The organism is Halomonas ramblicola (assembly GCF_030409215.1).
GTDB lineage: Bacteria > Pseudomonadota > Gammaproteobacteria > Pseudomonadales > Halomonadaceae > Halomonas > Halomonas ramblicola.
This window is the reverse complement of sequence record NZ_JAUFPL010000032.1, coordinates 370,758-425,874: the sequence shown is the minus strand read 5'-3', so window position 1 is coordinate 425,874 and position 55,117 is coordinate 370,758. Positions and strand designations below refer to the sequence as shown.

At 67.6% G+C, this 55,117-nt stretch carries 53 protein-coding genes and 3 pseudogenes (1 of these 56 running past the window's edge); 27 read left to right on the top strand and 29 right to left on the bottom strand.

Annotated elements, in window-relative coordinates:
• Positions 1 to 314 precede the first annotated feature (314 nt).
• From QWY80_RS16055 to QWY80_RS16040, 4 genes are all read left to right on the top strand, one after another.
• The gene (locus QWY80_RS16055; RefSeq protein ID WP_290233652.1) at positions 315 to 893 is read left to right on the top strand and encodes a TetR/AcrR family transcriptional regulator; all 579 of its coding nucleotides are present in this window, start codon (positions 315 to 317) and stop codon (positions 891 to 893) included.
• 80 nt (positions 894 to 973) lie between these two features.
• A complete protein-coding gene (locus QWY80_RS16050) occupies positions 974 to 1,747 on the top strand; it encodes an MBL fold metallo-hydrolase (RefSeq protein WP_290233649.1) in 774 nt (257 codons plus the stop codon).
• A 45-nt stretch (positions 1,748 to 1,792) separates the two neighbouring features.
• Positions 1,793 to 2,206, top strand: coding sequence for an ester cyclase (locus tag QWY80_RS16045; RefSeq protein WP_290233645.1), 414 nt, complete (start codon positions 1,793 to 1,795; stop codon positions 2,204 to 2,206).
• A gap of 38 nt (positions 2,207 to 2,244) precedes the next feature.
• Positions 2,245 to 2,793: a cysteine hydrolase family protein gene (locus tag QWY80_RS16040; protein ID WP_290233642.1), complete on the top strand. Its 549-nt coding sequence runs from the start codon at positions 2,245 to 2,247 to the stop codon at positions 2,791 to 2,793.
• A gap of 29 nt (positions 2,794 to 2,822) precedes the next feature.
• Here the strand turns inward: QWY80_RS16040 and QWY80_RS16035 are convergent, their stop codons facing one another.
• The 4 genes from QWY80_RS16035 to QWY80_RS16020 form a co-directional block, all read right to left on the bottom strand.
• Positions 2,823 to 4,721 (bottom strand): sigma-54-dependent Fis family transcriptional regulator, encoded by a 1,899-nt coding sequence (locus tag QWY80_RS16035; RefSeq protein WP_290233639.1) that lies wholly within the window; start codon positions 4,719 to 4,721, stop codon positions 2,823 to 2,825.
• Positions 4,722 to 4,935: 214 nt separating this feature from the next.
• Positions 4,936 to 5,412, bottom strand: coding sequence for an enolase-like domain-containing protein (locus QWY80_RS16030; protein ID WP_290233636.1), 477 nt, complete (start codon positions 5,410 to 5,412; stop codon positions 4,936 to 4,938).
• Positions 5,409 to 5,885, bottom strand: coding sequence for a zinc-binding dehydrogenase (locus tag QWY80_RS16025; protein ID WP_290233632.1), 477 nt, complete (start codon positions 5,883 to 5,885; stop codon positions 5,409 to 5,411). The genes QWY80_RS16030 and QWY80_RS16025 overlap by 4 nt, the downstream gene beginning before the upstream one ends.
• Positions 5,886 to 6,044: 159 nt before the next feature.
• A complete protein-coding gene (locus tag QWY80_RS16020; RefSeq protein ID WP_290233629.1) occupies positions 6,045 to 6,437 on the bottom strand; it encodes an alcohol dehydrogenase catalytic domain-containing protein in 393 nt (130 codons plus the stop codon).
• Between the two features lie 80 nt (positions 6,438 to 6,517).
• On the opposite strand from QWY80_RS16020, the pseudogene QWY80_RS16015 reads away from it, so the two are divergent.
• Positions 6,518 to 6,871: pseudogene (locus tag QWY80_RS16015) on the top strand (glycine betaine ABC transporter substrate-binding protein); the annotation flags it as partial.
• Between the two features lie 33 nt (positions 6,872 to 6,904).
• Here QWY80_RS16015 and QWY80_RS16010 read toward each other — a convergent pair.
• From QWY80_RS16010 to QWY80_RS15975, 8 genes are read right to left on the bottom strand one after another with little or no spacing between them, the layout of a single operon-like run.
• On the bottom strand, positions 6,905 to 7,087 hold the full coding sequence (locus tag QWY80_RS16010) for a helix-turn-helix domain-containing protein (protein ID WP_353960459.1): 183 nt from the start codon (positions 7,085 to 7,087) through the stop codon (positions 6,905 to 6,907).
• Between the two features lie 34 nt (positions 7,088 to 7,121).
• On the bottom strand, positions 7,122 to 7,859 hold the full coding sequence (locus tag QWY80_RS16005; protein WP_290233626.1) for a Crp/Fnr family transcriptional regulator: 738 nt from the start codon (positions 7,857 to 7,859) through the stop codon (positions 7,122 to 7,124).
• The gene (locus QWY80_RS16000; protein WP_290233624.1) at positions 7,825 to 8,109 is read right to left on the bottom strand and encodes a hypothetical protein; all 285 of its coding nucleotides are present in this window, start codon (positions 8,107 to 8,109) and stop codon (positions 7,825 to 7,827) included. The genes QWY80_RS16005 and QWY80_RS16000 overlap by 35 nt, the downstream gene beginning before the upstream one ends.
• A gap of 11 nt (positions 8,110 to 8,120) precedes the next feature.
• Entirely contained in the window at positions 8,121 to 8,936 is an 816-nt protein-coding gene (locus QWY80_RS15995; RefSeq protein ID WP_290233621.1) for a peptidylprolyl isomerase, read from the bottom strand.
• 4 nt (positions 8,937 to 8,940) lie between these two features.
• Positions 8,941 to 9,624: a respiratory nitrate reductase subunit gamma gene (narI, locus tag QWY80_RS15990; RefSeq protein ID WP_290233619.1), complete on the bottom strand. Its 684-nt coding sequence runs from the start codon at positions 9,622 to 9,624 to the stop codon at positions 8,941 to 8,943.
• Positions 9,625 to 9,635: 11 nt separating this feature from the next.
• On the bottom strand, positions 9,636 to 10,427 hold the full coding sequence (gene narJ / locus QWY80_RS15985; RefSeq protein ID WP_290233616.1) for a nitrate reductase molybdenum cofactor assembly chaperone: 792 nt from the start codon (positions 10,425 to 10,427) through the stop codon (positions 9,636 to 9,638).
• Positions 10,420 to 11,976, bottom strand: coding sequence for a nitrate reductase subunit beta (gene narH / locus QWY80_RS15980; protein WP_290233612.1), 1,557 nt, complete (start codon positions 11,974 to 11,976; stop codon positions 10,420 to 10,422). Before narH ends, narJ begins: the two co-directional genes overlap by 8 nt.
• On the bottom strand, positions 11,973 to 15,740 hold the full coding sequence (locus QWY80_RS15975) for a nitrate reductase subunit alpha (RefSeq protein WP_290233609.1): 3,768 nt from the start codon (positions 15,738 to 15,740) through the stop codon (positions 11,973 to 11,975). The genes narH and QWY80_RS15975 overlap by 4 nt, the downstream gene beginning before the upstream one ends.
• Positions 15,741 to 16,130: 390 nt before the next feature.
• On the opposite strand from QWY80_RS15975, the gene QWY80_RS15970 reads away from it, so the two are divergent.
• The 7 genes from QWY80_RS15970 to iadA all read left to right on the top strand — a co-directional run bounded on the left by QWY80_RS15970 (position 16,131) and on the right by iadA (position 27,010).
• A complete protein-coding gene (locus tag QWY80_RS15970; RefSeq protein WP_290233605.1) occupies positions 16,131 to 18,071 on the top strand; it encodes a histidine kinase in 1,941 nt (646 codons plus the stop codon).
• Positions 18,068 to 18,733: a two-component system response regulator NarL gene (gene narL, locus QWY80_RS15965; protein ID WP_290233604.1), complete on the top strand. Its 666-nt coding sequence runs from the start codon at positions 18,068 to 18,070 to the stop codon at positions 18,731 to 18,733. The genes QWY80_RS15970 and narL overlap by 4 nt, the downstream gene beginning before the upstream one ends.
• 439 nt (positions 18,734 to 19,172) lie before the next feature.
• The gene (locus QWY80_RS15960; protein WP_290233600.1) at positions 19,173 to 20,804 is read left to right on the top strand and encodes an MFS transporter; all 1,632 of its coding nucleotides are present in this window, start codon (positions 19,173 to 19,175) and stop codon (positions 20,802 to 20,804) included.
• Between the two features lie 66 nt (positions 20,805 to 20,870).
• Positions 20,871 to 22,139 (top strand): MFS transporter, encoded by a 1,269-nt coding sequence (locus QWY80_RS15955; RefSeq protein WP_290233597.1) that lies wholly within the window; start codon positions 20,871 to 20,873, stop codon positions 22,137 to 22,139.
• Between the two features lie 223 nt (positions 22,140 to 22,362).
• On the top strand, positions 22,363 to 23,211 hold the full coding sequence (locus QWY80_RS15950) for a cyanophycinase (protein WP_290233594.1): 849 nt from the start codon (positions 22,363 to 22,365) through the stop codon (positions 23,209 to 23,211).
• Complete coding sequence (gene cphA, locus QWY80_RS15945; protein ID WP_290233592.1) at positions 23,208 to 25,838, top strand: cyanophycin synthetase; 2,631 nt, start codon at positions 23,208 to 23,210, stop codon at positions 25,836 to 25,838. Before QWY80_RS15950 ends, cphA begins: the two co-directional genes overlap by 4 nt.
• A complete protein-coding gene (gene iadA, locus QWY80_RS15940; protein WP_290233589.1) occupies positions 25,835 to 27,010 on the top strand; it encodes a beta-aspartyl-peptidase in 1,176 nt (391 codons plus the stop codon). Before cphA ends, iadA begins: the two co-directional genes overlap by 4 nt.
• Before the next feature lie 90 nt (positions 27,011 to 27,100).
• Here iadA and QWY80_RS15935 read toward each other — a convergent pair whose 3' ends face one another.
• Genes QWY80_RS15935 through QWY80_RS15925 form a run of 3 tightly spaced genes read right to left on the bottom strand, consistent with a single transcriptional unit; the run spans position 27,101 to position 29,100 of the window.
• The gene (locus QWY80_RS15935; RefSeq protein ID WP_290233586.1) at positions 27,101 to 27,421 is read right to left on the bottom strand and encodes a carboxymuconolactone decarboxylase family protein; all 321 of its coding nucleotides are present in this window, start codon (positions 27,419 to 27,421) and stop codon (positions 27,101 to 27,103) included.
• Positions 27,422 to 27,475: 54 nt separating this feature from the next.
• Positions 27,476 to 27,871 carry a SirB2 family protein gene (locus QWY80_RS15930; protein ID WP_435389375.1) on the bottom strand — a complete coding sequence of 132 codons (396 nt, stop codon included), beginning with the start codon at positions 27,869 to 27,871 and terminating at the stop codon, positions 27,476 to 27,478.
• 20 nt (positions 27,872 to 27,891) lie between these two features.
• Positions 27,892 to 29,100, bottom strand: a complete 1,209-nt coding sequence (locus tag QWY80_RS15925; protein ID WP_290233583.1) for an NnrS family protein — start codon at positions 29,098 to 29,100, stop codon at positions 27,892 to 27,894.
• A 621-nt stretch (positions 29,101 to 29,721) separates the two neighbouring features.
• On the opposite strand from QWY80_RS15925, the gene QWY80_RS15920 reads away from it, so the two are divergent.
• Together QWY80_RS15920 and hmpA are read left to right on the top strand one after the other, a co-directional pair.
• Positions 29,722 to 30,288: a YIP1 family protein gene (locus tag QWY80_RS15920; RefSeq protein ID WP_290233580.1), complete on the top strand. Its 567-nt coding sequence runs from the start codon at positions 29,722 to 29,724 to the stop codon at positions 30,286 to 30,288.
• Positions 30,289 to 30,380: 92 nt separating this feature from the next.
• Positions 30,381 to 31,550 (top strand): NO-inducible flavohemoprotein, encoded by a 1,170-nt coding sequence (gene hmpA, locus QWY80_RS15915; protein WP_290233577.1) that lies wholly within the window; start codon positions 30,381 to 30,383, stop codon positions 31,548 to 31,550.
• Between the two features lie 76 nt (positions 31,551 to 31,626).
• Here the strand turns inward: hmpA and QWY80_RS15910 are convergent, their stop codons facing one another.
• From QWY80_RS15910 to norR, 4 genes are all read right to left on the bottom strand, one after another.
• Positions 31,627 to 32,331 carry a succinate dehydrogenase iron-sulfur subunit gene (locus tag QWY80_RS15910; RefSeq protein ID WP_290234185.1) on the bottom strand — a complete coding sequence of 235 codons (705 nt, stop codon included), beginning with the start codon at positions 32,329 to 32,331 and terminating at the stop codon, positions 31,627 to 31,629.
• Positions 32,332 to 32,431: 100 nt separating this feature from the next.
• Entirely contained in the window at positions 32,432 to 32,665 is a 234-nt protein-coding gene (locus QWY80_RS15905) for a transmembrane sensor/regulator PpyR (RefSeq protein WP_290233573.1), read from the bottom strand.
• A gap of 45 nt (positions 32,666 to 32,710) precedes the next feature.
• On the bottom strand, positions 32,711 to 33,043 hold the full coding sequence (locus QWY80_RS15900) for a hexameric tyrosine-coordinated heme protein (RefSeq protein WP_290233569.1): 333 nt from the start codon (positions 33,041 to 33,043) through the stop codon (positions 32,711 to 32,713).
• A 164-nt stretch (positions 33,044 to 33,207) separates the two neighbouring features.
• Positions 33,208 to 34,734 carry a nitric oxide reductase transcriptional regulator NorR gene (norR, locus tag QWY80_RS15895; protein ID WP_290233566.1) on the bottom strand — a complete coding sequence of 509 codons (1,527 nt, stop codon included), beginning with the start codon at positions 34,732 to 34,734 and terminating at the stop codon, positions 33,208 to 33,210.
• A 156-nt stretch (positions 34,735 to 34,890) separates the two neighbouring features.
• On the opposite strand from norR, the gene ytfE reads away from it, so the two are divergent.
• Together ytfE and QWY80_RS15885 are read left to right on the top strand one after the other, a co-directional pair.
• Entirely contained in the window at positions 34,891 to 35,547 is a 657-nt protein-coding gene (gene ytfE / locus QWY80_RS15890; RefSeq protein ID WP_290233563.1) for an iron-sulfur cluster repair protein YtfE, read from the top strand.
• A gap of 59 nt (positions 35,548 to 35,606) precedes the next feature.
• A complete protein-coding gene (locus QWY80_RS15885; protein ID WP_290233559.1) occupies positions 35,607 to 36,221 on the top strand; it encodes a hemerythrin domain-containing protein in 615 nt (204 codons plus the stop codon).
• Positions 36,222 to 36,289: 68 nt separating this feature from the next.
• On the opposite strand, the gene QWY80_RS15880 is transcribed toward QWY80_RS15885, so the two are convergent.
• Positions 36,290 to 36,718 (bottom strand): globin, encoded by a 429-nt coding sequence (locus tag QWY80_RS15880; protein ID WP_290233557.1) that lies wholly within the window; start codon positions 36,716 to 36,718, stop codon positions 36,290 to 36,292.
• 202 nt (positions 36,719 to 36,920) lie between these two features.
• Between QWY80_RS15880 and QWY80_RS15875 the strand changes: the two are divergent.
• The 3 genes and pseudogenes from QWY80_RS15875 to QWY80_RS15865 form a co-directional block, all read left to right on the top strand.
• Positions 36,921 to 37,097, top strand: a pseudogene (locus tag QWY80_RS15875) (U32 family peptidase); the annotation flags it as partial.
• Between the two features lie 55 nt (positions 37,098 to 37,152).
• Positions 37,153 to 37,458: a nucleotidyltransferase domain-containing protein gene (locus tag QWY80_RS15870; protein ID WP_290233554.1), complete on the top strand. Its 306-nt coding sequence runs from the start codon at positions 37,153 to 37,155 to the stop codon at positions 37,456 to 37,458.
• Positions 37,455 to 37,934, top strand: a complete 480-nt coding sequence (locus QWY80_RS15865; protein WP_290233550.1) for a hypothetical protein — start codon at positions 37,455 to 37,457, stop codon at positions 37,932 to 37,934. The genes QWY80_RS15870 and QWY80_RS15865 overlap by 4 nt, the downstream gene beginning before the upstream one ends.
• Positions 37,935 to 38,021: 87 nt before the next feature.
• On the opposite strand, the gene QWY80_RS15860 is transcribed toward QWY80_RS15865, so the two are convergent.
• The 3 genes from QWY80_RS15860 to trmB all read right to left on the bottom strand — a co-directional run bounded on the left by QWY80_RS15860 (position 38,022) and on the right by trmB (position 43,082).
• Positions 38,022 to 38,762, bottom strand: coding sequence for a ribonucleoside-diphosphate reductase (locus QWY80_RS15860; protein ID WP_290233548.1), 741 nt, complete (start codon positions 38,760 to 38,762; stop codon positions 38,022 to 38,024).
• A 51-nt stretch (positions 38,763 to 38,813) separates the two neighbouring features.
• Positions 38,814 to 42,056 carry a ribonucleotide reductase barrel domain-containing protein gene (locus tag QWY80_RS15855; protein ID WP_290233546.1) on the bottom strand — a complete coding sequence of 1,081 codons (3,243 nt, stop codon included), beginning with the start codon at positions 42,054 to 42,056 and terminating at the stop codon, positions 38,814 to 38,816.
• 285 nt (positions 42,057 to 42,341) lie between these two features.
• On the bottom strand, positions 42,342 to 43,082 hold the full coding sequence (gene trmB, locus QWY80_RS15850) for a tRNA (guanosine(46)-N7)-methyltransferase TrmB (RefSeq protein ID WP_290233543.1): 741 nt from the start codon (positions 43,080 to 43,082) through the stop codon (positions 42,342 to 42,344).
• Between the two features lie 366 nt (positions 43,083 to 43,448).
• Here trmB and QWY80_RS15845 point away from each other — a divergent pair, with 366 nt between their 5' ends.
• Positions 43,449 to 43,823: a DUF423 domain-containing protein gene (locus tag QWY80_RS15845; RefSeq protein ID WP_290233540.1), complete on the top strand. Its 375-nt coding sequence runs from the start codon at positions 43,449 to 43,451 to the stop codon at positions 43,821 to 43,823.
• A gap of 10 nt (positions 43,824 to 43,833) precedes the next feature.
• Here QWY80_RS15845 and QWY80_RS15840 read toward each other — a convergent pair whose 3' ends face one another.
• Positions 43,834 to 44,247, bottom strand: a complete 414-nt coding sequence (locus tag QWY80_RS15840; protein ID WP_290233537.1) for a PaaI family thioesterase — start codon at positions 44,245 to 44,247, stop codon at positions 43,834 to 43,836.
• Positions 44,248 to 44,458: 211 nt separating this feature from the next.
• On the bottom strand, positions 44,459 to 46,633 hold the full coding sequence (locus QWY80_RS15835) for a malate synthase G (RefSeq protein ID WP_290233534.1): 2,175 nt from the start codon (positions 46,631 to 46,633) through the stop codon (positions 44,459 to 44,461).
• Between the two features lie 234 nt (positions 46,634 to 46,867).
• On the opposite strand from QWY80_RS15835, the gene QWY80_RS15830 reads away from it, so the two are divergent.
• Together QWY80_RS15830 and QWY80_RS15825 are read left to right on the top strand one after the other, a co-directional pair.
• Positions 46,868 to 47,851 (top strand): alpha/beta hydrolase, encoded by a 984-nt coding sequence (locus QWY80_RS15830; protein ID WP_290233531.1) that lies wholly within the window; start codon positions 46,868 to 46,870, stop codon positions 47,849 to 47,851.
• Positions 47,848 to 48,339 carry a hypothetical protein gene (locus QWY80_RS15825; RefSeq protein ID WP_290233528.1) on the top strand — a complete coding sequence of 164 codons (492 nt, stop codon included), beginning with the start codon at positions 47,848 to 47,850 and terminating at the stop codon, positions 48,337 to 48,339. The genes QWY80_RS15830 and QWY80_RS15825 overlap by 4 nt, the downstream gene beginning before the upstream one ends.
• Position 48,340: 1 nt before the next feature.
• On the opposite strand, the gene QWY80_RS15820 is transcribed toward QWY80_RS15825, so the two are convergent.
• Complete coding sequence (locus tag QWY80_RS15820; RefSeq protein WP_290233525.1) at positions 48,341 to 49,843, bottom strand: YifB family Mg chelatase-like AAA ATPase; 1,503 nt, start codon at positions 49,841 to 49,843, stop codon at positions 48,341 to 48,343.
• A gap of 71 nt (positions 49,844 to 49,914) precedes the next feature.
• Complete coding sequence (locus QWY80_RS15815) at positions 49,915 to 50,265, bottom strand: accessory factor UbiK family protein (RefSeq protein ID WP_290233522.1); 351 nt, start codon at positions 50,263 to 50,265, stop codon at positions 49,915 to 49,917.
• A gap of 284 nt (positions 50,266 to 50,549) precedes the next feature.
• On the opposite strand from QWY80_RS15815, the gene QWY80_RS15810 reads away from it, so the two are divergent.
• From QWY80_RS15810 to QWY80_RS15795, 4 genes and pseudogenes are all read left to right on the top strand, one after another.
• Positions 50,550 to 50,888 carry a P-II family nitrogen regulator gene (locus QWY80_RS15810; RefSeq protein ID WP_290233519.1) on the top strand — a complete coding sequence of 113 codons (339 nt, stop codon included), beginning with the start codon at positions 50,550 to 50,552 and terminating at the stop codon, positions 50,886 to 50,888.
• Positions 50,889 to 50,919: 31 nt separating this feature from the next.
• A complete protein-coding gene (locus QWY80_RS15805) occupies positions 50,920 to 52,239 on the top strand; it encodes an ammonium transporter (protein WP_290233516.1) in 1,320 nt (439 codons plus the stop codon).
• Positions 52,240 to 52,379: 140 nt separating this feature from the next.
• Positions 52,380 to 52,718 (top strand): P-II family nitrogen regulator, encoded by a 339-nt coding sequence (gene glnK, locus QWY80_RS15800; protein WP_290233513.1) that lies wholly within the window; start codon positions 52,380 to 52,382, stop codon positions 52,716 to 52,718.
• Between the two features lie 34 nt (positions 52,719 to 52,752).
• A pseudogene (locus tag QWY80_RS15795) lies at positions 52,753 to 52,854 on the top strand (P-II family nitrogen regulator); the annotation flags it as partial.
• A 91-nt stretch (positions 52,855 to 52,945) separates the two neighbouring features.
• Here the strand turns inward: QWY80_RS15795 and QWY80_RS15790 are convergent.
• Positions 52,946 to 53,722 carry a ferredoxin--NADP reductase gene (locus QWY80_RS15790; RefSeq protein WP_290233509.1) on the bottom strand — a complete coding sequence of 259 codons (777 nt, stop codon included), beginning with the start codon at positions 53,720 to 53,722 and terminating at the stop codon, positions 52,946 to 52,948.
• A gap of 144 nt (positions 53,723 to 53,866) precedes the next feature.
• On the opposite strand from QWY80_RS15790, the gene QWY80_RS15785 reads away from it, so the two are divergent.
• The gene (locus QWY80_RS15785) at positions 53,867 to 54,793 is read left to right on the top strand and encodes a LysR family transcriptional regulator (protein WP_290233506.1); all 927 of its coding nucleotides are present in this window, start codon (positions 53,867 to 53,869) and stop codon (positions 54,791 to 54,793) included.
• A gap of 64 nt (positions 54,794 to 54,857) precedes the next feature.
• Here the strand turns inward: QWY80_RS15785 and QWY80_RS15780 are convergent, their stop codons facing one another.
• Positions 54,858 to 55,117, bottom strand: the 3' portion of a protein-coding gene (locus tag QWY80_RS15780; RefSeq protein ID WP_290233504.1) for a host attachment protein. The gene runs 169 nt beyond the window's last position; 260 of the gene's 429 nt are visible here — the last part of the coding sequence; its start codon lies off the right edge, out of view; it ends in the stop codon at positions 54,858 to 54,860.

Genomic DNA, 55,117 nt, shown 5'->3' with positions numbered 1-55,117 from the left:
GCGACCCGACCAACCTCGCATACTTATAGGCAAATCTCGTGCCATTGAAGGGTTTTTTGTTTTTATTTCTAATATCAATGATTTATTTAAAGAGCGCTCGGTGGGCTTTCGGCTTTATTCTCAAGATGAGATAGATTTGTCTCGGCGTGAAAACGTCTCCCTTCCCTTTCTCTCCTGCCGGGGGGGGCGCTAGGCAATTGAGAGAACGTTGGCATTCCGGGATCAGAAGGAGGGGATTGACGTTAAGTACCTTTCGGTCCAGAATGGCGCCGTGGGGTTCGCTCCACGGCTCTCCGGTAGATAAAGGCAAGGCAATGGCACGACCACAGGAATTCAATGTCAGCGAGGCCCTCCACCAGGCCATGGAAGTGTTCTGGCAGAACGGCTTCGAGGGGACATCGCTGACTGACCTGCTCAAGGCCATGGGGCTGAGCAAGAGCAGCCTGTATGCCGCCTTCGGCGGCAAGCACGAACTCTTCCTGGCGGCGTTCGATGCCTACCGTGAGGAACGTGCACGGGAGATGAGCCGGATCCTCGGGCATGCGCCGGCTCGTGAGGCCATCGAGCGCTTTTTCCGCAAGATCGTTGCGGATGTCGAGCATAGCGGTGCCGCGCGGGGGTGCATGAGTATCAACCAGGCCGTCGAGATGGCGCCTCGCGATCCCGAGATCCGCCGGCGCGTCTTTCAGGACCTTGCCTTGATCGAGGAGGCGCTGACACGCACGATCGCGCGTGGCCAGGCCGAGGGGTCCATCAAGAACCCCGATGAGGCTAGCAAGCTGGCGCGTCTGCTGGTTCTGGGGTTTCCCGGCTTGCAGGTCATGGCCCGTGCCGGTGGTGGCAGGGAGCGGCTCAATGATGCCTTGAACTTGCTGCTGTCCACTCTCGATTGAGGCCTCGAAGCATCCATTTTTTTGACCATTATGGACCTATCGGTCCCTAACCGTCGATAAATATGAGAGAGAGACTGTCCATGAAACTTCAGCAGATTCGCAACGCTACCGTCATCATCGATTATGCGGGGAAACGCTTTCTGATCGACCCGATGCTCTCACCCAAGGGCGCCTTCCCGGCTTTTCCGGGAACGGTGAACGATCACCTGTCCAATCCTTTGGTGGAATTGCCCATTCCCATGGAGGATATCCTTGCTGTCGATGCCGTCATCGTGACCCATACTCATGAGGATCATTGGGACGAGGCGGCCAAGCGGCTTGTCCCGAAGAACAAGCCGATCTTCGTGCAGAACGAGCAGGATGCGGGAGAGATTCGTGCCGAGGGATTCGCCGACGTACGTATGCTTGGCGACGACAGCGAATTCGAGGGAATCACGCTTATCATGACCGCGGGCCAGCACGGTAGCGATGGGATCATGGCCTCCCCCGCTGGCGAGCTACTGGGTGAGGTCTGCGGTGTGGTGTTCAGGCATCCTGACGAGAAAACCGTGTATCTCACCGGCGATACCATCTGGAACGCCTATGTGCAGGACAGCCTGGCGCAGCACCAGCCGGATGTCGTTATCCTCAATGCCGGTGATGCCCAGATCCCGGCACTTGGCTCCATCATCATGGGCAAGCAGGATGTCCATGAGGTCTACCGGGCCGCGCCGGGGGCCGCCCTGATCGCGACCCATATGGAGTCGGTCAACCACGCGACCCTCACCCGTGATGAGCTGCGTGCCTTCGCCGCCGAGAAGGGCATGGCGGATCACCTGCTCGTGCCGGAGGACGGCGAGACCTGCACGCTCTAATTCTCTTGAACTTATAGCGAACAGCATCACAACGGATAAAACGACATGTCTACCGAAGCGAACAAGCAAGTGGTCCGTGAATTTTATGCTGCCCTCCAGCACGAGGACCACGCTGCCGCGGCACGGCTGTGCCATCCGGACTTCGTGTTCTACCTGCAGATGGACACGCCCATTCACGGCGCTGAGGGTTTCATCGCGTCGGAGAAGAAGAACTTCGATGCATTTCCCGGCTTCAGCTTCCAGGTCGAGCGCCTGATCGCCGAGGATGACCAGGTGGCCGCCTACCTGGTCTTCGACGGCAAGCACACGGCCGGCCCCGTCGAGGGCATCGCGCCGACGGGCAAGCGCTTGCGCTTTTCGCTACTGATGCTGCTGACGCTTTCCGACGGGAAGATCATCGAGAAGCGTGCGCACTTCGACCGGCTGGATATACACCGTCAGCTGGCGTCTGAAGCCTGAGAGTCCAGAAACCGTAACCATCCGAAGAGGGAAATATAATGAGTCAACGTGCCATCATCGTCGTCGATATCCAGAACGAATACTTCCCGTCAGGAAAGCTACCGCTGGTCGGTATCGAAGAGGCCGTGGGCAATGCGGCCAAGGTGATCCAGGACGCCCGCGCCAAGGGAGATAGCGTGATCCATATTCGTCATGAATTCCCCGATCCGCAGGCGCCGATCTTTACGCCGGGCTCGCCGGGGGTGCAGATCCACCCCAGTGTCCAGCCCGAGGCAGGGGAGCCGGTGATCCTCAAGCATTATCCCAATGCATTCCGCGAGACGGACCTGAAGCAGAGGCTGGAGGCGGAAGGGGTCGAGGAGGTCGTGATCGCCGGCGCCATGAGCCATGTCTGCATCGATGCGACCAGTCGAGCGGCTGCCGACTTCGGCTACAAGGCCACGATCGTTCATGATGCCTGTGCGACACAGGACCTCGAGTTCGATGGTCACGCCGTGCCGGCGGCGCACGTTCACGGTACCATCATGGCCGCGCTGGCCTTTGCCTATGGTTCGGTCGTCACCACCCGCGACTATCTCGCGACCTGACGTCGTTGGCTCCGACGCGGCTCGCCGCGTCACTTCCTGTGCTGCTTGAGCCGGCGATATAGCGTGGCGCGACCGATGCCGAGGCGTTTGGCGGCGGCGTTGACATTGCCGTCCTCCAGCGCCATCGCGTGTTCGATGGCCTCCCATTCCAGTGATCGCAGCGTCCCTGCCGGGCCTTTCGGCGCCTGCGGCAAGCGGGTGCCGGCGGCGTGCTGGATATCATCCGGCAGGTGGTGGGACTCGATCATGTCACTGCCATCGTCGGCCAGGACGTCGGCATAGGTCAGGGCGTGGCGCAATTCGCGCACGTTGCCCGGCCAGTCATGGGCGAGCAGCACCTCGAGGGTGGCCTCCGCCAGCCGGCGACGGCCCTCGGTGACCTGGGCGCACTGGTCGATCAGGAAAGCGCGCAGCTCGGCGCGCTCCCGCAGGGGAGGCATCCTCAGGGGCATGCCCTTGATGCGGTAGAGCAGGTCATCACGGAACTCGCCCCGGACGACGGCCTCGCTCAGGTCGCGGTGGGTGGCGCAGATCAACTGGAAGTCGACCCGCTTACTGGTCTGGCCCCCGAGGCGGGTGACCTCACGGGTCTCCAGCACCCGCAGCAGCCTGGACTGCAGGGCGAGGGGCATATCGCCGATCTCGTCGAGGAAGAGGGTGCCGCCGTCGGCTTGTTCGAGCTTGCCCGGGGCGCCGCCACGACGGGCCCCAGTATAGGCGCCTTCGGTGTGGCCGAAGAGCTCGCCCTCGATCAGGGTTTCGGGGATGGCGGCGCAGTTGATGGCCACGAACTCGCCGCTCCCCTTGCCGCTGTTGTCATGGAGGGCGCGGGCCATCACCTCCTTGCCGGTGCCGGTCTCGCCCTGGATCAGCACCGGCAGCCCCTTGGCCATCGCCTTGAGGGCCAGATTGACGCGGTCGTTGAGAGAGCGATCGCCGAAGTCGGGGAGCCGGGGAGTCGAAGGTAGAGAGCCCTCGGCGTGACGGCGCCGAGGCGATCCCTGGAGGAGGCGTGCTGCCCGATGGCTGACGGGGTGCAGGGAAAAGGCCAACCCGGAAGCCACCCGCCCCAGGAGAGGCGAGCGCTGATCGCGAGCCGCATCCACCAGTGCCTCGAAGCGCAGATCGAACAGCTCCTCGAAGCCTTGCGGGCCATCCCCGGCCGCGAGACCGATCACTTCGCGCACCCTCGGCGTCATGCCGAGGATCTCGCCTTCCGGGCCGAGGGCGATCAGCAGCTCGTCGGAAGCGCTCTCCCCCAGCTGCCAGCCCAGTTGGAGGATCAGGAAGGGCTCCAGCATGGCGATCAACCGGCGCTCGACGGTCTTGGCGCACTGACCGACCAGCGAGAGAGCACTGCCCCGTTCCAGGGGATGCTCTCGGGTAATATCGATCGAGCCGATGACGTGACCTTGCGGGTCGATGATCGGCGCGGCGGCGCAATGGAGTACCTGGTTCGAACTGAAGTAGTGCTCCGGGCCCGAGACGGCAACCTGCCGCCCTTCGGTGAGCGCACAGGACATCGCCGAGGTCCCGATACGCTGTTCCGAGAGATTGACCCCCCTGCGGAAGGCTTGCCGGATGAGTCGGTTGGCATGGGAGCTGCCGCGATAAGCGCTCAGGGCATGACCTTGATGATCGGTGAGCAGCATGGCATAGCCAGCACCGCTGACTGTACGGTTCAGTTGTTCCAGCGGCCCATTGGCGGCCTCGAGCAGCCTACGGCTCGCTTCCAGCAGTTCGGCGAGGCTGGCACGGGGCAGCGGCTCGTACTCGACCCGCTCGGTGACGCTCCTGCGTTGGGCCAGGCAACGCTGCCAGGAGTTGAGGATGGCATCATCGATCAGGCCGGTGGGGAGCTGGCCGCGCTGGAAGAAGGCCTCGCGAGCCTCCCTGGAGCGCTGGACGGCAGAACTGGGCATGCTCATGTATGGTCTCCACTCGTCGCCGGGTCTCTTGTTCTCATGTTGTATTGAATGGATTCAAAGAGGCAGTACAGCGCATTCGGCAACACGATAAACGCAGGAGAGCCTGCACCGGCCCTGTTGCTACTCTACACACCAAATTGAAGCAGAGCATGGGGTTCCGGAGATCCCAGGAGGCATCACCATTTCCTCAAGGTCTGAAGCATCCGGGAATCCCTTACGGTTCAGTATATTGAAGCCTTGGGCCGTCGTCGGATGAACTGGGCTTACCGATAGACGGCCACCGGCTCGCCGAGAACCTCCCGAGGGATCTCGATCCCCAGCCCGGATCGATCCGGCACCAGGATGCCGCCGTCGACCAGCGTCGCATCGAAGTCGACGGTGGCTTTGGTGGCCATGTCGCGCACGTCGAGAATGCAGCGCAGGGCATGGGGCGGTACCGTCTGTCCCAGATGATCGAGGCGTCGTCGGTGGCCAGCTCGTCGAAGAGGATCGGCACCGAGGTACGACGCCGCAGGGACAGGGTCTCGCGCCAGGTGGCGCAGGGGGCCTCCAGCACGAAGTCCAGCCCGGCGGGCAGCAGGTTCAGCATGCGCAGGACGTGCTCGACGCTCAGGCCGCCATTGCCGTCGACGATGAAGTACTCCCCCGGCCGGGCATCGGCCAGGGAGGCCTCGATCTCACGAATCTTCATCGGTGGCCTCCTCCGGAGGCACCAGCACCAGCTTGCCGGCGTAGCGCTTGTCGATGAAGTCCTGCTGGGCCATCACGATCTCCGACAACGGATAGCTCCGGCTGACGAAGGGGCGTGCGGCCCTCCTCGATATAGCGCACCACATTCTCGAAGACGGCGTCCTCCTGCCAGGTGCAGCCGAAGAACGACAGGTCCTTCAGGTAGAGGGTGCGCAGGTCCAGCTCCACCAGCGGGCCGGCGATGGCACCCGCACTGGCATAGCGTCCTCCGGTGCGCAGCAGGCGCATCAGCGCCGGCCACGGCTCGCCGCCGACCAGGTCGACCACCACCGTGACGCTGTTCTCGCCGAGGGCCTTGATCGGATCGGCGTCCCGGCTCACCACGCGGTCGGCCCCGAGGGCGTGGACCTGATCGGCCTTGCTGGCGCTGGCGACGGCGATGACCTCGGCGCCTCGGCACCTGGCCAGCTGCACGGCCGCGGAGCCGGCGCCGCCGCTGGCGATGGAGTAGGCGCAGGGGATCGAGGCCAGCTCGACATCGCTCCAGTCGCTGTTTACCGCCCAGGTATCGGCGGCGGGGGCGGTGGCGTACTGGGCGAAGCCCCCATCGCACTCACTGCCATAGGTCCAGCACTAGAAGGAACGGAAATCGACCGGGCTGCGCAGCATGTTGCGCACCAGCACTCGCTCGCCGATCCGCGAGGCCACCACGCCATCGCCGGCGGCGACGATCCGGCCACAGCAGTCGGCTCCCTGGATGCGCGGGAAGCGCAGCGGCACGCCGGACCAGCTGGCATCCCCGGCCTCGGTCTCGGCGAAGCCAGCGGCGCCCCCCTCATTGGCATCGCCGGTCACTTTCTTGGAATACCAGCCGATGCGGGCATTGATGCCGGCGGCGGCTACCCGGATCAGCACCTCGCCGGGACCGGGGGTGGGCACGGGCACATCGGTGCGGTACTCGAGTTGGTCGAAACCGCCATGACCGTTCAGCAGGACGGCATGCATGGTCTCAGGCAAAGAGGACATCAATCCGTGACTCCTTCAGGGGTTGGGGGGATTGCGGGATCCGCCAGCAGGCGGTCGGCGAGTCGGTGGGCACGCCGGGCGGCGGCGGCGCCACCATGACCGCGGCCCTGCAGACCGCCATCGCCAACGACGAGGCGATCGTGGTGACCGGCTGGACGCCGCACTGGAAGTTCGCCCGCTGGGACCTCAAGTATCTGGAGGACCCGGAGAACGTCTATGGCGGCGCCGAGCAGATCCACACCATCGCCCGCGATGGCCTCGAGGAGGACCTGCCGGGGGCCTACGCCATCCTGGACGCCTTCGAATGGACCCCGGAGCAGATGGGCGAGGTCATGCTGATGAATCAGGAGGAGGACGCCGAGCCCTACGAGAACGCCAAGCAGTGGGTCGAGGAGAACCAGGACATCGTGCAGGAGTGGCTGCCCGAGTCGTGAGCTCGCGCCTCGGCAGCAGCCTCGGACTGATCGCTACTCGCCAGTCTGCCGACGCCCCCCGCGGGGTGAATAGCCGTAGTGCTCGCGAAACGCCCGCGAGAAACTGGACCCGGATGTGAAGCCGCAGGCCAGACCGATGGCGAGCACGTCCATGTCGGTCTCGGTGAGCAGGAAGCCGACGGTCTCGGGTAGGGGGCCCTCGTAGTGCAGGCGCAATGGATACCTCAGCTGCCGTTCATGATAGGTACCGTCAGCTCTCGGCCAGCATGAAGGTGCGCAGCTTCTGCTCGTCGCGCACCGTGAGGCGCTGACGGTCGATGGCGATGGCGCCGTCGTCGCGCAGCCGCGCCAGCAGCCGGGAGAGGGTTTCCGGCGTCATGCCCAGCTGGGCAGCCAGCCAGCGCTTGGGGATGGTCAGGCGAATCACGCGGGGCCCCTTGCCGTGCCCCGCGGGCAGCTGGCGCAGGATGTAGCCGACCAGCCGCGACATGGCATCGCCCTGGGTGAGCAGCGCCAGGTCCTCGAGACGGTCGGTGAGCTCCAGGGCCAGGCGGCTCATGAATTCGGCGCGACACTCGGGCTGGCGGTCCATGATCTCGCGGCAGCGTGCCGCAGGGATCGACAGCACCTGGGTACGCTGCAGCGCCTCGGAGGAGTAGAGGTAGACGCCCTCCCGCGACACCATGCTCAGCTCGCCCAGGGTGCCGCCGCGCTCCACGCAGCGAATGGTGGCCAGGCGGCCGTCGCCGGCGCTGCGCACCAGCCGCACCGTGCCGCTGATCACGATGTGCAGCCATTCCGCCGGGGTGTCCTGGCGGAACAGCCACTCGCGGCTCTTCAGGGTGCGCGGCACCGAGTCCTCCAGCAGGCTGGCGATCTCGTCGTCGGCGAGCGCCCCCAGCCAGGGCACCCCGCGCACCAGGTCGCGCAGCTGGCGCGGCGTACCCGGCAGCTCAGTGACCGAACTGGGCGGCGGGGCAGTATCCATAGGCGTGTCCTTCCTCCACATCGGTATCGGCGTCGATCAGCAGGTAGCCATGGGCCTGGCTCGCCGCGCGCAGCATATGCGATCCCTGGCCGCCCGCCAGCCGCGCCACGGGTGCCTCGCCGCTCCAGAGTACCAGATCGGCCTCGGCGCGCGCCCGTGCCAGGGCCCGATGCAGCTCTCGGGGGGCGTCGCGGACCATGCCGAGGCCGAGTAGCGTCGGGGTGACGACCTCGGCACAGCCGCAGTTCATCGGAGGGCCTCCTATTGCATCAGGGCGCTGCCGCCTTCGTCGTCGAGGCGGATGCCCTCGACGCCGATCTCGGCCTCGAGCGCCAGCAGGTAGTGGCGCAGGGCGCGGCGGGTGGCCTGCTCGCGCAGGCTGTGGCGGACCCGCTCGGCCACGGCCGCATAGGGCAGCTCGCGCCCTTCCTCGCGCGCCTCGATGCAGACCACATGCCAGCCGTAGCGTGACGCCAGCGGGCGGTCGTGGAGCCCCTCGGGCAGGTGTTGCAGGGCGCGGTCGAGTTCGGCCACGGTCTGGCCGGGCGCCAGCCAGCCCAGCGCGCCGCCCTCCTCCTTCGAGGGACAGGCGGAGTGGCGCTGGGCGAACTCGGCGAAGCGCTCGGGGTGTTCGCCCAGTTGTTTGATAAGCGTCTCGCCCAGGCGGTAGCCGGCATCCCGCGCCTCGGCGTCGTCCGGCGCCGCCGCCAGCAGGATATGCCGTACCTCGAGGCGAGTGGGCTCGCTGAAGCGCTCGGCGTGGGCGGCATGGAAGCGCCGGCAGTCCGCCTCGGCAGGCTCGGGCACGTCGAGCTCCCGCTCCAGCAGGGCGGCGATGGCGGTGTCGTTCTCGTCCAGCGCCGCGTCGTCGGCCAGGCCCAGGGCGGCGGCACGCTGGCGCAGCAGCTCGCGCACCACCAGGGCGCGGGCCGCCGCGAGCTGGGCGCTGCCGGCACTGTCCGCCGGGTGGTACTGCATCTCCTGGGCGATGGCGGCCTCGGCGATGGTAGTCTCGCCGACCCGGATGGGTGGGGGGCTGGCGCCCCCCGGGATCTGCTCGATATCGATCTTCTGCATGGTATCAGCCCCGCTTGCGGACGATCTGGTAGCGCCGCGTGATATAGCCCAGCGGCACGCTCCAGACATGCACCAGGCGGGTGAAGGGAAACAACAGGATGATGGTCAGGCCGAGGAAGACGTGCAGCTGGTAGATCCAGGAGACCTCGGTCATGTAATCCGCCGCGCCGCCGCCGAAGAAGACGATGGACTGTGCCCAGCTGGAGAGGGTCAGCATCATCTCGCCGTCCAGGTGGCCCAGCGAGAAGAACACGCTGACCACGCCCAGCGCCGCCTGGAAGACGATCAACCCCAGCACCAGGTTGTCCATCACGCTGGACGATGCCTTGACGCGCGCATTGGTCAGGCGGCGATGCAGCAGCATGGCGCCGCCGACCAGGCAGAGCACCCCGGCGATGCCGCCGACCACGATGGCGACCACCTGCTTGGTCCCGGCGCTGAGGAAGGGCGCATAGACCCAGTGTGGCGTGAGCATGCCGAACAGGTGGCCGAAGAAGATCACGATGATGCCGATATGAAAGAGGTTGCTGGCCAGGCGCATATGCTTCGACGACAGCATCTGGCTCGAGCCGGTCTTCCAGGTGTACTGGCCGTGGTCGTAGCGCAGCAGGCTGCCGACCAGGAACACCGTACCGGCCAGGTACGGGTAGTAGCCGTAGAGCAGGTGTTGCAGGTACTCGGAAAACATGGCGATTCTCCTTAGCGTGCGGCCGGGCCGCGATCGGCGGCCGCGCTGGCGGCGGGGCCTGGCATGATGCGAACGGGGTCACTGGGCACGGCCTGCTTGCGCTCGGCGAGCCGGCGGCCCTCGGCGGATTGCAGGGCGCAGTCCTGGTCGGACTCGGCGGAGAAGCGCACCGCCTCCTCCTCCCAGACCGCGTCCAGGGCCTCGGGGGTATGGTCCGGCGCCTCCTCCTTCGCCGTGTCGCGGTGGGCCGCCACGTCGGCCTCGGCACCGATCAGCGCCAGCAGCGCCAAGGGCACCAGGGCGTGGTCCGCCCCGCGCTCCTCGAGGCGCGCGGTGAGCAGCGCCAGGATATGGCGGATCTCGCCCAGCCAGCGGCCGATGTCGGCCTCCGGCCGGGTGGAGAGGTACTCCAGGAACAGCGGCAGGTAGTCCGGCAACTCGCGGGCGTCGAGCTCGAAGCCGGCGGCGCTGTACTCGGCCAGCAGGTCCACCATGGCCTGGCCGCGGTCGCGGGACTCGCCGTGGACGTGCTCGAAGAGCAGCAGCGAGGTGTTGCGCCCGCGGTCGAACAGCGCCACGTACTCGGCCTGCAGGTCCATGAGGTCGGCCTCCATCAGCCGCTGGCACCAGTCCATCAGGGCGGTGCGGTGCGCCGCCGACAGGCGGCGCTCGGCGTCGAGGATCTCGATCATCTCGGGGGCCGCGGCCTGGAGCTCCGCGGACGGGTAGTCGAGCAGCCGCGCCAGCACGCGCAGGCTGCGCATGCCGCCGAGCGGCTCCATCTCGCGAACGGCATCAGCCATGACGGGCCTCCTCGGCGTGCGGATCATAGGTCTCCACCGGCTGGACCAGGGTGGCGTTGTTCTGGCGACCGCCGAACAGGCTCTGGCTGCTGTCGCCGTGGCAGCCGTCGCCGAAGCTGAAGCCGCAGCCGCCGCGCTCCGGAAAGGCCTCGGTGGCCATCTCGCGGTGGCTGGTGGGGATCACGAAGCGGTCCTCGTAGTCGGCGATGGCCAGGTAGCGATACATCTCCTCCACCTGGGCCTCGGTCAGCTCGACCTCGTCGAGCACGGAGGCGTCGGCCTGGCCCTCCACGTGCTTGCCGCGCATGTAGAGGCGCATGGCCATCAAGCGCTTGAGCGCCAGCACCACGGGGGCCTCCTCGCCGGCGGTGAGCAGGTTGGCCAGGTACTTCACCGGGATGCGCAGCGACTCGATCTTCGGCAGCACGCCGTCGAACTCGACCTTGCCCGCCTCGGCGGCGGACTGGATCGGCGACAGCGGCGGCACGTACCAGACCATCGGCAGGGTGCGGTACTCGGGGTGCAGCGGCAGCGCCAGGCCCCAGTCCATGGCCAGCTTGTAGACCGGCGATGCCTGGGCGGCGGCAATGACGTTATCGGGGATGCCGTCCTTCCTGGCCTGGGCGATCACCTCCGGGTCAGAGGGGTCCAGGAAGATCTCGCGCTGGCGATGGTAGAGGTCGCGCTCGTCCGGGGCGCTGGCCACCTCCTCGATGCGGTCGGCATCGTAGAGCAGCACGCCCAGGTAGCGGATGCGACCCACGCAGGTCTCGGAGCAGATGGTCGGCTGGCCGGCCTCGATGCGCGGGTAGCAGAAGATGCACTTCTCGGACTTGCCGGTCTTCCAGTTGTAGTAGATCTTCTTGTACGGGCAGCCGGAGATGCACATCCGCCAGCCGCGGCACTTGTCCTGGTCGATCAGCACGATGCCGTCCTCCTCGCGCTTGTAGATCGCCCCGCTCGGGCAGCTCGCCACGCAGGTCGGGTTGAGGCAGTGCTCGCACAGGCGCGGCAGGTACATCATGAAGGTGTTCTCGAACTGGCCGTAGATGTCGGCCTGCACCTGCTCGAAGTTGGCGTCGCGGCGGCGCTTGGCGAACTCGGTGCCGAGGATCTCCTCCCAGTTCGGGCCCCACTCGATCTTGTTCATGCGCTGACCGGAGATCAGCGAGCGCGGCCGCGCGGTGGGCTGGTGCTCGCCCTGCCTGGCGCTGTGCAGGTGCTCGTAGTCGAAGGTGAACGGCTCGTAGTAGTCGTCGATCTCCGGCAGGTCGGGGTTGGCGAAGATGTTCGCCAGCACCCGCCACTTGCCGCCGATGCGCGGTTCGATCCTGCCGTCGCGGCGGCGCATCCAACCACCGCGCCACTTCTTCTGGTTCTCCCACTCCTTGGGATAGCCGATGCCGGGCTTGGTCTCGACGTTGTTGAACCAGGCGTACTCCATGCCTTCACGGCTGGTCCAGACGTTCTTGCAGGTCACCGAGCAGGTATGACAGCCGATGCACTTGTCGAGGTTGAGGACCATGCCTACCTGGGAACGAATCTTCATTTCACGGCCTCCTGCTCGTAGTCATTGCCTTCGCCATCCAGCCAGTCGATCTTCTTCATCTTGCGCACGATGACGAATTCGTCGCGGTTGGAGCCGACGGTGCCGTAGTAGTTGAAGCTGTAGGAGAGCTGGGCGTAGCCCCCGATCATGTGGGTCGGCTTGGGGCACACCCGGGTCACCGAGTTGTGGATGCCGCCCCGGGTGCCGGTGATCTCGGAGCCCGGCATGTTCAGGATGCGCTCCTGGGCGTGGTACATCATCGCCATGCCGTTCTTGACCCGCTGGCTGACCACCGCGCGGGCCGCGATGGCGCCGTTGGCGTTGTAGAGCTCGATCCAGTCGTTGTCCTCGACGCCGATGGACCGGGCGTCGTCCTCGGACATCCAGACGATGGGCCCGCCCCGCGACAGGGTCTGCATCAGCAGGTTGTCGCTGTAGGTGGAGTGGATGCCCCACTTCTGGTGCGGGGTGATCCAGTTCAGGGCGATCTCCGGGTTACCGTTGCCCTTCGTCTCGGCCAGGCTGACCGCCGCCTTGGTGTCGATGGGCGGACGATAGACCAGCAGGCTCTCGCCGAAGGCGCGCATCCAGGGGTGGTCCTGGTAGAACTGCTGGCGACCGCTGACGGTGCGCCACGGGATCAGCTCGTGGACGTTGGTATAGCCGGCGTTGTAGGAGACGTGCTCGTCCTCGAGACCGGACCAGGTCGGGCTGGAGATGATCTTGCGCGGCTGGGCGACGATGTCGCGGAAGCGGATCTTCTCCTCCTCCTTGGGATGCGCCAGGTGGGTGTGGTCCCGCCCGGTGATCCTGGAGAGCGCGTCCCAGGCCTTCACCGCCACCTGGCCGTTGGTCTCCGGTGCCAGGGTCAGGATCATCTCGGCGGCGTCGATGGCGGACTCGATCTGCGGCCGTCCCGTGTGCGGCCCGTCCAGCTTGCGGTGGTTGAGATCCCCCAGCAGCTTGACCTCCTTCTCGGTGTTCCAGCCGATGCCCTTGCCGCCGTTGCCGAGGCTCTCGAGCAGCGGGCCCACGGAGGTGAAGCGCTCATAGGTCTCGGGGTAGTGGCGCTTGACCTCGATCAGCGCCGGCATGGTCTTGCCGGGGATCGGCTCGCACTCGCCGCGCTTCCAGTCGCGCACCTCGACCTGGGCCAGCTCGGCGGGGGAGTCGTGCTGGTGCGGCAGGGTGACCAGGTCGGTCTCCTCGCCCAGGTGCCCCTCGGTGGCCTTGGAGAAGGCCCGGGCGATGCCCTTGAAGATCTCCCAGTCGCTGCGCGACTCCCACGCCGGGTCGGTGGCCGCGGTCAGCGGGTGGATGAAGGGGTGCATGTCGGAGGTGTTGAGGTCGTCCTTCTCGTACCAGGTCGCCGTGGGCAGCACGATATCCGAGTAGAGGCAGGTGGTGGACATGCGGAAGTCCAGGGTCACCAGCAGGTCGAGCTTGCCCTCGGGCGCCGCGTCATGCCACTTCACCTCCTCGGGCTTGGTCCCGCCCTCCTCGCCCAGGTCCTTGCCCTGGATGCCGTGGCGGGTCCCCAGCAGGTACTTGAGCATGTACTCGTGGCCCTTGCCGGAGCTGCCCAGCAGGTTGGAGCGCCAGATGAACAGGTTGCGCGGGAAGTTCCGGGGGTCGTCCGGATCCTCCGCGGCGAAGGCCAGCTCGCCCTTCTTGAGCTGCTCGACGGCGTACTCCTGGGTGGACAGGCCGGCGGCCTGGGCGGCCGCGGCCAGGCGCAGCGGGTTGGTGGCGAGCTGCGGCGCGGAAGGCAGCCAGCCCATGCGCTCGGAGCGCACGTTGAAGTCGATCAGGCTGCCGGGATAGTCCTCGGCCCTGGCCAGCGGGGAGAGGATCTCCTTGATCTGGAGCTTCTCGTAGCGCCACTGGGAGGAGTGGTTGTAGAAGAAGGAGGTGGAGTTCATGTGACGCGGCGGGCGCTGCCAGTCGAGGCCGAAGGCCAGCGGGGTCCAGCCGGTCTGCGGACGCAGCTTCTCCTGGCCCACGTAGTGGGACCAGCCGCCGCCGCTCTGGCCGATGCAGCCGCACATGACCAGCATGTTGATCAGGCCGCGGTAGTTCATGTCCATGTGGTACCAGTGGTTCATGCCGGCACCGACGATGATCATGCTGCGCCCGCGGGTCTTGTCGGCGTTGGCGGCGAACTCACGGGCGATGCGGGTGGCCTGCTCGGCGGGCACGCCGGTGATCTTCTCCTGCCAGGCCGGGGTGTAGGGCTTGACCTGGTCATAGGAAGTGGCGCCGTCGTCCTCACCGAAGCCGCGGTCGATGCCGTAGTTGGCACACATCAGGTCGAACACGGTCACCGCCAGCGCCTCGCTGCCGTCGGCCTTCTTGAGGCGCTTGGCGGGCAGGCTGTGGAACAGCAGCTCGTCGCTGGCGCCGCCGCTCTTGACGTGGTCGAAGTGCTGGTGGGCGATGCCGCCGAAGTAGGGGAAGGCGACACGGGCCACCGCGTCATGCGTCTCGGCCAGGGTCAGCAGCGGCTTGATCTCGGTGCCTTCGGCGTCCAGCGGCTCGAGGTTCCACTTGCCCACCTCGTCGCCGGTCTCGCCCCAGCGGAAGCCGATGGAGCCGCGCGGCACCACCAACTGGTCGCGGGTCTCGTCCCAGGCCACGGTCTTCCACTCGGGGTTGTTGCCCTGGCCCAGGCTCGCCTCGAAGTCGCTGGCGCGCAGCTGGCGGCCCGGCGCGTAGCTGCCGTCCTCGCGAGCCTCGAGCTCGACCAGGAAGGGCATGTCGCTGTAGCGCCGCACATAGTCGGTGAAGTAGGCGCTGGGTCTGTCGAGGTGGAACTCCTTGAGGATGACGTGCCCCATGGCCATGGCCAGGGCGGCGTCGGTGCCCTGCTTGGCGGAGAGCCACTCGTCGGTGAGCTTGGAGACCTCGGCGTAGTCCGGGGTGATCGAGACGGTCTTGGTGCCCTTGTAGCGCACCTCGGTGAAGAAGTGGGCGTCCGGGGTGCGGGTCTGGGGCACGTTGGAGCCCCAGGCGATGATGTAGCCGGAGTTGTACCAGTCGGCGGACTCCGGCACGTCGGTCTGCTCGCCCCAGGTCATGGGCGAGGCCGGCGGCAGGTCGCAGTACCAGTCGTAGAAGCTCATGCAGACCCCGCCGATCAGCGACAGGTAACGGCTGCCCGCGGCGTAGCTGACCATGGACATGGCGGGAATCGGCGAGAAGCCGATGATGCGGTCCGGGCCATACTGCTTGGCGGTGTAGACGTTGGACGCCGCGATCAGCTCGTTGAGCTCGTCCCAGTCGGCGCGCACGAAGCCGCCCATGCCGCGGGCCCGCTTGTACTGCTTGGTCCGGGCCGGGTCCTCGACGATGGCGGCCCAGGCATCCACCGGGTCGCGCTTCTCGGCCAGCGCTTCGCGCCACAGCTTGAGCAGCGGCTTGCGGACCAGCGGGTACTTGAGGCGGTTGGCGCTGTAGAGGTACCAGGAGTAGCTGGCCCCCCGCGGGCAGCCCCGTGGCTCGTGGTTGGGCAGGTCGGGCCGGGTGCGCGGGTAATCGGTCTGCTGGGTCTCCCAGGTAACCAGGCCGTTCTTGACGTAGATCTTCCAGCTGCACGAGCCGGTGCAGTTCACCCCATGGGTGGAGCGCACGATCTTGTCGTGCTGCCAGCGCTGCCGGTAGCCGTCCTCCCAGCCACGGGACTCGTCGCGAAGCTCGCCATGGTCGTTGGCGAAGGGCTCGCGGGCCTTGCGGAAGAAGTTCAGCCGATCGATGAAGTGACTCATGGTCGCTCTCCAGGCTCCTCGAAAAGACGTGGCCTCTTGGCGGGCCACCCATCTGACGCCGAGCGTTTCCTGCACGCTCCAGGCACGGTCATGGCAGGGATTCTGGGCGATCACGCGAGCGAATACTGCCCGGTTACCTCCATAAACCGGCCCGCTACCTCCTAGGGGATAGGCCCGCCATTCGGGAGGGATAGCACCTGGGGACGATCGCCTCCGGAGGGATCCGAGTCGGGAGCGAAGGCGGCGGGCAGCATGGGCAAGAGCGCTTGACGACGGGGTCCCGAGAGTCTCGGCAGCGGCCGCCTCGCGGTCAAAGGGGCATAGGGGGTACCTGTTCTACCTCCATGGGTGTAGTAGACTGACCCTGGAGACCGACGAGACCCCGACGCCATGAAACTGCTGCAACACTCCCTGGTGGCGCGCATCGTCGCCTCGCTGCTGGCGATCAGCGCCCTGGCGCTGATCAGCATCGTGGTGACCATGACCCTGGCCGGCGGTAACCGCGGCGATGCCGCCGCCATCAATCTGGCCGGTTCGCTGCGCATGAACACCTACCAGGTCGTCGCCGCCCTGCAGCGCCACGAGCAGCAGCCCGGCGAGGCCAGCCGCGAACGCGTGGCGACCCTGGGCGAGCGCCTCGGCGAGCGCTTGAGCGACCCCGAGCTCACCGCCGCCCTGCCCGAGGCCACGGACCATCCCCTGCAACGCCAGCACCGCCGGATCCTCGCGCGCTGGGAGACGACCCTGGCCCCCCGACTGGACGCGGCGCTGGCCGGGAACGATACCGCCGGCACGCCCCTGGAGGCGGAGCTGGACGCGCTGGTGGGCGAGATCGACGGCCTGGTGACCTTGCTGGAGGAGAACAGCGAGTCGAAGATCCGCCTGCTCGGCGCCCTGCAGCTCATCCTCCTGGCGCTGACCGCCGTGGTGCTGAGCATCGCCCTCTACGACATCCGCCATAACCTGGTGGTGCCGCTGCGCCAGCTGGTGGTGCTGGCCCGGGAGGCGGCGCGGCGTAACTTCGGCTATCGCACGCGGCTTACCGGCAACGACGAGCTGGCCCTGCTGGGGCGCACCTTCGACACCATGGCCGAGGAGCTGGCCAGCAGCTATGCCGAGCTGGAGGAGCGGGTGTCGCGCAAGCAGGCGGAACTCGAGCGCAGCAACCGGGCCATGCAGGTGATGCACGACGGCAGCCGGGCACTCTACGGCGGCGGCAACGACCTCTGCGCCAGCGCCGCCCCCATGCTGCGCCGCCTCGAGCAGTTACTGGAGATCGGCCCCATCCGCCTGTCGCTCAACGACCCCCTCGACGACCGCCAGATTCCCATCCTGGCCACTCACTCGGCACGCCGCCCCGACTACTGCCGCGACCACGACTGCCACGCCTGCCTGATCGACCCCCACCCCCTGCGGCTGCAGGAGACCGAACAGGGCGAGTGCGTGCTGCTGCCGGTGAGCGTGGGCGAGCTGATGCTGGGGACCCTGGAGGTCTGGTACCCCAGGGGGCGGCCGCTGTCGAACAGCGTGCGCCGCCTGCTCAACGCCCTGGCCGACCAGTTGGCCACCGCCGTCTACCTGCAGCGGCGCATCGAGGAGCAGCAGCAGGTCTCGCTGATGAACGAGCGCACCATCATCGCCCGGGAGCTGCACGACTCCCTGGCCCAGTCGCTCTCCTACCTGAAGATGCAGGTGGCGCGCCTGGAACGCATGCAGGCCAAGGGCCTGCCCCCCGAGACCCAGGCCTCGGTCTGCGCGGAGCTGCGCACCGGGCTCGACAGCGCCTATCGCCAGCTGCGCGAGTTGCTGACCACCTTCCGCCTGAGGCTCGAGGGGCCGGGGCTGGCCACCGCCCTGCGCCAGACGGTGCAGGAGTTCAGCGAGCGGCTGGGCAGCGAGATCGCCCTGGCGGTGGACCTGCCCCCCCACCTGCTCAACCCCAACGAGGAGATCCATGTGCTGCAGGTGGTGCGCGAGGCGCTGGCCAATGTCCACAAGCACGCCCAGGCCCACTGGGCCGCGGTATCGGTGCGCTTCGCCCAGGCCCGCCTGCGGGTCACCATCGAGGACGACGGCATCGGCCTCGAAGACGACAGCTCGCCGCCCATGCACTACGGCCTGGTGATCATGCGCGACCGCGCCGACACCCTGGGCGGCCACCTGACGCTGGGCAATCGCGCCCAGGGCGGCACCCGGGTCGAGCTGGTCTTCACGCCCCAGACCGCCCGGCTCATCCAGACACACGTCGGCGGCGACGTCGAGGCGCCCGACGCCCCGGCCACCGCCACCATCGCCACCGATCGACAAGGCAAGAGGGACCACGCCGGATGACCGACACCACCCATGAGACCCCCGCCAGCATCCTGATCATCGACGACCATCCGCTGCTGCGCCGCGGCGTCACCCAACTGCTGGAGCTGGAGGACGACCTGGTGCTGGCCGGTGAGACCGGCGAACCGGCGGAGGGGGTCCGGCTGGCCCGGGAGCTCGACCCCGACCTGGTGCTGCTCGACCTCAACATGCCCGGCATGAACGGCATCGAGACCCTGAAGCGGCTGCGCGACGACGGCTTCGCCGGGCGCATCGTGATCTTCACCGTCTCCGACAACGAGGAGGACGTGGTGGACGCCCTCCAGGCCGGGGCCGACGGCTACCTGCTCAAGGACATGGACCCGGACGAGATGGTCCGCCAGCTGCGCCAGGCGACCCTGGGGCGCATGGTGATCAGCGAGAGCCTCACCGCCCTGCTCGCCGAGGCGCTGCGCCACCAGCGCAGCAAGCCGGCCGCCCCGGACATCCACAGCCTGACCCAGCGCGAGCGCGAGATCCTCGGCGAGCTGGCCGCCGGCCTCTCCAACAAGATGATCGCCCGCAAGCTGGACATCACCGAGGGCACGGTGAAGGTGCACGTCAAGCACCTGCTCAAGAAGCTCAACCTGCGCTCGCGGGTGGAGGCGGCGGTGTGGGCCGTGCAGGAGGGCCTCGACCGGTAGGAAACCTCGCTTCACTGCTGCGCTCGATATCCCGCCCGCCGGCGATGCTCGCAGTCCTCATTGAGCCACCAGTCAACTCCGGCTGCTGCGCTTCGGCGGCGGGCGGCCTCTCTTCGCTCGCGACGTGAATCGAGGCTTCCTACAGGCATGAAGTGAACGCTAGCAATGGCGGTGCGGTGTGGATACCTCCAAAGACCTCCGCTCTCCGCGCCGCCCTTCCCCCCGCCCCGGCGACGCGGAAAAACCCCTTCCCGATCAAGCGGATACTCTCCTACCCCGGCTACCTCCATGGAGGTAGCCGGTTGATTTCCCGGCATTTTCCGGCATTTCCCCCCGCCGAGGCCGGGCGTATCTTTCGCCCCAAAGCGTCGCGCATTGATGTCGATCAAGCAGCCTTCGGCGGTCGATGCGCCTGTCAGCACTCAAGGGGGAAGCCGAGATGGCGAATTCGAACCTGGACGTCGGCCGTCACCGGGCGTCACACGCCCGCAGCGCCGATATCGACCACTGGGACGTCGAGGACACGGCGTTCTGGGAACGGAAAGGCAAGGCCGTCGCCACCCGCAACCTGTGGATCTCCATCCCCAGCCTGCTGCTGGGCTTCGCGGTGTGGATGATGTGGGGCATGATCACCACCCAGATGCAGAACCTGGGCTTCCCCTTCTCCGTCGACCAGCTTTTCACCCTCACTGCCATCGCCGGCCTCTCGGGGGCCACCCTGCGCATCCCGGCCTCCTTCATGATCCGCATCGCCGGCGGGCGCAACACCATCTTCCTGACCACGGCCCTGCTGATGGTGCCGGCGGCGGGCACCGGCATCGCCCTGATGAACCCCGAGACGCCCTTCTGGGTCTTTCAGGCCCTGGCGCTGCTCTCGGGGATCGGCGGCGGCAACTTCGCCTGCTCGATGAGCAACATCTCCAGCTTCTTCCCCCGACAGCAGCAGGGCTATGCCCTGGGTATGAACGCCGGGCTGGGCAACTTCGGCGTCACCACCATGCAGATCCTGGTGCCGCTGGTGATGACTGTGGGGATCTTCGGCGCCCTGGCCGGCGGCCCCATGGAGCTCACGAGCGCCAGCGGCACCCTGATCGGCCGCATCGAGGCGGGCACCGATGCCTGGATCCAGAACGCCGGCTTCGTGTGGCTGGTGTTCCTGGTGCCGCTGGCCTTCGCCGGCTGGTTCGGCATGAACAACCTGCGCCCCATCACCCCCAACCCGGGCCGCCCCGTACAGGCCTTCGGCAAGATCCTGGGGCTCTACGGCGTGGGCGTGTTGACCTCGGTGGTGGGCGTCGTCGCGCTGGGCTGGCTGAGCATGTGGCTCGCCCTGCCGCTGACCATCCTGCTGACCCTGGGCCTGCTGCGCCTGCTGCCGGGGGACATCCGGCCGGCCATCCAGAAGCAGTTCGGCATCTTCTCCAACAAGCACACCTGGTCGATGACGGTGCTCTACATCCTCACCTTCGGCTCCTTCATTGGCTTCTCGGCGGCCCTGCCGCTCTCCATCAACGTCATCTTCGGGAACATGATGGAGGTGGCCGCCGACGGCAGCGTGACGCGCGTGGCCAACCCCGACGCCCCCAGCGCCCTGACCTGGTCGTGGATGGGCGCCTTCGTCGGCGCCCTGATCCGTCCCGTCGGCGGCTGGATCTCCGACAAGGTGGGCGGCGCCATCGTCACCCAGCTCATCTCCGCGGTGATGGTCATCGCCTCGGTGGCCACCGGCTACGTGATGATGCTGGCCTACAACGCCACCGACCCCAACCAGTACTTCTGGCTCTTCCTGGCGCTGTTCATCGTGCTGTTCGCCGCCAGCGGCATCGGCAACGGCTCCACCTTCCGCAGCATCGGGGTGATCTTCGACGCCCAGCAGAAGGGCCCGGTGCTGGGCTGGACCTCGGCGGTGGCCGCCTACGGCGCCTTCATCGCCCCGCGGGTGATGGGCGACCAGATCAAGGCCGGTACCCCGGAACTCGCCATGTACGGCTTCGCGGTCTTCTACGCGCTCTGCCTGGTGGTCAACTGGTGGTTCTACCTGCGCCCCGGCGCCTACGTGAAGAATCCCTGACCCCGATCCGTCCGGGGCGGCCGTGCCGCCCCACCGACCCCACTTCCATGGCAAGAGGGAACCGAGATGGCCTCCCATCGCTTCAAGCAGACGTCGGTCCTGGTGGCCAACACCTTCGCCTTCACCATGTGCTTCATGGTGTGGACCATGTTCGGCGAGATCGGCGTGCCCATCGCCGAGCAGCTCGACCTCAACGGCACCCAGTTCGGCATCCTCACCGCGGTGCCCATCCTCACCGGTGCGCTGATGCGGCTGCCGCTGGGCGCACTGACCGACCGCTTCGGCGGCCGCCCGGTGTTCTTCATCGTGCTGGTCTGCGTGGTGCCGGCCATCTGGCTAGTGCAGTTCGCCACCCAGTACTGGCAGCTGCTGGTGCTGGGCGCCTTCATCGGCCTGGCCGGCGGCGCCTTCTCGGTGGGCATCACCTACACCGCCAAGTGGTTCGAGCGGGACCGACAGGGCCTGGCCATGGGCATCTTCGGCGCCGGCAACGCCGGGGCGGCGGTGACCAAATACATCGCCCCCACGGCCATCGTGGTGCTGGGCTGGCAGGCGGTACCCAACATCTATGCGGCGATCATGCTGGTCACCGCCATCCTGTTCTGGTTCTTCACCTATACCGATCCCGCCCACCGCAGCACCAAACGGGTCTCGCTGCGCGAGCAGGCCAGGGTGCTCAATGACCCGCGGGTGTGGAAGTACTGCCAGTACTACTCGGTGGTGTTCGGCGGCTACGTGGGGGTCTCGCTGTGGCTGACCCGCTACTACATGAACGAGTACGGCATGGGCATCCAGTTGGCAGCGCTGATCGCCACCATCTTCGTGCTGCCCTCCGGGGTGATCCGTGCCTTCGGCGGCTGGCTCTCCGACCGCTTCGGCGCCCACACCGTCACCTGGGGCTGCATGTGGGCCAGCCTGATCGCGTTGTTCATCATGTCCTACCCGGAGACCCACTACCGCGTGGCGGCGGCCGGCGGTGACGGCGTGGTGGAGTTCGGCTTCGGCATTCCCATCTGGCTGTTCACCGCGGCGCTCTTCGTGGTGGGCATTGCCTGGGGCATCGGCAAGGCCTCGGTGTTCAAGTACCTCTCCAACGAGTACCACGAGAACCTCGGCCTGGTCTCCGGCATCGTCGGCCTGGCCGGCGGCGTGGGGGGCTTCCTGCTGCCGATCATGTTCGGTGCCCTGGTCGACCTCACCGGGGTGGCCACCACGGTGTGGATGCTGTGCTTCGGCGTGACCCTGGTCTCGATCATCTGGATGTGGTGGACCGAGCGCCGGGCACCCATGCTGACCCGCGACGAGCGGCACCCGGCGCGCCCCGCCGAGGCTTGATCCAGGCCAGGGAAATGCCGTCCGTCTCACGATTACAGTGGCATCTGATATGCATTATTCGGCCGGTCCTCGGGGCCGCCCGAGCCAGCGAGAACGTGCCCCGCGTCGGGATGACTGTTATAAGTGAAAGTGCAGGCGGCAAGCATCCTGCCATTCGGCAAGTGACTCACGCGAACGTGGCTTCTGCGTTTGCTCAAGAGCGTCGCTGGGCGACGAACAGGTTATGGCTTCCCAACACCCCGTGGCACCTGGCCGCATCGTGGCCATCGGCGGAGCAGAGGACAGGACCTCCGATCTCGAGATCCTGAGACAGGTCTTTGCCCTGGCCCCCGAGGGCTATGGTGAGGTCGCCGTCATCGCCACGGCGAGCAGCATTCCCGACGAGGTACTGCCCGACTACGAAGCGGCCTTCTCTCGCCTGGGCGCCAGCCGCGTCCACTCCCTGGGCATCCGCGACCGCCGCCAGGCGGCCGCGGCCGACACCGTACGCCTGATCGAGCAGAGCGGCGTCATCTTCCTCACCGGCGGTGACCAGCTCCGCCTGACCAACGTGATGGGCGGCTCGGCGACCCTGATGGCCATCCGCAACCGCTTGAAGGAGGGCGCGGTGGTGGCCGGGACCAGTGCCGGCGCGGCGGCCATGCCGAGCACCATGATCTACAACGGCGCCGCCGCCGATGCCCTGCGCAAGGGCGCCGTCAACATGACCTTCGGCCTCGGACTCGTCGAAGGCTTGATCATCGACAGCCACTTCCTCGAGCGCGGACGATTCACGCGCCTGATGGAGGTCGGGGCGACCAACCCGGAGTACCTGGGCGTGGGGCTGGGCGAGGATGCCGCGGTGATCATTCATCCGAACCGGGTTCTCGAAGCCATCGGCCCGGGCCATGTCATCCTCATCGACAGCCGCGACCTGGCGAGCTCGAACATCGCCGATCTGGCGATGGGAGAGGCGGTGGCCATCGAGCACCTGATCCTGCATGCGCTGGTCAGCGGTCACGGCTTCGATATCGAGGCGCGTCGCTATCTTGCCGCGGACGCGCTCGTCACCACCCTGGCAGATCTCCGATGAATATCCTCGAACACCGGGCCCTGCGGGGCCCGAACTACTACAGCCGCTACCTGGCCATCTTCCTGCGGCTGGACATCGGCGAACTCGAGGAACGGCCCAGCGATACCGTCCCCGGCATCGTCGAACGCCTCCTCGGGTTACTGCCCAGCCTGCAGGAGCACCGTTGCTCGGTCGGCCGACCCGGCGGCTTCGTGGAGCGACTGGAACGCGGAACCTGGGCCGGCCACGTCGTCGAGCACGTGGCGATCGAACTCCAGAACCTGATCGGCTTCTCGGTCGGCTACGGCAAGACCATCGACAGCTACGAGCCCGGGATCTACAACGTCGTCTACCGCTATCGGGACGAAGCCTGTGGTCTGGCGGCCGGTGTCGAGGCCGTCGAGCTGGTCACCCGGCTGTTCCATGGCGGCGAGATCGACATGCCGGCGATCATCGACCGCCTCAAGACAGTGCGCGATGCCCACATGCTGGGCCCCTCCACCGCCTCGATCGTGGCGGCCGCCGAGCGGCGTGGCATTCCCCACATCCGCTTGAGTGACGAGAACAGCTACATCCAGTTGGGTCACGGCCACCGCCAGCAGCGGATCCAGGCGACGGTGACCGGCCATACGGACCTGATCGGCTACGGCATCGCCGACGACAAGGCCTGGACGAAGCAGGTGCTCGGCGATGCCGGCATTCCGGTTCCCCACGGCCGGGTCTGCGCCGGCGTCGATGAAGCCCTCGACGCCGCCCGCGACATCGGCTATCCCGTCGTGGTGAAACCGCTGATCGGCAACCACGGCCGCGGCGTGAGCACCAACATCGATGATGACCAGGCCCTGCGCGAGGCCTTCGGCATCGCCTCCCACCGCAACCCCGCGGTGATCGTCGAGCAGTACATCGAGGGCGAGGACCATCGCCTGCTGGTCATCGACAGCAAGTTGGTGGCCGCCGCCAGGCGACGACCGGCCCATGTGATCGGCGATGGGGTCACCACGCTGCAGGCCCTGGTCGACAGGGAAAACCAGGACCCGCGTCGCGGCGTCGGGCACGAGAACCTGCTCACGCAGATACAGCTGGACGAGCAGTCGCAGCGGCTGATCGACCAGCAGAACCTGACCCTGCAGAGCGTGATTCCAAAGAACGAGATCGTCTATCTGAAGCCCACGGCGAACTTGAGCACCGGAGGCACGGCCACGGACGTGACCGACGACGTCCACCCGGAGGTACGCTACGCGGCGGAGCGAATCGCGCGCCTGGTCGGGCTCGATATCATCGGCATCGACCTGCTGGCCGAGACCCTGACCCGGCCACTGGAGGAGCAGTCCGCCGCGGTGGTCGAGGTCAATGCCGGGCCCGGTTTTCGCATGCACCTGTCGCCCACCCACGGCAACGGCCGCGATGTCGGCCAGCATGTGATCGACATGCTGTTCCCGGACAGCGAGACCGACGCCCGCATTCCCATCGTTGCGGTCACCGGGACCAACGGCAAGACGACCACGGTGCGCCTGCTCTCGCATCTGCTGCGCCAGGCGGGACGCAATGTCGGCATGGCCTGTACCGGCGCCATCGAGATCGACAACCATGTCATCATGCGCGGCGACTACAGTGGCCCCCAGGCGGCGGCCATCGTGCTGCGCGAACCCACGGTCGAATACGCCGTGCTCGAAGTGGCCCGCGGCGGCATCATGCGCCGTGGCCTCGGGTTCGACGAGTGCGACGTCGGGGTGCTGCTCAATATCGCCAGCGACCACCTGGGCGAGCATGACATCCATACCCTCGACGAGCTGGCGCGCTGCAAGACCGTGGTGATCGACGCCGTGCGCCAAGGCGGTACGGCCGTGCTCAATGCCGATGACCCCCGGGTGCTGGCCGCCCAGGAATGGGCCCGGGGCGATATCATCTTCTTCACCCTGGACCCCGATTCCCGCCCCATCCGTCAGCATGTTCGCGATCACGGCGTCGCCTTCACGGTCCACGATGAGCGCATCGTGATGCGTCAGGGCCATGTCGAGGCCGAGGTGATCCCGGTGGTGGACGTGCCGATCACCTTCGAGGGACACGCCCACTTCAATGTCGCCAATGCCCTGGCCGCCAGCGCGGGCGCCTATGCCCTGGGGCTCTCCATCGCCGATATCCAGATGGGCCTGCGGACCTTCCATCCCACCCCCGGACAGAATCCCGGCCGCACCAACCTCATCGATGCCGACGGCATGAAGGTGTTGATCGACTACGGGCACAACGTGCCCGCGCTCGAGGCCCTCAGCGAGCTGGTGAGCTGTATCCCGGCGCGACGACGCCTCAGCGTGGCCAGCGCGCCCGGCAATCGCCGCGACGAGGACCTGTTCAGCCTCGGCACGCTGCTCGCCCGGATGCACGATGTCGTCTACATCTACGAGACCGACGCCCGCGATCGTGCCATCGGCGAGGCCGCTGGCCTGTTGCGCGACGGCGCCGAGTCGATGGGCGCCTGCCGGGTGGAAGTCGTCCTGGAGGAGGCCCACGCCGTCGACCGGGCCTTCGACGAGGCCGGCGAAGGTGACCTGCTGGTGTTGCTGATCGACGATGTCGAGGGCGCCATCGATCGCCTGAAGGGCCGCCGCTTCGCGCCGGCGGCGACTGACCCCAACGGTGAGTCACCATGATGCCCCTCGATGCGCGGGACGCCCCCCTGCTGACCCTGCTGCGCGTGGGTCGCATCTTCGCCCCGGAACCCCTCGAGGCCACCGACCTGCTGATCGCGGACGGACGGATCGCGGTACTGGGGCGCGACCTCACCGTACCGGAAGGATGGCCCGTACGCCTGGTGGAGGCGCGCGACCTCACCGCCGTGCCCGCCTTTATCGACCAGCACGTGCATGCGACCGGTGGCGGCGGCGAGGGCGGCTGCGGTACCCGCTGCCCGGCGATCACCGCCCGGGAGATCGCCGCCATGGGGATCGGCACCGTGGTGGGGGTGCTGGGCACCGATGGCATCAGCCGCTCGCCGGCGGACCTGCTGGCCAAGGTGCGTGGGCTCAAGGCCGAGGGCATCGCGGCCTATATGTACACGGGGTCGTATCGCGTGCCGCCACCGACCCTCACCGGCGACGTGCAGCGCGACCTGGCCTGGATCCCCGAGGTCATCGGCCTGGGCGAGCTGGCCATCTCCGATCATCGCTCCAGCCAGCCCCGCCAGGACGAGATCGCGCGGCTGGTCAGCGAGGCGCGCGTCGGCGGCATGCTGGCCGGCAAGCGCGGCATCTGCCACTTCCATGTCGGCGACGGACAGCGGGGGCTCGAGCCACTGCGCCGGCTGCTCGCGGAGACCGAGATTCCCGCCGAGCAGGTGATCCCCACCCACGTGAACCGCCACCGTGCCCTGCTCGAGGAGGCCGCCGACTATGCGCTGGCCTTCGCCGCCAGCGTGGATGTGACCGCCTTCGACGATCCCGGCGAGGAGGGCCTCTCCGGCTTCGAGGCGGTGTCGCGGCTGCTCGCGCGCGGCGTGCCGGTGCCCCGTATCACCATGAGCTCCGACTGCAACGGCAGCCTGCCCGAGTTCGATGCCCAGGGTAACTACATCGGCATGCGGGTGGCGCGCAACACCGCCCTGATTGCGGACTGGCAGCGCCTGGTCCGCGAGGAGGTGTTGCCACTCGATCAGGCCCTGGGCCTGATCTCGGGCCACGTGGCCCGGGTGCTGGGACTGCATGACCGCAAGGGCCGCCTGGCCGTCGGTTTCGATGCCGACGTGACCCTGCTCGACGGCGACCTCCAGCCGCAACAAACCTTCGTGGCAGGGAAGCGGCTCTACGCCAGGGACGTCCCGGCGTAGACACCTCGGGTACGACAAACGGTTCCCTAGCGAAGTCCCTCGTGCCCGGATGGCGGCGTCGCCCGTGCCCACGCCGCCCGGAACACCGGGTCAGCGCCCCTCGGTGATGTCCTCGATCCAGGTCAGGGCGGCGACCCCGGCGGGGAGCCCGATGGTGGGAATCGCCAGCATGGCCACCTGCTTGAGGGCCTCGGGCTCGACCCCCTCACGCAGGGCGCGGCGCATATGGGAGTGCACGGCGCCCTCGGAGCCGGCCCCTACCGCCAGGGCGAGCTTGACCAGGCGGCGCGTGCGGGCATCCAGGGGGCCGCTCTCGGAGCAGGCCTTGCCGAGACGCGAGAAGGCGTCCCAGACCTCGGGGTAGTCCGTCGCGACCTTGCCGGCACCGGAAGGCAGATCTTGTTGGCTCATGGCTGGCTCCTCATCGACGCTGGGACCCTCAGTATAGGAGAGGGAGCGCCCCTGTCAGGCGCCGGCCAGCCAGGAGAGCGGACTGTGGCGGATCGCCGCGCCGAGCATGTAGGTGAAGGTGGCCACCGCCGCGAGCGCCGCCACGCCACGCACCGCCGGCGTGCGGCCGCGCTTGATGGCCAGGGTCCCCAGGCCGATGTAGGCCACCAGGGCGATCAGCTTGGCGGCCAGCCAGGGGTGCTGATGGGGCCACATCGAGAGCATCACCATCAGGGTCACGCCCAGCGCCAGCAGCAGGGTGTCGACCAGGTGCGGGACCACCTTCACCCAGCGCGCCTGGAGGATCGGCGAGGCGCGCACCGACCAGAAGGCGCGCAGCACGAACAGCGCCAGGCTCAGGCCGGCGGCGGTCATATGCAGGTGCTTGATCGGCAGGTAGTAATCCAGCATGGCTTGCTCCTTGCTTCGGACTAGCCATCCTGGCCGTCGACGCGGGGCGACAGCAGTGGCCCCGTGTAGTGGACCAGGAAGATGCCATAGGCCAGGCACCAGAAGAGGATGCCCAGGTTGTAGGTCCAGTGGGTGATCTGCGGCACCAGGGCCAGCAGCGGGGCGCGTAGCAGCGCGGCGGCGACCATCAGGGCAAGCGCCACGCCGATGCCCGGCAGGGTGCGGATGGGCCGGCCGGTATGCCCCAACGAGACCCGCGACATCATCGCCAGCATCATGGTGCCCATGCCGCCCACGGTCAGGGCATGCACCGCCAGCTCCGCACGCCAGGCGCCGAGCAGCGCCAGGGCCCACATGGCCAGACCCAGGGGGATGGAGGCATAACTGAGATGCAGCCCCCACAGCAGCGGCTCGCGCCAGCTGGCCAGGCCATGCCAGCGCGCCATGCGCACGGCATTGGCCAGCGCCGCCAGGGCCATCAGCCCGGCCAGCGGCCCGGCGGGCAGCGCCACGCCCAGCATCACCAGCAGCTGGGCCAGCACCACGGCCATGACGCTGCCCAGGGAAAGGAATTCCAGTGCCCGGATCGGCGCCCGGCGGCCCAGCCCCAGGCGGTTGGCGGTGAACATGGCGATCACCCGGCCGCCCACCACCACCATCAACAGGGTGATCAACAGCACCGCCAGGTAGGCGGCCTGGCGAATCAGCACGGCGTCGCCGTCGATCACTCCCAGGTGCATGGCCAGGTTGGCCAGGGTCAGCAGCCCGAGCGCGGGGAGGAAGATCAGGTTGCGCCAGCGCCTGGCGGCGATCACCCGACGCGCCATCACCACGCCCACCGCGGGCAGGAAGACCAGGTCGACCAGCGCCGGCAGCCAGGCGGGCAGACCCATGGGGAAGGCCATCAGGATACGCGCCGCCAGCCACAGGGCGACCAGGGCCAGCAGTGGGCCGCCCCGGAGGCTCGGCAGGCCGGTCCAGTTCTGCACCGCGGTGAGCAGGAAGCCCGCCACCACCGCGGCGGCAAAGCCGAACAGCATCTCGTGCTGGTGCCAGAACATCAGCCCGCCCTGGGGACGCAGCAGGATGCCGCCGTGCCAGAAGGCCAGCCATACCCCCATCGAGGCCACGCCGAACAGCGCGGCCAGCAGGAAGAAGGGGCGGAAGGCGAGGCGCGCCACCGGCAGGCGCGCCAGGCGGACGGGAGTCAGGGAGGAGGTGTAGGACATGGTGGTGATACCCGAATGAAACGCCTGGGGATCACCATTCTGCGCCACCCGCCCCGCAGGAATCCATGACAGGCATCAAGAATGCCTCTTTTATCGCCGACGCACCCGCAGGGGGACCTCGGCATAGCCGCCGGCGGGTCCATGGCATTGGGCACCGACAGGTGCCGGCTCGCCGCGTTGCTGAAGGTCTCGTGGTCCTCCAGCACGCGCCTCACGTCCGCGTGGCGGAACAACGACCACTGCAGGTAGTCGCTGAAGGCGACGGGACAGCGCCGGCGCATGGCGTCGTAGGCGGCGATCTGGTCGGCCTGGACGTCCCCGGTACGGGGATCCCAGTCCTGATGGGGCGTCTCGCTCATCATGCCTCCTTGATCGACGACAGGAGCCGGCACCGTCGGCGCGCCCCGTGTCGAGTCGATGGCGGTTCAGGTGAGCCGCCATTCGAGCACGGGTCGGCATCGCTTCCCTTGATGCCGATCAGTCGCGCCGCGAATTCTGCGCCGTGTCGCCGTCGGGGATGGCCCCGAGGCCGCAGAAGCACTATTTTGATTACATCTTCCAACGTCACGGCGCCGCCCATCGGGGATCGCCGCCGGCCCGTCCCCCCGAAGGAGTGCTCCCATGAAGATCGCCTCGGTCGTCCTCCTGCCCTTCACCCGCCGCGCGGGGTGGAAGGAGCTACAGCGGCACAAGCCCTCCATCCCCACCCTGGCGTGGTGTCTGGTGCTGCCCATGTCGCTGCTGCCGCCGGTGCTGCTCTACTATGCCGGCAGCCACTACGGGGATGACTTCGTTGCCGGCTTCGGCGAGCGCCAGTGGCGTTTCATCACCACCATCCTGTTTCTCGCCGAGCTGCTCACCTTCTTCGTCATGGGCTGGCTGATCCATGCCGTGGTCAACGCCACCCGCGAGCTGTCGATCGACTACCACGACGCCTACCTGCTGGCAGCCCTGGCACCGCTGCCGCTGTGGTCCTCGGCGATCGTCCTGCTGATCCCCAGCCTGCTGCTCAACGCCCTGGCGGTGCTGATGGCGCTGGGCATCTCCTGCAGCCTGGTCTATCACGGCCTGCAGGCACTCTGCGAGCGGCGCGACAACGACGTGACCGCCATGTCGGTCACCTACACCATCATGGCCGCCGGGGTGTTGGCCTGGGGACTGCTGATGGCCATCGTCTGGGCCTACTGACCCCTGCGACATCCGGTAGCAGCATCAGGGGTGGCATCGACAGGCATTAAGATGTATTTTTTTTGCATCTTAAATCGATACGGAGCCATGCCATGCTGACCCAGGAGCAGGAACGCCTGATCGAGGCCACCGCCCCCGTGGTGGCCGAGCACCTCGAGGCCATCACCCAGCGCTTCTACCCGCTGATGTTCGCCCGCTACCCGGAGGTCAAGCCGCTGTTCAACCAGGCCCACCAGGCCGACGGCGGCCAGCCCCGGGTACTCGCCGCGGCGGTGCTCGCCTATGTGCAGCTGCGCCACGACCGCGAAAAGGTGCGCGAGACCCTGGCCACGGTGGTCAGCAAGCACGTCTCCCTGGACATCCGCCCCGAGCAGTACCCCATCGTCGGCGAGTGCCTGATGGCGGCCATCGGCGAGGTACTGGGCGATGCCGTGACCCCGGAGATCGCCGCCGCCTGGCAGGGCGTCTACGAGGAGCTGGCCGGCCTGCTGATCGAGCTGGAGGAGCACCACTACCGGGCGTTCGAACGCCGCCCCGGCGGCTGGCGCGGCCCCCGCGAGTTCCGCATCGCCGCCATGCGCCAGGAGAGCGCGGTGATCCGCTCCTTCGTGCTGGAGCCGGTAGATGGCGGCCCGGTGGCCGATCATGCGCCCGGCCAGTACATCGGCGTGAGGCTGAGCGTCGATGGCGAACCGCTCTATCGTCACTACAGCCTCTCGGACCTGCCCAACGGCAGGCACTACCGCATCTCGGTGAAGCGCGAACCCGAGGGTCGCGCCAGCCGCCACCTGCACGATGCCATGACGGTGGGCGACATTCTGGAACTGCTGCCGCCGGCCGGCGACCTGACCCTGGCCGAGGGCGAGGAGCCGCTGCTGCTGGCCAGCGGCGGCGTCGGCCAGACGCCGATGCTGCCGATCGCCCGCCAGGCCCTGGCCCAAGGCCGTCGCGTGGTCTACCTGCACGCCGCCCTGGACGCCGAGCACCACGCCTTCCGCGACGAGGTGGCGGCGCTGGCCGCCGAGCATCCGCAGCGGCTGCAGGCGGTGAGCGTGCACGAACGCGGCGACGACGCCGACCACAACGGCCGCGTCGACCGCGAGCTGCTGGCACGGCTGCTGCCGGAAGGGGCTCGCTGCTACTTCGTCGGCCCCCAGGGCTTCATGAGCGCCGTGGACCGGGCGCTGGCCGAACTGGGCGTGCCCGACGAACGTCGCCACTACGAGCACTTCGGCCCCTCGCGCCCGCTCGACGCGGCCTGAGGTCCTTCAACTGCTCACCAGGCCACGCCCCGGCATCACCGGGGCGTCCTCGTCTGCAGGCCAGCGCGATCCCCTCTCAGCTGCCTCGCGCCAGCAGCATCGCCTTGATTTGGCCGATGGCGCGCATCGGATTGAGCCCCTTGGGGCAGACCCAGGTGCAGTTGGCGATCTGCCGGCAGCGGAACACGCTGAAGGGGTCGTCGAGCTCGGCGAGCCGCTCGTCGGTGGCGGTGTCCCGGCTGTCGATCAGGAACCGATAGGCCTGGATCAGCCCAGCCGGGCCGATGTACTTGTCCGGATTCCACCACCAGGAGGGACAGGCCGAACTGCAGCAGGCACACAGGATGCATTCGTAGAGGCCATCGAGTTTCTCGCGATCCTCGGGGCTCTGCAGGCGTTCCCTGGCGGAGGGCGGCGCATCGTTGATCAGCCAGGGGCGGATCTTCTCGAACTGGCGGAAGAACAGCGCCTGGTCCACCACCAGGTCGCGGATCACCGGCATGCCCGGCAGCGGCCGCAGGATCAGGGTATCGGAGGTTCCCAGCGCCTCGCTCACCGGGGTGATGCAGGCCAGGCCGTTCCTGCCGTTGATGTTCATGCCATCGGAGCCGCACACCCCCTCCCGGCAGGAGCGCCGATAGGTGAGGGTGTCATCCCGCTGCTTCAGGTGCTCGAGGACGTCGAGCACCATCGCCTTGCGGAAGCGCTCCTCCACCTCCAGCGTCTCGAGTCGCGGCACGGCGTCCTGTTCGGGATGATAGCGATAGAGCCGCACCTTGATCATGACGCCTCTCCTTAAGAGCCGGGCCCAGGGGCAACGCCAGGCGACGAGGCCACCAGGATGCCAACATCCGTGGCCGGCGGTGACCTGGTCCGCCGGCTCAGTAGGCCAAGTGCAACCGGTGACGGGCATAGATGCGCATCACATAGCCAAACTTGATCAGCGTCGGGCCAGCAATGACCAGCAGGTGAGCCAGCACCTGCAGCGACAACGACAGTCGAGTGTCTACGACATAGCCGCCGAGCACGCCCAGCACCAGCAAGCATAGCCCAGTGAGCATCACAGCATTGCCACAGACATGGGTGCGATACGCATCTCGGAACAGTTCAAGCATGGTGGTCCCTCCCGTCATTCACCAAGCACTCGCTCTCAGGCAGGGTTACTCCCGCCAATAATCGTTGGCCGCAGCCACGGTCTGGAAATGCGTGGCGATCACCTGTGAGGCCGCGGTCAGGCTGTCGGGATCTTCCGCATACTCGGGACGCAGGTCCTGGCGCACCTCGGCATCAGGCTGGGTGGTCGCCACCCCCTTCTGGGCCAGGGTCACCGCCAGGGCGAAGCCTTCCTGCGGCGTCTCGGTGATCAGGCTAGGCAGCCAACTGTCGTCACTGGCCATCTCGTGGTCGTCCGCCATGGTTACGCCGGCCGGCAGTAGAAGCGCGGCCACCACCAGGGGGGCGGCAAGGCGCCAGGCGCGCGGGTGAAATGGCATGGAACCTCCTAGGCCAATAACATTCATTGAAAATACATCTTAATGGTAGCCGAGGAGAGGCTGCCGTCAAGGCAGCCCGTGTTCCCATGGGAAAGCCGGTTCGGACAGGCACTGGGCGGATCCAGGCCCGAGCATCGGGCGCGCCCCGCCCCGGGCACCGCGGGCTACTTGATCCCCAACCGCCGGGCGATCTTGTGCAGGTTGCTGGGATCCACCTCCAGGCGCCGGGCCGCGGCCGCCCAGCTGCCTTCGCAAGCCGTCAGGGCCTCGCGGATCGCCGCCCGCTGGGCCTGCTCGACCCGATCGCGCAGCGGCAGCGGCGCCGCGGCCGCCGGCTCGGACGGTGTGCCGGAACCGCTATCATCGGCCCGCTCCGGCACGGGCAGGTCGAGCCACTCGGGTAGCAGGGTGACGATATCGTCGCGCCGCGCTCCCCGCGTGAGCGCCTTGATCGCCGCGCGGCTGATCACATGCTCCAGCTCACGCACGTTGCCCGGCCAGGCATAGGCCAACAGTGCCGCCTCGGCTTCCGGCGCGAGGCGCAGGCTGCGCACTCCCAGACGAACGCGGTTGATCTCCAGGAAGTGCCCCGCCAGCACCAGGACGTCACTGCCCCGCTCGCGCAGCGGCGGGATGGCCACCGGATAGACCGACAGCCGGTGATAGAGGTCGGGGCGAAAGCTGCCCTCGCGCACCGCTTCGGCCAGGCGACGATTGGTCGCGGCGATGATGCGGACATCGACACGGCGCGGCATGTCCTCGCCCAGTCGCTGCACCTCGCCCTCCTGCAGGGCGCGCAGCAGCTTGGCCTGGACCGGCAGCGACAGCTCCCCCACCTCGTCGAGCAGCAGGGTGCCGCCGTCGGCCGCCTCGAAGCGCCCGGCCCGCGCGGCGCTGGCGCCGGAGAAGGCCCCCTTCACGTGACCGAACAGCTCGCTCTCGGCCAGCGACTCGGGCAGCGCGGCGCAGTTGACCTGCACCAGCGGCGCCGCATGGCGAGCCGAGCGGCGATGCAGCCGCCGCGCGAACAGCTCCTTGCCGACGCCGGTCTCGCCGCTCAGCAGCACCGGCAGATCGGATTGCGCCACCACGTCCAGCTCCCGCAACAGCTGCCGCAGCACCGCGCTGTGACCGAGGATCTCGCGGGTTTCGAGCGGCGCCTGGGCCAGGCCGGCATCCTCGCGGGTCATGCGCAGGGCCCGCAGATCGTGCTCCAGCCGGCTGACGCGTACCGCCGCTTCGATGAGGAGGGCATAGCGCTCCAGCGCCGCCCGGTCGTCGCCATCGAAGGTTCCCGCCTCCAGCGCATCCAAGGTCAGCACGCCCCAGGGCTCGCCCTCGACGTGCAGGCTGATGCCCATGCAGTCGTGCACGTGCAGCGGCTGACCGGGCTGCTGCTCCACCAGGCCGTCATAGGGGTCGGGCAGACGGACGTCCGGCGGGAATAGGGTGGTGCGTCGGCTGGCGAGGATGGTCGACAGGCGCGGATGCTGGGCCAACTCGAAGCGCCGGCCCAGCGCCTCGCGCACCAGCCCCTCCACCGCCACCGGTACCAGGGCATCCTCTTCCAGGCGCAGCAGGCAGACGGCACCGCAGCGAAAGCCCTCGCGCAGGGTGCGCACCAGGCGCTGCAGGCGCACGGCGCTGGGCAGGTCGGCGACCAGGTCCGCCAGCAGGGTCTCGTCCAGCATGGTGATCGCCACCCTCCTGGGTCCAAAGCACCCTGACAGCATGGGGTATTTTTCACCCTGACACCACCCGGGGCCCGTCACCCGGTGGCCGAAAAGCTGGCATGTGCCTTGCTAAGAGAGGGGTGAATCCATCCTTCACCCACGAGGAGTACTGCCATGAGCCTGCTGGAACAGACCGTTGGCCGCACCGCCCTGACCCTGCCCGGTGCGACCCGGGTCTTCCGCGACCACCACATCGACTTCTGCTGCGGCGGCCGCATCAGCCTGCGCGAGGCCGCCGAACGCGTTGGCCTGAGTCCCGAGGCGTTGGTGGCCCAGCTCGAGGCCCTGCCGCAGGGCGAGCACGAGGCGCGTGACTGGCAGGCGGCCAGCAACGCCGAACTGATCGACCATATCCTGACTCGCTACCACGACGTGCACCGCCAGCAGCTGCCCGAACTGCTGCGCATGGCGCAACGGGTGGAGCAGGTCCACGGCAGCCGCGACACCTGCCCCAATGGCCTGGCCGACCTGCTGGCCGAGCTCTATCAGGAGATGGAGAGCCATATGCAAAAGGAGGAGCAGATCCTCTTCCCGCTGCTGCGCCGGGGCGCGGGCACCCAGGTCCAGGGCCCCATCGCGGTGATGCGCCAGGAACACGACGACCACGGTGAACACCTCGAGCGCCTCGCCGCCCTGACCGACGACATCACCCCACCCAAGGGTGCCTGCACCACCTGGCGCGCCCTCTACACCGGGCTACGTGAGTTCCGCGACGACCTGATGCAGCACATCCACCTGGAGAACAACCTGCTGTTCGAACGCGCCGGCTGAACGCCGGCCATACCCACGACGGTGCGTCGCCCCGGCGGCGACGCGCCGGGGAGGTCACCATGAGAGCCATCGTCCTCGAACGCCTGCATGCCGACCACCATCGCTATCAGGCGCTGATCTGCATCCTCGACCGCCAGCTGCATATCGCCGCCTGCGACGAGATTCCCGACTACCGCCTGCTGGCCCGCCTCTTCCACTACCTGACCCATCAACCCGAGGAGTGGCACCACCGGGTGGAGGATCGGCTGTTCGCCCGTCTCGCCGCACGCCTTCCCGAGAGCCGCGAGCTCCTCGAGGTGCTCACCGAGGAGCATCGCCGCATCGCTCGCTACGGCCGGGAGCTGGAGGAGAGGATGCAACACGCGGACGCCACCCCCGAGGAAGGCCTGGATCTCAACGTCCTCAACCTGGCCCGGGCCTTCAGCGAGCTCTACCACCACCACCTGCACACTGAGGATCATCGGGCCCTGCCACTGCTCGAAGCCCACTTCCCGGCCGCCGAACTCGACGACCTGGACCTCGGCGTGTCCCTGGCCAGTCCCGCCGAAGGCAGCCCGAGCTTCCAGGAACTCTACCGGCGGATCGCCGAGAACCGCACCGGACTGCGCCTGGGCCACGACGAGCAGGCCGACTTCTGTCCGCTCTGCGACGCCAGGCCGGCCCATTCCTCCTGATCCGGCCATCAAATGAATCCACCGCATCGACCCCATGGGCGTCGCCCATGGGGGCTAATGGCATGGGTCTAATGGGAGCGGACACCCCGGTCGTAATGGAACGTCATGTAGACGATGCCCGGCGTCATCACCAGTCGCCATGCCAGTTCCACCTCGTCATCGAACTGCGCGTCGAAGGCGCGAACCGTGTCGATCAGGCTCTCGAGCCAGAGGTCATAGAGCGACGGGGAGATGTCGAGGTACGCGCGACTGTGACTGATCGCCACCTCCTGCAGATAGTAGTCGGCATGGCTCGAGGCATAGAAGGCCAGCAGATGGTAGAAGGCCTTCTTGAGCATGACCTGCTGTCGCGCCATGTCGGTATGGCGAAACTTCGTCGCCACCTCCGGGGAGGCGGCGAGGAAGCGCTCATAGAAGGCCTCGAAGAACCCCTGTCCCTCGAGCTCCCGGCTCAGTACCCGCACGTAACTCGCATCGAAGAGGCGTTCGATGTCCATGACCACACCACCTGCTGGTGAGCATGCCTGACACAAGCCTAGGCCAGAGGATCGCGTCAGGATTCGCCGAGTGCCCCCTCGATGGTCCCGGCGTGACCTGCGTCATGCCCACCGTGAATCCCCCTTCACCATGACCCGAATCAAGGGGGCCGACGGGGCCGTCGACTAGCCTGGTCGGGTTTTCCGCAAGAGGAGGCTCGCCATGGAGCTCGTCTGCCCCGCCGGCAACCTGCCGGCCCTGAAGCGCGCCGTGGACGAAGGGGCCGATGCCGTCTATTTCGGCTTCCAGAACACCACCAACGCCCGCCGGTTCGCCGGGCTCAACTTCACCGACCGGCGCGCCCGGGAGGGCATCGACTACGCCCACGCCCGCGGCAGGCGCGACCCCGCCCTGTGCTAATCTCCTCTCATCGAACATCGATCGGGAGAGCACGATGCGGCTGACACCCCAGCAGCAACAGGTTATCCGACAGGCCGCTCGACACTGTTTCGGTCCCGGCGCGTGCGTGATCCTGTTCGGATCCCGCGCTGACGACAGCGCCCGGGGGGGGGATATCGATCTGCTGATCTCGACCGACATGACCGATGTCGAGGAGATCGTCCGTGCCGAGATCGACTTCCAGATTCGGGTTCAGCAGGCCATCGGTGAGCAGAAGATCGACCTTCTGATTGACTATCCCGGCCGGGGCGAGCATCCACCGATCTTCGAGATTGCCGAGCGCACCGGGGTCAGGCTATGAGCGATGTCATCCAGCATCAGCTGGCGGAGGCGTGGCGACAATGCCAACGTCACCTTCACCACCTGCAGCATGCGCTGGGGTCCCTGGAGGGTAAGCTCCCGCTGACGGGCCAGCAGCTTGCCTCCCTGGACGATGACTCCGTTCAGGATCTCGACCAGTTCGTACTGCGCTTCGGCAGGCTGCAGGACGCCATGGGCGCTCGGCTGCTGCCGGCCACGCTGGCCGTCCTCCAGGAGCCCTACGAGGACAGGCCGATGATCGACAAGCTGAATCGCCTGGAGAAACTGGGGTTCCTCGAGAGCGGCGATCAGTGGCAGCAGCTGAGAATCATCCGAAACCGCTTCTCGCATGACTATCCCGATGATCCCGAGAAGAATGCCGCCCTGCTCAACCTGGCCATTCGATCGGTAGACGACATCCTGGCCATCCTGAAACGCATCGAGGAGAAACTGTCGCTGCCACCGCTCGAGCAGTAGGCGTAGCACCTCTCTAATACTCACTGCCCCGGACCACTGGCGTGACCCGGGGCGGTTCTCGCGGTGCGGCCGGTCAGTGCTGCTGTATCAGCCGCACTTCGACCAGCCGCAGCCGGCGTAGCAAGTGGGGCAGCCGTCCATCATGATCAGCTCGCCGTTGCACTCCGGGCAGTGGCCCACCACGGTGGGACCGTCGCCCTTCTCAGCGGCCGCGCGCTCGGCCTTCTCGATCTCCTCGGGGGTGGGCGGCTCCCACAGGTGGCCGCTGGCCTGGCGCTTGGCGTAACGGGCCACCAGGTCCTCCACCGGCACCTGGTTGCCGTCCTGGTCGAGGAAGCCACGACGATAGAGGATCTGCTGGATCGACCAGGCGATGGCCGCCACCTCGGAGTCGTGGAACATCGGCTTGCCCCAGCGGTTCATGCCGCAGCGCACCAGGCCCTTGTCCCAGGCCACCTTGCGCAGGTCGGCCACCGCCTGGGTGACGTAGCCGCCGCGGGCGGCCAGCGACAGGCTGCGCATGGTGGCGGTGATCCACTGGTGCTCGCTGGAGAGCTGGCCGGAAGGAAAGAAGAACTCCACCGGGCGCTCGATCACCACCCGCTTGCCGTCGAGCACACCCTCCACGGGCATGAACGACACCAGCAGGTAGACCTTCTTGCGCCCCTCGGCGCCGACGTAGGAGATCTTCTCCGACACAGCCTCCAGGGTGCCCTCGGGGCGCGAGGGGATGCGCACCGTGAGCGGGTTCTCCTCAGCCAGCGGCGGCGCTTCCACCGCCTTCTTGACGCTGTAGGAAACGATCTTGGACGTGATTTCGACGGCCATCAGTAGGCTCCTTCAATACGTGTCTTCATGACGCAGAAACGGATCGAGCGGTTACCACTTTCCATAGGTGCCCTCTTTCAATGCGTCATAGAGATTGGCCGCGTTGTGCTCCTCGCCGTCGTAGATGACCTTCTCGTCGCCCTTGAGCTCCACGGTCTCGCCGTTCTCCAGCTCGAAGACGTAGGTGGTGTTCTTGAGGTCGTCCTCGCGCACCAGCACGCCCTGGAAGGCCTCCGGGTTGAAGCGGAAGGTGGTGCAGCCCTTGAGCTTGCTGGCATAGGCATCCAGGTAGAGGTCCTTGAACTCCTGGTAGGGGAACTCGGTGGGCACGTTCACCGTCTTGGAGATCGCCGAGTCGACCCAAGCCTGGGAGGCGGCCTGCACCGCCACGTGCTGCTGCGGAGTGACGGCGTCGGCGGTGATGAAGTAGTCGGGCAGGTCGCTCTCCACGGCGTCGGCGGCGATGAAGTGGCGATAGGCGGCCAGCTCGAAGGAGACCACTTCCACCTGGTCCTTGGTCTTCTTGCCGGACTGGATGACGTTGCGGAAGTAGCGGTGCGAGAACGACGGCTCGATGCCGTTGGAGGCGTTGTTGCCCAGCGACAGCGAGATGGTGCCGGTGGGCGCGATGGAGCTGTGGTGGGTGAAACGCGCGCCGTGCTCGGCGAGCGCCGCCACCAGCTCCGGCTCCACCTCGGCGACCTTCTGCATGTAGCGACTGTAGCGGGCGTGCAGGATGCGCCCGGGCACCTTGTCGCCCACCTCGTAGCCGTCCTGCTTGAGCTCGGGGCGCTCGCGCATCATCTTGGGGGTGATCTCGTAGTCCTCGGCCAGCGCGGGGGCCATGCCCTTCTCGCGGGAAAGCTCGAGGGCCTGCTTCCAGCCCTCAATGGCCAGGTTGCGACTCACCTCCTCGGTGAAGGCCAGCGACTCCGGCGAGCCGTAGGGGATCTTGAGCATGGTCAGGGTGGAGCCCAGGCCCAGGAAGCCCATGCCGTGGCGGCGCTTGGCCTCGATCTCGCGGCGCTGGCCCGCCAGCGGCAGGCTGCTGATCTCCACCACGTTGTCGAGCATGCGGGTGAAGATGGCCACCACCTGGCGATAGCGCTCCCAGTCGAAGCGCGGCTGCTTGCCGAAGGGTTCGATGACGAAGCGGGTCAGGTTCACCGACCCCAGCAGGCAGGCGCCCTCGGGCGGCAGCGGCTGCTCACCGCAGTTGTGAGCATGAAACCCGTTTGCATCAAAGGTATTGATGCCTGGCACTTGAACGTCGTAGACCGCTTCGGCGCCTGATTCTTCGTAGCCAACAACTCGGGCAACGAAACGCTCTCTATTCAGTTGGCGCTGGTACCCGTCCAGAAGAGTGTTAAGGTGAGCCTGCTTGTCACGGTCCCCGAAGCCGATACGCTCGGCAAAACGCTCGAGGTTGGCACCACTGATCACCAGTTCGTGCTGAGGCAGCGTCTCATATCCACGATGACCGCCCTTGCCATCGGGCAAGTCGCGATTGGCGGCGTGACGCCTCTCCCGATACAGCGTGGTGATGATGCCGAGACGCTGCAACATGCGCTGTACGGCTTCGAGTCGAGAAAGGTCAGACTGCGCCAGGCGAACGCTGACGCCTTTCACCTGACTCCCCTGAACTGAACCATCTGCATCGAAGAAACCACGCAGGAACCCGACATAGCCGCTCGATGAGGCCTGCTCCAGCTCGGAAGTGATCGCCTTATTGCCAGGCTGCATGCCCATCTCGACCGCCAGATTGCGCAGAGCTGCCGTCGACAGACGATACTCCTCGCGACCACTGACCTTCTGCCATCCAGAGAAGTCTGCGCGATGCGGCAGGCTCCTGGCTGCCGTTTCTGCCAAGGTCATGACGGCACGCACGCCGTCATTGATTGCACTGTCGTTGCCGTTGGCCACGGCCACCTGTGGCCAGACAGACAGGATGGCCTTGTCAGCCTTGAGCGTGCCATCGCCAACCAGCAGCCCCAGCAGATACCCCTGGGACTCATCAAGTTTGCCACCCCACTCCGGGGCATCACGATGATCATTGAGCAGTACGCGGTCACCGGCACGCAGCTCACCTGCTGCACACCACTCCGTCTCGGTGCGATAACGCGTAAAGGCCGACACACGGCGCACGCGGTGATCATAGGTCAGCTTGAGGCTGTAACCTTCAGCCGTCTTCAGCCGGATCACCGGCTTGGTCGCCGTCGGGAAGAACCCCTCCGGCCCACTCTGGTGAACCTCACCATCTACCACGACGGCAAATGGACGGCCGATAAGCTGCGCGACCTGACGAGGTCCCTCCGTGGTCTGTACCCAAGTATCCCCGGTCACACAGGGGTTGGTGGCGCGGATGTCCTCGCAGAACCAGTTGTTGTTCATCCGGTTGACCTGGTCGATCAGGATGAAGCCCGGCTCGGCGTAGTCGTAGGTGGAACGCATGATGGTGTCCCACAGCTCGCGGGCCTTGATCACCTCGACGATGCGACAGGCCACGCGCCCCTCGGCGTCGACGGTGTAGCCTTCTTCCACCACCGGCCAGTCGCGGTAGATCAGCTCGTCCTCGCCAACGTCGTCCTTCTCGCCGGGGTGCAGCGGGAAGGCCAGCGGCCAGTCGGCGTCGTTCTTCACCGCCTCCATGAACTCGTCGGTGATCAGCAGGCTGAGGTTGAACTGGCGCAGGCGGCCCGCCTCGCGCTTGGCCTCGATGAAGCTCTTCACGTCGGGATGGCCGACGTCGAAGGTGCCCATCTGGGCGCCGCGGCGGCCGCCGGCGGAGGCCACCGTGAAGCACATCTTGTCGTAGATGTCCATGAACGCCAGGGGGCCGTTGGTGCCGGCGCCGGCGCCGAACACGAAGGCGCCCTTGTGGCGCAGGGTGGAGAAGTCGTAGCCGATGCCGCAGCCCGCCTTGAGGGTCATGCCGGCGTCGACCACGGAGTCGAGGATGTCGTGCATGGAGTCGCGGATGGTGCGCGACACCGTGCAGTTGATCAGGCTCACCGCCGGCTTGTAGGCCTCGGCACCGGCGTTGGACATGATGCGCCCGGCGGGGATGGCGCCGTGCTCCAGCGCCCAGCGGAACCTGGGCAGCCACTCGTCGGCGTTGTCGCCTTCCACGTCGGCCAGGGCGCGGGCCACGCGCTCCCAGGTGGCGGCCACGTCCTCGTCGACGGGCTTGCCGTGGCGGTCCTTGAGGCGGTACTTGGCATCCCAGATGTCGCGGGAGGGGGCTTGCATCGGCACCTCGTTGGATGACTTCACTGCCTTGGTGGAAGTGCTCATTCGGACGGCTCCGGAAGAATAACGTTGTCGATAGGTTAGATGGTAGGTCGCGCCAGTCGCTCCAGGCGGACCAGCAGTTCGCCGAACGGCCCCCCGACCAGCCCCTCCTCGCGACCGTCGAGGAGGTTCTTGACCATCAGGCCCAGTTCGGTGTCGCCCTCGATCAGCTGCCAACTACCATATATAGAGCAAGTTTCGCCGGCAAGCCCCATATCTGGTGCAAGCGTGAGAACAACATGACCCACCTCATTTGACAGCGGGACTGCCGTGAAGCGGTCGGCCGGGCTACTCGACACGCCGGTAGATCAGGTCCCAGACGCCGTGACCCAGCTTCTCACCGCGGGCCTCGAACTTGGTCAGCGGGCGATACTCGGGTCGCGGTACGAAGGGTGCGGTGTCCGGAGAGGCGGTATTGATGAAGCCCGGTGCCGCCTCCATCACCTCGGCCATCCACTCGGCGTAAGCCTCCCAGTCGGTGGCCAGGTGGAAAGTGCCGCCGACCTCGAGCCGGGAGCGCACCAGCTCGACGAAGGCGGGCTGGACGATGCGCCGCTTGTGGTGCTTCTTCTTGGGCCAGGGGTCGGGGAAGAACAGCTGCACGGTCGTCAGGCTGCCCTCGGGGATGCACCGCTCGAGCACCGCCAGGGCATCCTCGCGATAGACGCGCAGGTTGGTGAGACCGCGCTTGTCGGCCTCGTCGAGCAGCTTGCCCACGCCCGGGGCGTGCACCTCGATGCCGAGGAAGTCGGTGTCGGGGTGGCGCTCGGCCTGCTCCACCAGGGAGGCGCCCATGCCGAAGCCGATCTCCACCACGCGGGGCGCGCGGCGACCGAACAGCGCCTCGAGGTCCTGTCGGCCGTCGGCGAGTTCGAGACCCAGCCGCGGCCACACCTCCTCGAGGCCGCGGGTCTGGGCCTGGGTCATGCGCCCGGCGCGCAGCACGTAGCTCTTGATGCCGCGGCGGTGCAGCGGGGCGTCCGGGCCTGCCGGGGCGGTGGTCCTGTCGGAGTGTCGCGGGTCGTTCATGGCGCGGGGAGACTCTGCCTGGGGAAACTGCGGGGGCGTATTGTAGCGACTAACGACGTTGCCGGGTACGGTAGCGACCGATTACCTCGGGTTGCGTAGATGCAAAGAGCGAGAGGCGCCGGGGACAGGTCGAAGAGGGGGTCCTACGCCAGGGGTGAGGAGCACTGCTCCGAACGGGCTGGCCATGGATGGCCAGCACCGGTCCTGCAAGCGGAGCAGGACGCGAGAGCGCAGCAGGGCGTCGGTAGCGCCCAGGGAGGGGTTCATAGCGCCCCCTCGTAGACCTGTCGCCGGAAAAGCCTTGAGCGATGCGGGATAACCGAAACCGTTGGCAACCGACTCCCGAAAACAGAAGGGGAGACCGACATGCAGGACAGGGGATGGTGGCTGGGCGCGGCGCTCTCCGGCGCCCTGGTGGTGATCGCCGGGGCCTTCGGCGCCCACGCCCTGGAGGGGCAGCTGGCCCCACGCCTGGCCGCGGCCTTCGAGACCGGGGTGCGCTATCAAGCGTGGCACACCCTGGCGCTGCTGGCGGTGCTGGCCTGGCGCGCCAGCGTACCGCTGGCCGGCCAACGCCTGGCCCTGGGGCTGTGGGCGGCGGGCATGCTGCTCTTCTCCGGCTCGCTCTATGCCCTGGCGCTGACCGGGACGGGAAGCCTGGGCATGATCACCCCGCTCGGCGGGGTGCTGCTGATCGGCGGCTGGCTGGCGCTGGCCGCCGCCGTGCTGCGGGCCCGCTGAGCCGCACGGGTCAGTCGCTGTCCGGCAGCACGTAGGTGGCGGTGACCAGCGCCACCGGATCCTCGTCGCCGGCGGAGAACAGCTGCACCTCGCCCACCGCCAGGCGGCGCCCCAGCTTGAGGATGCGAGCGTTGGCGATGACGTCACGATCTCCCCGCGGGCGGCGCAGGAAGCGGCAGTGCAGGTCGCTGGTCACCGCCATGGGCTCGGGGCCGATCTCGCCCAGGATCGCCACGTAGAGGCAGACGTCGGCCAGGCCCATCAGGGTGGGGCCGGAGACGCTGGCGCCGGGGCGCAGGTGCTCGTCCTCGATGGCCAGGCTCATGGTGGCACGCATCCGGTCGATCCCCTCGATGGTCCCGGTGCGCTGGGGGAAGACCTCGTCGAGGAAGTCCTCGATGGCGGCGGCGGTCATCACGGACATCGGCGGCCTCCTTGGGGCGTGAGCGGGAGCGTTGACGCTCCCGTCAACATAAACGAAAGCGCCCCGGGCGGATACCCGGGGCACTTAACGGCCACATGCCTACGAGCTACGAGCTACGAGCTACGAGCTACGAGCTACGAGCTACGAGCTACGAGCTACGAGCTACGGATATCAGTCTATCCGCTATGCTGAGCCCGAGGCCCAAGGCCGATTATTTGGCCTTGTGCACCGCACGCCAGTGGTGCAGCAGCGGCTCGGTGTAGCCGGCGGGCTGCACACGCCCCTTGAAGACCAGGTCGCTGGCCGCCTGGAAGGCGGTGGAGGCGGCGAAGTCGGCGCTCATCGGCGTGTAGGCCGGATCACCCGCGTTCTGCTTGTCCACCACCTTGGCCATGCGCTCCAGGGTCTCGCGCACGCGCTCGGCGTCGACCACCCCATGGTGCAGCCAATTGGCGATGTGCTGGCTGGAGATGCGCAGGGTGGCGCGGTCCTCCATCAGGCCCACGTCGTGGATGTCCGGCACCTTGGAGCAGCCCACCCCGTGCTCGACCCAGCGCACCACGTAACCGAGGATGCCCTGGCAGTTGTTGTCGAGCTCCTGCTGGAGTTCCTCGTCGGACCAGTCGGCGCTCTCGGCCACCGGCACGGTCAACAGGTCATCCAGGAAGTCCGGCTCGCCCTGGGCCTCCAGCTCGCGCTGCACCTCGGTGACGTCCACCTGGTGGTAGTGCAGGGCGTGCAGGGTGGCGGCGGTGGGCGACGGCACCCAGGCAGTGTTGGCGCCGGCCTTGGGATGGCCGATCTTCTGCTCGAGCATGGCCGCCATCAGGTCGGGCATGGCCCACATGCCCTTGCCGATCTGGGCGTGGCCGCGCAGGCCGCAGGCCAGGCCGACCTGGACGTTGCTCTTCTCGTAGGCGCCGATCCAGGCGGCCCCCTTCATGTCGCCCTTGCGGATCATCGGGCCCGCTTCCATGGCGGTGTGCATCTCGTCGCCGGTGCGGTCGAGGAAGCCGGTGTTGATGAACACCACCCGCGAGGTCGCCTCATGGATGCACGCCTTGAGGTTGACGGTGGTACGGCGCTCCTCGTCCATGATGCCCATCTTCAGGGTGTCGCGGGCCATGCCGAGGATGTCCTCGATGCGGCCGAACAGCTCGTTGGAGAAGGCGACCTCTTGCGGGCCGTGCATCTTGGGCTTGACGATGTAGACGGAACCGGTGCGCGAGTTGCGCGCCTCGCCCTCGCCCTTCTTCAGGTCGTGCAGGGCGATCAGGCCGGTGACCACGCCGTCGAGGATGCCCTCGGGCAGCTCGTTGCCGTCGGCGTCGAGCACCGCCGGGGTGGTCATCAGGTGGCCGACGTTGCGCACGAACATCAGCGAGCGGCCCGGCAGGGTCAGCCGACCGCCGTCGGGGGTGACGACGTCGCGGTCGCCGTGCAGGCGGCGGGTGAGGGTCTTGCCGCCCTTCTCGACCTGCTCCTCCAGGTCGCCCTTCATCAGGCCCAGCCAGTTGCGATAGACGCCCACCTTGTCCTCGGCGTCCACCGCGGCCACGGAGTCCTCGCAGTCCATGATGGTGGTCAGCGCCGCCTCGACCACCACGTCCTTGACGCCGGCCGGGTCGGTCTTGCCGATGGGATGCTCGGCGTCGACCTGGATCTCCAGGTGCAGGCCGTGGTTGACCAGCAGCACCGCCTCGGGGGCGGCGGCATCGCCGCGGTAGCCGACCAGCTTGCCCGGCTCCTTGAGGCCGGTCTCGCGGCCGCCCTCCAGGGTCACCACCAGGTGGCCGTCGCGCAAGGCGTACTTGACGGCATCGCGGTGGGAGCCGGTGGCCAGCGGCGCGGCACGATCCAGCACGCCGCGGGCGTAGGCGATGACCTTCTCACCGCGCCTGGGATTGAAGCTCTCGCCCTTCTCGGCACCGTCCTCCTCGGAGATGGCATCGGTGCCGTAGAGGGCGTCGTAGAGGCTGCCCCAGCGGGCATTGCCGGCGTTCAGGGCATAGCGGGCGTTGTTGACCGGCACCACCAGCTGCGGCCCGGCCTGGACGGCGATCTCGCGATCCACGTTGGCGGTGGTGACTTCGACGCTGGCCGGGGCCTCGACCAGATAGCCGATCTCCTTCAGGAAGGCACGATAGGCCGCCATGTCGCGCACCGGGCCGGGGTTCTCGCGGTGCCAGCCGTCGAGCCGCTCCTGCAGGCGGTCACGCTCGGCGAGCAGTTCCTGGTTCTTCGGGGTCAGATCATGGAAGAGGGCATCGACGCCGGCCCAGAACGCCTCGGCATCGACGCCGGTCCCCGGGAGGGCCTGCTCGGTGATGAAACGGTCCAGCTCGGCGGCTACCTGGAGGCGGTGACGCGTGACACGTTGGGTCATGGTGGATCTCCTCGTACGGGGCAGCCGGTGGGTGCACACCGGGACTGCCGGAAACAGGGGTGGGTGACTGCGTGTCGACAATTTTGTGGAAAATGCTTCCACATGTAAACCCGCAATGCCGCGACATCGCGGGATACTAGACCAAAAGATAAGGCAGGGGCCTGGGCGGTGCCTGGTCGGCATGGTGCCGGCCGCCGCTTGCGGCTAGCATGAGCGAGCGCCGCGGAGGATTCGATGAGCGACTTCACCCCCTTGCAGGCGCTGGGCCCGTTTCGTCGGATCGATCCGACCGACGCGCTGCCCGGCGGAGACCACCTGGAACGCTATCTGGGCCACTACGGCCTGGCCCCCCTGCTGGCCGGGCACGTCGGCCTGCACCTGGGCTATGTGGCGGCCGGGGAATTCCGCCTCTGGACCCAGGTGTGGAGCCCGCCGGTGCCACTGGGCACCGCCTTCGTGGTGCATGGCTACTTCGACCACCTGGGACTCTACCGCCACCTGCTGGAACGGCTGCTGGAGCGCGGCTGGCGGGTGGTGCTGTGGGACCTGCCGGGCCATGGCCTGTCCAGCGGGCCGCGCGCCTCCATCGGGGACTTCGACGACTACGGCGGCTGCCTGCACGAACTGCAGCGCTACCTGGAGGCCGAGGAGCTGGCCCCGCGGCCCTGGCTGGGCGTGGGCCAGAGCACCGGCGCGGCGATCCTGGCCACCGACGCCCTGGCCCACGCCGACGGCGAACGCTGGGCGGGGCTGGCCCTGCTGGCCCCGCTGGTGCGCCCCTGGGGCTGGAGCCAGTCCAGCTGGCTGCACCTGCTGGTGGGCCCCTTCCTGCGCTCCATCCCGCGCAAGTTCCGCGCCAACTCCACCGACGCCGACTTCGCCGCCTTCCTCCGCGACCAGGACCCGCTGCAGGCCGACCGCGTGGCCATCGACTGGATCAGCGCCATGCGCCGCTGGATGCCACGCCTGCTGGCCCTGCCTCCCAACCCCGTGCCCACCCTGATCCTGCAGGGCGAACAGGACCTGACCGTGGACTGGGAGTGGAACCTGCAGGTGCTCGCCAAGAAGTTCCCCAACGCCGAGATCCATCGTCACCCCGAGGCGCGGCACCACCTGGTCAACGAGGCCGAACCCATTCGCCGGGCACTCTTCGCCACCCTGGACCGCTTCATCGACGAGCGCATGCCCACCGCCAGACCGGAGCCCCACCGCCGATGATCCGCCGCCTGCTCCCTGTCCCCGCCTGGCTGCTGCCGCTGCTGCTGCTGGGCTGCGCCGGTTCCCCGGAGCGCCCCGAGAGCCTGCGCCAGGCGCTCTTCAACCTCGGCGAGCGCGCCGCGGAACGGGTGATGGAGGCTCCGCCCCTGCCGCGACCGCCCGCCGACCAGGTGTTGCTGCTCGCCGCCCCCGAGGTGAGCGACGCCCTGGGCATCGGACGGGAGCGCTTCCTGGAGAGCCTGGTGCGGGCCCTGCTGGCGGTCAGCGACGGCCCCCAGGTGCTGGAGTGGCGCGATGCCATGGCCGAGGGCGCCGGCGACAACCAGTGGCGCCTGGAGAGCCGCCTCGAGGCCAACGGGCCACCGCTGCGCCTCTCCGACCGCGAACTGCTGCCCTACCGCCTGACCCTGGTGTTGCGGCGCCCCGACGGCGAACGCGCCCTCTGGGAGGAGCGCATCCAGGGCGCCATCGACGCCACGGCGCTGTGATTCAGCCCCTCAGCACCCGGTCGAGCTGACGGTAGCCCACCGCCTCGATCAACTGGTCGCGTTCGGGATGCGCGGCGCCGGCCAGGTCGGACAGCGTCAGCGCCACCCGCAGCACCCGATGGTAGGCCCGTGCCGAGAGCTTGAGGCGTTCCAGCACCCCGGCCAGCCAGGCGCGATCCTCCGCCGAGAGGGCGCAGGCCGCCTCCAGGGCGCGGCCGGCCAGCTGGGCGTTGAGCGCCCCGCGCGCCCGCTGCCGCGCGCGCGCCGCCAGCACCCGCTCGCGCACTGCCGCGGAGGGCTCCCCGGACTGCGCCGAGGTGAGCTGCTCCGGCGGCAGCGCCGGCACCTCCACCTGCAGGTCGATGCGATCCAGCAGCGGCCCGGAGAGGCGCGCCTGGTAGCGCTGGATCTGCGCCGCGGTGCACTGGCAGGCCTGGCGCGGATCGCCCAGGTGGCCGCAGGGGCAGGGGTTCATGGCCGCCACCAGCATGAAGCGCGCCGGGAAGCGCCGCTCGTGGCTGGCCCGGGCGATATGGATCAGGCCCGATTCCATGGGCTCGCGCATCACCTCGAGCACGTGCCGGGGGAACTCCGGCAGTTCGTCGAGGAACAGCACCCCGTGGTGGGCCAGGGAGATCTCCCCCGGCCGCGGCCGGGCGCCACCGCCCACCAGGGCCACGGCGCTGGCGGTATGGTGTGGGGCACGGAAGGGGCGCCGCCCCCACTCGGCGCGCAGCGGCAGGCCGCTCACCGAACGCAGCGCCGCCACTTCCAGGGCCTCGTCGTCGTCGAGGGGCGGCAGGATGCCCGGCAGGCGGCTGGCCAGCATGGTCTTGCCGGTACCCGGCGGGCCGGCGAACAGCAGGTTGTGGCCGCCGGCGGCGGCCACCTCCAGGGCGCGGCGGGCCTGGAACTGGCCACGCACCTCGGCCAGGTCGGGGAGCGGCGTCGCGGCCTCCGGCGGGCTGGAGAGGCGATGCGGCGTGATGGGCGCCTGGCCCAGCAGGTGGGCCACCACCTCCAGCAGATGATCGGCGGGCAATACGTCCAGGTCGCCGGCCAGGGCCGCCTCGTCGGCATCGGCGCGGGGCACGATCAGCTTGCGCCCGGCGCGGCGGCTGGCCAGGGCCAGCGGCAGCGCCCCGATCACCGGCCGCAGGTGCCCGTCCAGGGCCAGCTCGCCGACACTCTCGATGCCCTCCAGGGCCCGGGGCGGCAGCTGCCCCGAGGCCAACAACAGCCCCAGGGCGATGGGCAGGTCGAAGCGACCGCCCTCCTTGGGCAGGTCGGCGGGCGCCAGGTTGAGGGTGATACGCCGCAGCGGATACTCGAAGCCGGCGTTGACCAGGGCGCTGCGCACTCGCTCGCGGCTCTCCTTCACGGCGGTCTCGGGCAGGCCCACCAGGGTCATGCCCGGCAGGCCGTTGGACAGGTGCACCTCTACCTGCACCTCCGGCGCTTCCAGGCCCAGGCCGGCCCGGGTATGCACGATCGCCAGCGACATGAGCGTTCCCTCGCGTGTGTCCTGATTTCAGGCTAGCAGCCTGGCGGCCCCGGCGCCGAAACGCCCCAGGCTCAGCGGCCGGGCTCGCCGCCGCCGGCATCCTCCTCGGGGGCGGGCGTCTCCTTCTCCGCGGCGTCGGACAGCGCCGGCGTCTCGCGCGCCGAGCCGCCGGCATCGCGTTCCTCGAGCAGCGCTTCCAGGGCGGCCACCTGCTGCTCCAGCGCCTCGACCCGGATCCGGGTGCGCTGCAGGACGTCCATCAGAATGTCGAAGTCCTCCCGCGACACCAGCTCCAGGCGGTCGAAGGCCCCCTTCACCACCTGCTGGATGCCCTTCTGCATTTCCTCGGGCGCCTGGGACGCGCCCTGCAGGCGCTCGCCGATCTGCTGGGCCAGTCGGCTGATACGGTCGTGGCTCACCATGGGTCTCTCCTGATCGCGTGGCTATGGCTGGGTACAGGATACGCATGGGCGTGCCGCGACGCATGCTCCATGCATCGCCCTTTCCTGGGGCAGCTGCACCACAGCAGGGCACCACAACGGTGCACCGATGCCGCCGGGGTGGCACTCCCATGGATCATCGCCCCCATCATCAATATGTAACCCACTGACAGGCAAAAGTTTCATCCATACTGGCACGCTTTGCGCTTGGACTGGGCAAGCCGACCCCCTGGGTCGCGATCCATCGCAATCGTGGAGAACAGGACATGAAACTCATCACCGCCATCATCAAGCCCTTCAAGCTCGACGACGTCCGCGAGGCGCTGGCCGACAACGGCGTCCAGGGGATCACCGTCACCGAGGTCAAGGGCTTCGGCCGCCAGAAGGGCCACACCGAGCTCTACCGCGGTGCCGAGTACGTGGTCGACTTCCTGCCCAAGGTGAAGGTCGAGGTCGCCGTGGACGATTCGCGCCTGGAGACCGTGCTCGACGCCATCTGCAACGCCGCCAACAGCGGCAAGATCGGCGACGGCAAGGTGTTCGTCACGCCGCTGGAGGACGTGATCCGCATCCGTACCGGAGAGCGCGGCGCCGACGCCGTCTAAGCACTCCCCACATCCGCCTGGAGAGACCGTCATGAGTGAACTGACTGAGCTGAGCTACGCGCTCGATACCTTCTACTTCCTGATCTGCGGCGTGCTGGTGATGTGGATGGCCGCCGGCTTCTCGATGCTCGAGGCCGGCCTGGTGCGTTCCAAGAACACCGCCGAGATCCTCACCAAGAACATCGCGCTGTTCGCCATCGCCTGCACCATGTACCTGCTGCTGGGCTACTACCTGATGTACTCCAGCTCGGCGGGCGGCTTCCTGCCCAACCTGGGCTTCCTGCTGGGCGGCGAGAACACCGTGGCCTCGGTGACCGCCGCCGGCGACGACGCCCCCTACTACTCCATGCGCGCCGACTTCTTCTTCCAGGTCGTGTTCGTCGCCACCGCCATGTCCATCGTCTCCGGGGCCGTGGCCGAGCGCATGAAGCTGTGGGCCTTCCTGGCCTTCGCCGTGGTGATGACCGGTGTCATCTACCCGGTCTCCGGCTACTGGACCTGGGGCGGCGGCTGGCTGGCCGAGGTCGGCTTCTCCGACTATGCCGGCTCCGGCATCGTGCACATGGCCGGCGCGGCCGCGGCGCTGTCCGGCGTGCTGGTGCTCGGTCCGCGCAAGGGCAAGTACGGCAAGGACGGCAGCATCTTCGCCATCCCCGGCGCCAACCTGCCGCTGGCCACCCTGGGGACCTTCATCCTGTGGATGGGCTGGTTCGGCTTCAACGGCGGCTCCGAGCTGAAGGTGTCCGACGTGAGCTCGGCCAACAACATGGCCCAGGTGCTGGTGAACACCAACGCCGCCGCCGCCGGCGGGGTGATCGCCGCGCTGATCCTGGCCAAGGCCTGGTTCCGCAAGGCCGACCTGACCATGGCCCTGAACGGCGCCATTGCCGGCCTGGTGTCCATCACCGCCGACCCGCTGTCGCCCAGCGCCCTGGGCGCCACCCTGATCGGCGGCTTCGGCGGCCTGCTGGTGGTCGTGGCCATCGTCGGCCTCGACAAGCTCAAGCTCGACGACCCGGTGGGTGCCATCTCCGCCCACGGCGTGGCCGGCATCTGGGGCGTGCTCGCGGTGCCGCTGACCAACGACGGCGCCTCCTTCGGCGCCCAGATCCTCGGCATCCTCGGCATCTTCGCCTGGGTCTTCTTCGCCAGCCTGGTCGTCTGGCTGATCATCAAGGCGATCATGGGCGTCCGGGTCAGCGAGGAAGAGGAATACGAGGGCGTGGATCTGGTCGAGTGCGGGCTCGAGGCCTACCCCGAGTTCACCGTCTCCAAGGTTCACGGCGGCGGCTCGGGGCGCAGCCGGGCCGAGGGGCTGAGCCAGCCGCAGATGACCCCCCGCACCGAATAGCCGATATCGCACGGCATCACAATGGCCCCCTCGCGGGGCCATTTTTTTTTCCGCCCACAGCCGGTGTATGCTCTGGCACAATGACGTCAGCAGCGATGGCGTCCACCGCCATTGAATACGGACAACGCGAGGACACGACCATGAAACTGGTGACCGCCATCATCAAGCCCTTCAAGCTCGACGACGTACGCGAATCGCTCTCCGAGATCGGCGTCCAGGGCATCACCGTGACCGAGGTGAAGGGCTTCGGCCGCCAGAAGGGCCACACCGAGCTCTACCGCGGCGCCGAGTATGTGGTGGACTTCCTGCCCAAGGTGAAACTGGAGGTCGCCGTGGACGACGACATGGCCGAGAAGGTGATCGACGCCATCACCAGCGTGGCGAATACCGGCAAGATCGGCGACGGCAAGATCTTCGTCTCGCCGCTGGAGCAGGTGATCCGCATCCGCACCGGCGAGACGGGGAAAGATGCCGTATAGCCGCCATCACCCGCGTGGCCCCGATACATTCAGCAAGATCGGCGACGGCAAGATCTTCGTCTCGCCGCTGGAGCAGGTGATCGGGAAGCCGAACCTCCGCATCCGCACCGGCGAGACGGGGAAAGATGCCGTCTAAAGCTCGAAGCCGGACAGTGCATGACGTATAAAACCCCCGAGGCCCTGGCCCCGGGGGTTTTTCTTCCAGCTTCAAGCTTACAGCTTAAGGCTTACTTTTCGACGAAGGCCCGCTCGATCACGTAGTCGCCGGGCTCGCCCATGCGCGGCGAGATGTTGAAGCCCAGTTCGTCGAGCAGGCCGCTGGTGTCGTCGAGCATCGCCGGGCTGCCGCAGATCATGGCGCGATCCTGCTTGGGGTCGATGGCGGGGATGCCCGTGTCCTCGAACAGCTTGCCGCTGCGGATATGGTCGGTCAGGCGCCCCTGGGTGTGGAACTCCTCGCGGGTCACCGTGGGGTAGTAGACCAGCTTCTCGCTGATCTCCTCGCCAAGGTACTCGTGGGCCGGCAGGTCCTTGGTGATGAAATCCGTATAGGCCAGTTCGCTGACGGTGCGCACGCCGTGGATCAGGACGATCTTCTCGTAGCGCTCATAGGCTTCCGGGTCCTGGATCAGGCTCATGAACGGCGCCAGGCCGGTGCCGGTGGAGAGCAGGTAGAGGTTGCGGCCGGGCAGGAGGTCATCGGTGACCAGGGTGCCGGTGGGCTTGCGGCTGACCATGATCTGGTCGCCGACCTTGAGGTGCTGGAGCCGCGAGGTGAGCGGGCCGTCCGGCACCTTGATGCTGAAGAACTCCAGGTGGTCCTCGTAGTTGGGGCTGGCGATGGAGTAGGCGCGCATCAGCGGCTTGCCCTCCACCTCCAGGCCGATCATCACGAACTGGCCATTCTTGAAGCGCAGGCTGCGCTCGCGGGTGGTGCGGAAGCTGAACAGGGTATCGTTCCAGTGGTGGACGCTGAGGACTTCTTCCTGGGCGAACTTGCTCATGCCGGCTCCTCGATATTCTGAAAAGGAATAGATGAACGCTGAATATTTGCGTTGCATTCTAAGCCAGGAGGCATTATCTGTTAAATGGATTGTATGGATAAAGCTTATCCATAACGTGGATATAGATCAGCGGAGACCGACCCCATGCGCTTCACCCTGCGCCAACTGGAGGTATTCGTGGCCGTGGCCCAGCACGAGAGCGTCTCGCGGGCCGCCCGCTCCCTGGCCCTCTCCCAGTCCGCCGCCAGTACCGCCCTGGCCGAGCTGGAGCGCCAGTTCGACTGCCAGCTGCTGGACCGCCACGGCAAGCGCCTGCGCCTCAACGCCCTGGGCTTCCAGTTGCTGCCCAAGGCGGTGGCGCTGCTCGACCGCGCCGAGGAAGTGGAAGAGCTGCTGCATGGCCAGCAGGGCATCGGCATCCTCGACGTGGGCGCCACCCTGACCATCGGCAACTACCTGGCCACCCTGCTGATCAGCGACTTCATGCAGCGCTATCCCGGCAGCCGGGTGCGCCTGGCGGTGCGCAACACCCGCGCCATCGTCGACAGCGTACGCCACCACCGGCTGGACCTGGGGTTGATCGAGGGCCATTGCGAGGAGGACGACGTGGTCACCCAGCCCTGGGTGGAAGACGAGCTGGCGGTGTTCTGCTCGCCGCACCACCCCCTGGCCGGAGCCGGCGCGATCGAGCTGGAGCGGCTGCTGCGCGAGGCGTGGATCATGCGCGAGGAGGGCTCGGGCACGCGCCTCACCCTGGAGCAGGCCGCCCGCCACCGCCGGGGACGCTTCAACGTGCTGCTGGAGCTGGAACACACCGAGGGCATCAAGCGCGCCGTGGAGTCGGGGCTGGGCATCGGCTGCGTCTCGAAGCTGGCGCTGCGCGATGCCTTCCGGCGCGGCAGCCTGGTGCCCATCCCCACCCCGGAGCTGGACCTGAGCCGCCAGTTCTCCTTCATCTGGCACCGTCACAAGTACCTGGCCACCGGCATGCGCGAGTTCCTCAAGCTGTGCCGCCAGATGACCGAAGGCATCACCCGCAGCGACCAGATCGACCTGCCCACGGCGCCCTGAGCCACGACGACGACGGGCCCGGCCATAGGGCCGGGCCCGTCGTCCTCCTGTCGCGGCGCCCGGATCAGCGCAGGTCGCTCACCGCCTCCTGGATGTCCGCCAGGCTGGCCTTGGTCAGGTCCTTGGTGAGAGAGTGGATGACCAACCGGGTGGTGGGGCCATCGAGCCGCTCGCGCAACTGGCCCAGGAAGCGGGCCGGCGCCACCAGGATCAGCTTCGCCATGCTGTTGTCAACGCGCGCCCGATAGAGGCGCTCGGCCACCTCCTTGGCGAAGACCCGCTCCTCCTGGGTACGCGCCGTGCTCTCGCCACCGGAGGAACGGG

Bases quoted from the DNA above. Each gene is read 5' to 3' on its own strand.
- QWY80_RS16055 (WP_290233652.1), top strand. From the start codon at position 315: ATGGCACGACCACAGGAATTCAATGTCAGCGAGGCCCTCCACCAGGCC.
- QWY80_RS16050 (WP_290233649.1), top strand. From the start codon at position 974: ATGAAACTTCAGCAGATTCGCAACGCTACCGTCATCATCGATTATGCG.
- QWY80_RS16045 (WP_290233645.1), top strand. From the start codon at position 1,793: ATGTCTACCGAAGCGAACAAGCAAGTGGTCCGTGAATTTTATGCTGCC.
- QWY80_RS16040 (WP_290233642.1), top strand. From the start codon at position 2,245: ATGAGTCAACGTGCCATCATCGTCGTCGATATCCAGAACGAATACTTC.
- QWY80_RS16035 (WP_290233639.1), bottom strand. From the start codon at position 4,721: ATGAGCATGCCCAGTTCTGCCGTCCAGCGCTCCAGGGAGGCTCGCGAG.
- QWY80_RS16030 (WP_290233636.1), bottom strand. From the start codon at position 5,412: ATGAAGATTCGTGAGATCGAGGCCTCCCTGGCCGATGCCCGGCCGGGG.
- QWY80_RS16020 (WP_290233629.1), bottom strand. From the start codon at position 6,437: ATGTCCTCTTTGCCTGAGACCATGCATGCCGTCCTGCTGAACGGTCAT.
- QWY80_RS16005 (WP_290233626.1), bottom strand. From the start codon at position 7,859: ATGGATACTGCCCCGCCGCCCAGTTCGGTCACTGAGCTGCCGGGTACG.
- QWY80_RS16000 (WP_290233624.1), bottom strand. From the start codon at position 8,109: ATGAACTGCGGCTGTGCCGAGGTCGTCACCCCGACGCTACTCGGCCTC.
- QWY80_RS15995 (WP_290233621.1), bottom strand. From the start codon at position 8,936: ATGCAGAAGATCGATATCGAGCAGATCCCGGGGGGCGCCAGCCCCCCA.
- narI (WP_290233619.1), bottom strand. From the start codon at position 9,624: ATGTTTTCCGAGTACCTGCAACACCTGCTCTACGGCTACTACCCGTAC.
- narJ (WP_290233616.1), bottom strand. From the start codon at position 10,427: ATGGCTGATGCCGTTCGCGAGATGGAGCCGCTCGGCGGCATGCGCAGC.
- narH (WP_290233612.1), bottom strand. From the start codon at position 11,976: ATGAAGATTCGTTCCCAGGTAGGCATGGTCCTCAACCTCGACAAGTGC.
- QWY80_RS15975 (WP_290233609.1), bottom strand. From the start codon at position 15,740: ATGAGTCACTTCATCGATCGGCTGAACTTCTTCCGCAAGGCCCGCGAG.
- QWY80_RS15970 (WP_290233605.1), top strand. From the start codon at position 16,131: ATGAAACTGCTGCAACACTCCCTGGTGGCGCGCATCGTCGCCTCGCTG.
- narL (WP_290233604.1), top strand. From the start codon at position 18,068: ATGACCGACACCACCCATGAGACCCCCGCCAGCATCCTGATCATCGAC.
- QWY80_RS15960 (WP_290233600.1), top strand. From the start codon at position 19,173: ATGGCGAATTCGAACCTGGACGTCGGCCGTCACCGGGCGTCACACGCC.
- QWY80_RS15955 (WP_290233597.1), top strand. From the start codon at position 20,871: ATGGCCTCCCATCGCTTCAAGCAGACGTCGGTCCTGGTGGCCAACACC.
- QWY80_RS15950 (WP_290233594.1), top strand. From the start codon at position 22,363: ATGGCTTCCCAACACCCCGTGGCACCTGGCCGCATCGTGGCCATCGGC.
- cphA (WP_290233592.1), top strand. From the start codon at position 23,208: ATGAATATCCTCGAACACCGGGCCCTGCGGGGCCCGAACTACTACAGC.
- iadA (WP_290233589.1), top strand. From the start codon at position 25,835: ATGATGCCCCTCGATGCGCGGGACGCCCCCCTGCTGACCCTGCTGCGC.
- QWY80_RS15935 (WP_290233586.1), bottom strand. From the start codon at position 27,421: ATGAGCCAACAAGATCTGCCTTCCGGTGCCGGCAAGGTCGCGACGGAC.
- QWY80_RS15930 (WP_435389375.1), bottom strand. From the start codon at position 27,871: ATGCTGGATTACTACCTGCCGATCAAGCACCTGCATATGACCGCCGCC.
- QWY80_RS15925 (WP_290233583.1), bottom strand. From the start codon at position 29,100: ATGTCCTACACCTCCTCCCTGACTCCCGTCCGCCTGGCGCGCCTGCCG.
- QWY80_RS15920 (WP_290233580.1), top strand. From the start codon at position 29,722: ATGAAGATCGCCTCGGTCGTCCTCCTGCCCTTCACCCGCCGCGCGGGG.
- hmpA (WP_290233577.1), top strand. From the start codon at position 30,381: ATGCTGACCCAGGAGCAGGAACGCCTGATCGAGGCCACCGCCCCCGTG.
- QWY80_RS15905 (WP_290233573.1), bottom strand. From the start codon at position 32,665: ATGCTTGAACTGTTCCGAGATGCGTATCGCACCCATGTCTGTGGCAAT.
- QWY80_RS15900 (WP_290233569.1), bottom strand. From the start codon at position 33,043: ATGCCATTTCACCCGCGCGCCTGGCGCCTTGCCGCCCCCCTGGTGGTG.
- norR (WP_290233566.1), bottom strand. From the start codon at position 34,734: ATGCTGGACGAGACCCTGCTGGCGGACCTGGTCGCCGACCTGCCCAGC.
- ytfE (WP_290233563.1), top strand. From the start codon at position 34,891: ATGAGCCTGCTGGAACAGACCGTTGGCCGCACCGCCCTGACCCTGCCC.
- QWY80_RS15885 (WP_290233559.1), top strand. From the start codon at position 35,607: ATGAGAGCCATCGTCCTCGAACGCCTGCATGCCGACCACCATCGCTAT.
- QWY80_RS15880 (WP_290233557.1), bottom strand. From the start codon at position 36,718: ATGGACATCGAACGCCTCTTCGATGCGAGTTACGTGCGGGTACTGAGC.
- QWY80_RS15870 (WP_290233554.1), top strand. From the start codon at position 37,153: ATGCGGCTGACACCCCAGCAGCAACAGGTTATCCGACAGGCCGCTCGA.
- QWY80_RS15865 (WP_290233550.1), top strand. From the start codon at position 37,455: ATGAGCGATGTCATCCAGCATCAGCTGGCGGAGGCGTGGCGACAATGC.
- QWY80_RS15860 (WP_290233548.1), bottom strand. From the start codon at position 38,762: ATGGCCGTCGAAATCACGTCCAAGATCGTTTCCTACAGCGTCAAGAAG.
- QWY80_RS15855 (WP_290233546.1), bottom strand. From the start codon at position 42,056: ATGAGCACTTCCACCAAGGCAGTGAAGTCATCCAACGAGGTGCCGATG.
- trmB (WP_290233543.1), bottom strand. From the start codon at position 43,082: ATGAACGACCCGCGACACTCCGACAGGACCACCGCCCCGGCAGGCCCG.
- QWY80_RS15845 (WP_290233540.1), top strand. From the start codon at position 43,449: ATGCAGGACAGGGGATGGTGGCTGGGCGCGGCGCTCTCCGGCGCCCTG.
- QWY80_RS15840 (WP_290233537.1), bottom strand. From the start codon at position 44,247: ATGTCCGTGATGACCGCCGCCGCCATCGAGGACTTCCTCGACGAGGTC.
- QWY80_RS15835 (WP_290233534.1), bottom strand. From the start codon at position 46,633: ATGACCCAACGTGTCACGCGTCACCGCCTCCAGGTAGCCGCCGAGCTG.
- QWY80_RS15830 (WP_290233531.1), top strand. From the start codon at position 46,868: ATGAGCGACTTCACCCCCTTGCAGGCGCTGGGCCCGTTTCGTCGGATC.
- QWY80_RS15825 (WP_290233528.1), top strand. From the start codon at position 47,848: ATGATCCGCCGCCTGCTCCCTGTCCCCGCCTGGCTGCTGCCGCTGCTG.
- QWY80_RS15820 (WP_290233525.1), bottom strand. From the start codon at position 49,843: ATGTCGCTGGCGATCGTGCATACCCGGGCCGGCCTGGGCCTGGAAGCG.
- QWY80_RS15815 (WP_290233522.1), bottom strand. From the start codon at position 50,265: ATGGTGAGCCACGACCGTATCAGCCGACTGGCCCAGCAGATCGGCGAG.
- QWY80_RS15810 (WP_290233519.1), top strand. From the start codon at position 50,550: ATGAAACTCATCACCGCCATCATCAAGCCCTTCAAGCTCGACGACGTC.
- QWY80_RS15805 (WP_290233516.1), top strand. From the start codon at position 50,920: ATGAGTGAACTGACTGAGCTGAGCTACGCGCTCGATACCTTCTACTTC.
- glnK (WP_290233513.1), top strand. From the start codon at position 52,380: ATGAAACTGGTGACCGCCATCATCAAGCCCTTCAAGCTCGACGACGTA.
- QWY80_RS15790 (WP_290233509.1), bottom strand. From the start codon at position 53,722: ATGAGCAAGTTCGCCCAGGAAGAAGTCCTCAGCGTCCACCACTGGAAC.
- QWY80_RS15785 (WP_290233506.1), top strand. From the start codon at position 53,867: ATGCGCTTCACCCTGCGCCAACTGGAGGTATTCGTGGCCGTGGCCCAG.